We start from the raw sequence: 57,671 nt of genomic DNA, 5'->3' as shown, positions 1-57,671 counted from the left end.
GGGAAGCCAAGGCTTCAATTGCATGTGTTAATGCATCAAACCCTGTAAACGCTGTAATAGCCGGTGGTAATCCTACGGTCAAATCAGGATCCAACACTGCCATATCTGCCGATAAGAATGGATTAATAATATTTGTTTTCATTTGTATTTCTTCATTAAAGATTACCGCGATTGGTGAAACTTCTGATCCCGTCCCTGCTGTTGTCGGAATCGCAATATGTGGAATTGGGATATGATTTGCTTTTGGAAATTGCTCCATAACAAATCCTCCAGGTATTGCTTCCTTAATATCAGATAAGCCGTGATGCAGTGCATATTTTACACCCTTTACTGTATCTAAAACACTTCCGCCCCCGACAGCTAGTAATCCATCAGCACCAATTTCTCGGGCATAACGAGCCGCTTCATTAACACTCTTACTTTCGGCATCCTGGGCAATATCGAGGTAAATGCCTGCTAATTCTGGACCTGAACCTTGTGGAGTTAAAGAGAAAATTTGTGCAACCTTTTCTACAATCCCAGCCTGCTCTAGACCTCTATCGCTTAATAACAATACCCGCTTTGCTCCAAGACCTTTAAAAAGATTTGGAACGATCGCTCTAGTATTTGAACCACTATAGATTGCCGTACGTAGCATGAATTCAGACATTGTTCTTGTTTGCATTTTTCCTCACCTCATCATCATATTTTTATAGATTTATTGCGAATCACTATCACTCCGAAAAGAGTAAACCATACCAGTTGCGTCGGTGGAGTTCCGGTACCATTGAAGTGTGAACATGCTTGACTTGTGTGTAGGCGTCTAAAGAGTGCTTACCCATTTCTCGACCAATTCCACTTTGCTTATACCCTCCAAACGGAGCATCGTTTCTCAACATATGCCAATCATTGATCCAAACCACTCCTGCCTGAAGCTTCCTGGCCACTTCATATGCCTTATTGACATCACTCGTCCACACTCCAGCAGCGAGGCCATAAATAGTGTCATTCGCCATTTTAATCGCTTCATCAACATCAGAATAACGGATAACCGATAGTACCGGTCCAAAAATTTCCTCTCTAGCTATTTTCATATCATTGGTTACATTTGTAAAAATCGTTGGCTCAATAAAATGTCCCTCTTCACAGCCTGGCACCTTTACTTCTCTACCACCACAAACTAATGTTGCCCCTTCTTGTTTTCCTGCTTCGATATAAGATAGAATGCTCTCCTTTTGTTTTTTAGAAATAACCGGGCCAATATCTGTAGCTGGGTCGAGTGGATTACCTGGTTTAATTTTGCTAGCAAGGTTCACTAATCCTTCAACAATCACGTCGTGGAGATGATCCGGTACAAACAACCTTGTCCCTGATTCGCAAAGCTGACCTGAATGAAGGAAAACGCCAAATAAGCTACCCGGAAGTGCAATGGATAAATCCGCATCCTCAAGAATAATATTTGGAGATTTCCCTCCTAGCTCGAGTGTCGTATTTTTAATTGTCCCGGCAGATAATTCCATCACCCTACGTCCTACTTCTGTGGAACCTGTAAAGGCTACTTTATCTACTTGCGGATGACGGATCAGGGCTTCTCCCACATCCCCACCTGCTCCAGTCACTACATTAATTACACCTGGTGGTACTACCTGAGAAATGATTTCTGCCAATTTCAAAGTTGATAGTGGAGTATAGCTTGCCGGCTTGATGACAATCGTATTGCCCATCGCCAGCGCTGGAGCAATTTTCCACGTTGCAATTACCATTGGTAAGTTCCAAGGTGTAATTGCCGCACAAACCCCGATTGGTTCACGCCAAATAAAATTATGTGCTGGTCCCGGGAAAGGTGGAGAAGGAAGTGTTTCAGAAAACTCGTACTCTAAGACAAATTTCGCGAGCGTCTGAAATAAATCAACCATTTGTAATATGTCGTTTCCACTGATTCTACGGACTGTAGCCCCAGAACTAACCGATTCTAGATACGCGAGTTCCTCCCCACTCTCTGCAATTGCATAGGAGATATTATAAAGAACATTCGCACGTTCCTTTGGACTCATATTTCGCCATTCCGTGTTATCAAAAGCCTCCCTTGCCGCTTGAACAGCCTTATCAACATCTTCAACTGTCCCTTTTGCTACCTTAGCCACCAACTGACCTGTTGCCGGATTCGTCACGTCAAAGGTTTCTTCATTACTCGCGGGTTGCCACTGTCCATTTATAAATAAGGGAAATGTTTGTACTTCAGCTTTTACTGTCATCTTTATCCTCCTTTAATTTCTTTTAAATAGCTAGTATGTTTAGAGAGTATTAATAGTTGGTTAGAGAACTATAAAACACCCATTTCTTTATCGGAAACTCGGTAGATTTCTTCAATTTTCTTGCCTCTTGCGCGAGAAAGAATATCCATCCTAACCGACAGCTGCTTCATAGTGAAATTCATTGTATTTTCAAGGAGATGCCCAAACTCACTTATATCTCGACCAGCAAAACCTTCTTGGTTGATTCTTATTGCTAACGGCGCCAATTCTTGCATTTTCGCTTCCACTAATTCATAGAGGTGTGGATGCTCACAAATTAAACGTTGCAGTAGAAAGGTGCCATAGGCAATATGCCTTGACTCATCACGCTTTAAATTTTCAACACCTTGCAATAATCCTGGCATTAGTCCCAGTTCTTCAAGAGATTGATAGAAAGAATAATAGCCTGTCTCAGCCATTACACCCTCAACAAACATGTTATAGACCGTCGCAGCCTCAGCAATTGCCTCGGGAGATTGGTCATGCTCAAGTCTCGCCATCGTTTCCGGAAGAATTTCATAAAAAATCTTTTGGTAGGTATCAGAATGAAAATGTGCTAAATCACCTTTCTCACCAATTGCATTTAAGACTAGACGAAAAAATTCTGTATGTTTCGCTTCTTCATACAAGAAAGTTGTGAGGAACATTTCTTCCTCGAGTCTTCCTTGCTTAGCAATTGTCATAATCAATGGAAGTAAGTCAAGTGTTACTGCTTCCTCCCCTGCCTGAAACTGAGAAATTAGCCGTAAAATATCCTGTTGTTGCTCACGCGTTAAAGTTTGCCAATCCTTAGCATCCTGTGAGAAGTCGATGTCGCTCGGATTCCAAATCCCGTGCCTTTTTGCTTTTTGAAACAAGCGAAAAGGGAAAGAATCCTCTTGTAACCCTCGTTTACTAGTCGTTAAAATTGTCCTTTTTTCCATCTGTTCATCTCCCTACCACAAATTATTTATCTGAAGGTATACCCCGATGTACCTTTGAAAAACTGCTGTTTAGAACAACCATTGGAACTTACTTTTGATTAGTAGATGAAATAATATCAGCAGCAGTTTGCCGCAAGTGTGTTTTAAGAATCTTTCCTACTCCGTTTCTAGGTAGAGCCTCCATAAATAGAATCTGTCTTGGCGTTTTATTTTTTGCAAGATGCTCCTGACAATAGCCGATCAACTCCTCAGCGCACACTTCACTTCCTTCTTTTTTCACAACACAGGCGACCATTTCTTCACCCATTCTTTCATCAGGTATCCCAATGACCGAAGCTTCTGATACCGCTTCATGACGATTTAGAATTTCTTCTACATCACGAGGATAGAGATTAAAACCACCGCGAATTATTAGGTCCTTCTTACGATCCACAATATATAAATAGCCCTCATTATCAAGCCTTGCCATATCGCCGGTATGAAGCCAACCGTCCATTAGGATCTTTTCTGTTTCTTCAGGATTGTTATAATAACCCTGTGTCACATTATCACCACGAACAATGAGCTCCCCGACTTCTCCCACAGGTAGGTTATTCCCGTTTTCGTCGACAATTTTAATTTCAACCCCTGGGATTGGTATGCCGACCGAACCAGGTTTTATTTGAATCCCTTTGCGGTGAGCGGTGACGATAGGAGCTGCCTCTGATAACCCATAGCCTTCGTAAACATCAGCATTAAATTTGGATTGAAATGCATGTAACAACGCAACTGGTAACGGTGCAGAACCAGAACTAACTGATTCTAAACTGCTTGTATCAAACTTATCACTGTCGGGATATGAAAGCATGGCATGAATCATCGCAGGAACGGCAGAGAAAGTTCTTACTCGATGCTTTTCAATCGCTGCAAACACCTCAATTATGTTAAAACTAGGAAAAATGACAATTGCACTTCCAAGCAGCATCGTAATATTAGAAACGGTTAGTCCATATACATGCGCCAACGGTAGAACACCAAGAGTTGTTCCACGTTCGGTTTCATTATGTTTTGCAGAATTCTCTGCATTTGTGTATAGATTTTTATGGGTAAGGAGTACTCCTTTAGGACTTCCTGTTGTTCCAGAAGTATAGAGGATCACTGCTGTATCATTCTCATTCGTTGTATTCGGAATTCCAATCTTGTTATTGTTATCAACTAAGACATCATAGAAATTAAGAACATCATTACCAGTTGGAACATCAACGGCGATAATAGCAGGCTGAAAATCCAGGTCCTGGACCGCGGACCGAACCTTTTCAAGAACAAACGAAGAGGTAATAATTGCTTTTACCCCGCTCTTTGCGACAATATAATGAATCTCCTTGGGGTGTAAGGTAAACATCACTGGTACAATAATTGCCCCGGCGCGGTTGATTGCTTGATAAGAGAAGATTACTTCTGGACAATTTGGCAAAATCACCATGACTCTGTCCCCTTCACCAATCCCCTGTTTTCTTAGCCCTGCTGCAAACCTGTCTGAAATTCGCTTTGTTTCAATATTGGTGAATTGCTTTTCTTGAAAATATAGCATCGGGTATTCACCATATTTTTTTACATTGGTTTCAAGTAATTGTTCTAGCTTCATTCAACCCTCTCCTTTAACCAAAATAAAATGACTCAGAGTCGAAACCCCTAATTATGTAAGCGATTACAATTTATTCACCCGGTGTTCTCTCGACTCCTCCATCAATATATTTTAAAAATTGAATATTATGAATATTCTAGGCGGGATTTTAAAATCCTTTATAATTTTTATAGTTTTTTTCAAATTCTCGATTCTCTTTCTCACACTTTGTCGTTTTTAAAAAAGATTTATAGGCAAAAGTCACATTTTTTGTTCCGAGTGTAGCAGACATAAAAAAGCCCGAACGATTTTTCCCGTCCAGGGCCAATATTTCGATATTATACTCTAATTTTGGTTTTCTTTTGCTTTTGCATAACCTCATACGATTTCTCAATGATGTCTGTCAAAACATCGCCTTTATATATTCTGCCAATTTTAGTATTCTCCTGATAGTACTCGACAATTTCATCAAGCATATCTGAAGTCTCCTTTGTAATTCGAACATTCAACTGTAGCCTGTCATTCCCAGCCATTTTCACCTTCACCTCTTGATATAGCACTTGCTAGCATATTGCTAAATGAATGATTACTTTTCGATAGAATTCGCTATAATCTATAACGCTTCTCCATTCTTCTATTTTATCATACAAATTGAGGAATGAAATGATTTAAACGATCCCACTCCCCTCTTGTACATAATTTTTTTATGAACAATGCAGATTAAAGAATGGAGGTGCTTAGATGAAACCAAATAAACCAGGAAATAAGGAACTCCCAGATTTTAAAGAATTAGATGACCGATTGATTGCAGAAGCACCATCAGAGCCAATGCTCGTAATTAAAACACATTTAGACCCGAAGGACTCTACCAAGGATAATCCCTACTATCGAAACATGGGACTAACCGATACAGAACAATTTCGGGACTATTTTGAGGAGCGTAAAGAATAATGGAACAAACAATCGCTTATCTTCGTGAGATTTTAGCAAACTACACAGAAAAAGACCCTATCAGCAATAAGATTTATAGTAAAATTGAAGCTGGTAATTATGCATCCGAAGGGGATTTGGTAAAGGATCTTACCTATGAGGAGTCTAGCTATCTGAATGGTATTCTTCCATGGGAAATCCAATATGCTCAAAACGAACAAGATGATCAACGCGCTTATCAATTAAACGAGGTATACGAGCTTTTATTTTAATGAATGAAAAAGGGCCTGTAACTGCAGGCCCTTTTTCATTACTTTTCTTTTTCCTTATCATCCTCAACATATGGTTCATGTTCAAAAGCTGGCAAGTCTCCGAAGGAAGTCATGATTCCTTCTTCATCAAGTTCCTGTTCATACCGTTCATGTTGCTGATTTGGATAAACCTTTATTTCTTTTCCTTCAATATCGGTGGCGACAAAATTTTCATAATCCTCTACATAACCGATGTTTTCTTGCGATTCATTGTACACATCATTATAGTGGTCTGGTGGCTGATAAAAGTCGGATGGTCCTTCTGACGTACCATAACGTGCCACATCTTGCCAAGAGTCCTCTGCATCATAGGAGACATTCTCATCCTGAAGGTCTTTATCAAACTTCCCAAATGGAGGCATTAACACCCCTTCCTCAATTGGACGATTTGTTGAGATTGTCCGATCTGGAGTGTGCTCCAAGCAATAAATTGTCTCGGGAATTGCCTGAAGACGCTCATAGGATATTTCTTTTCCACACGTTACACATTTCCCATATTCTCCCTGCGCCATCGCCTCAAGAGCTTGGTTAATATTTTTCAGCTGGTACTCATCATGCTCATTTAAGGCAAAATCCTTTTCCCGCTCATACAAATCTGTTCCTTCATCTGCTGGGTGATTATCAATACTTGACAGCTCACCCATCGATTCATGATAATGCCCTTTTTCCAAGTCATAATGATCATTGTTTTCAAAACGCTGTTCCAGTTCTTGTTTTAAACCTTCTAAATCGTTTTTTAGTGCAGCCAGCTGCTCATTTGTTAGCATATTAGCTACCCCTTTCTATAGGCGGTTTCTTTTTAGTATGGAACAAATTTGCTATTTCATGAATCAAAAACGAAGTTGGGCTTTTTCACCAACCTCCGAACTTGGACCCATCCCAAGTGTTATTCATATCCTATAAGAAATACATGAAAGGGGTGGGTAACTTTTGGGTTTATTTTTTAATCAAAGGCAAAAAAAAGAAATTTTCCAAAATACCAACGATAAAATAAAAGACCGGAATCAAAATGTTTACCGCGAAAATTTTCTTCAAAGTATGATTAACGAACAACAGCAGTTAAACAAACAATTTGCAGAAAATGCAACAAAACACGCTGAAAAACATGAAAAATATTCGCAAGCTCTATTAGACCAATTAACCACACAGGATTCGCTTTTACTTGAAATGCACCGGAAATTACAAGCCAATGAAAAGACAACCAATTCCATCCATGAGCATATGCAGATCCAGGACGAAATAAAAGAGCTGCTTGAGCGGCATGATGATATACAAAATATCTATCATAAAACCGTAATGGAGCGATTCGACAACCAAGATTCAAAAATCACACAAAAATTGAACCAACACGATGCAAAAGTAATGAACTGGTTTCAAAAACAAGAAACTCAAATGAATCAGCTCAACAAAACAGGCAGCCAGGTGACAGAGCATATGGAACAACATCATACTCAATTAAGTACAGACCTTTATAAAATTCATACTCAACTTATGAACGAATTTAACCGACAGGAACTACAAACTTCGGAACAACTTGAGCTAGTCGTTGCAAAAGTGAACGAGTACTTTAATCAAAACGAAAAACATCTTGATACTCATACAAATACACTGGATGCCATGTTAGAACAGTTTAGCCAATATGAATTCAATCAAGCAACTGGATTCCAACAAATAAACAATAACCTTACAGAAAATTTTCGGAACCAAGACGCAAAAATAAAAGAACATATAGGAGAAAAGGATGCCCAGTTAAAAGAGTATGTATCCGGACTTGATGCTAGTTTAACAAAACATTTTGATGAACAAAACCAACACTTAAAGCACCTGGTAGATCATCAAGATGTCCAAACTGAACAACTTGAACGAAAGCTCGATTTTATTAAATCGACCATTTTTGAGCGAGCTGCTGACCTCTCAGAAAAGCTTGATGGCCACTTTAAGAAATTCACTGAGTTTTTCGGAGGTCTCTTTTCAAGATATGAAAAAAACAGCACTATAACATTGCCTGAGGGAAGAGAGAACCAGGAAAAGATGAAGACTCAATAAAATGAAAAAAGCTGTCCCCTTTTTAAAGGACAGCTTTCATTTATTAATCTTCAACAATAGCCACTTTTACTTGTTGTCTTCCCCATTCAACAGCATCTTGTTCTTCTGATAGGTAAACATCAATTTCATGCCCATTAATTCCTCCACCAATGTCTCCAGCTACTGCATATCCATAACCTTCAACATATACTTTCGAGCCTAACGGAATAATGTCAGGGTCTACTGCTATTACCTTTTCATCAGGGTTTTCCAGAAGGTTTATCCCCGTTTTAGTTGTTCCAGAGCATCCTTGACATTCTGCAGTATATGCTGTTGCCGCAACGGTTATTTGCTTTTCCACCTTAATCTCTTCTTTTACCGCAGCCTCTGCAGAGTTACTAGGCTTTATTGCTGCTAATTCTATATCATTTAATTTTCTATCGTTATCAATCGTCAATTCTTCTGCCATTGCACTAGATCCTATAGCTGTTGAAATAGCCACAACAGCAATCAAAGAAAATAGAAACTTTTTCATTTTGTTTGCCTCCTTCGGGCTAATTTCTTGATGTTGTTATCGTAACATAATTTTTCAGAAACCAAAGAACAGAAAGGTGTTAATTAAATAACAAAGGTAACAGGTATATAACAGGAATGTAACAAAATAACAGAATTATTAGGAAAGTAAACCTAAAGCTCCTATTCTCCATTGGATGAATTGTAAACAGCTCAGTGCCCTTACTCGCTTAGGAAGAGAAAGTATGGTAACTGAGGGAACCACTCAATGCCCTTAGTCACTATCCATAAGAAAATATAGTAAGCGAGAGAGCCCTCTCAATGCCCATAACCACTAACCATTAGAAAGTATGGTAAGCGAAAGAGAACCCTCAATACCTTAGTCGCAACCAACAGCATCATCAGTTTTTACCCGTGAGGATTATCTTATAATGAAAATTAGTTACTCGAACTAGCCCAAATAAAAAATGCCGAGAACGATAAAGCTCTCGACACTTTGAACCTATTCTCCATAATATTTGCATACACATTTATTGATCTAGTACAGGCTCTACCTGTACGGCACAGGCTTTATATTCTGCTGTCCCAGAAATGGGATCAAACTCATTAAGCGTAAGCACATTGGTAGGGACTTCTGACCAGTGAAAACTCATAAATACAAGTCCAGGGACTACCTGTTCAGTGATTTTGGCTTTTACCTTTAATTCGCCTCGTCTTGAACTTACCTTGACAAGACTACCATCTAAAATCCCTAGCCGAACGGCATCTTCAGGATGTATATCGACTGTTTCTTCTTTTTGCCTAATTTTCACCCCATCCGCATAAAATCGGGTCTGAGAATGGGTATTATAGGATTCTAAACGGCGTCCTGTTGTTAAGGTAAAGGGATAATCCTCATCAGGAAGTTCCAACGGAGAGGTATATTCAACAGGAACAAAGGAAGAAACCTTACCTCCCACTTCTTCCCGATGAAATCCAGCATGAAGGATTTTCGTACCTGGATGACCTTCATTAGGACAAGGGTAATGGATGCTATATTCCTTTTCAAGACGTTCGTAACTTATACCACCATACATTTCCCAAGCCAACATACGGACTTCATTCCAAATATCTTCACTATTTTCGTATTGCATTGGATATCCTAAACGTGTAGAAAGCTCACATAAAATTTCCCAGTCTTCTTTCACATCTGGTGCAGCTTCTACCGCTTTACGAACACGCTGGATTCTCCGATCTGTGTTTGTATAGGTGCCATCTACTTCACCCCATGATTTAGCCGGCAGGACAACATCAGCATATTCTGCTGTTTCTGTTAAAAAGATATCCTGTACAACGAGTAAATCAAGTTTTTTCAATAATTCCCTTGTATGGTTCATATGTACATCAGCAAGTAGGGGGTTTTCTCCAATAATATAAAGTGCTTTTACCTCCCCTTCGCCAATCCGTTCAAACGTTCTTGTCTGAGTATCGCCGATCTTCGCACTAATTTCTATGTTCCAAGTAGTTTCAAACCGCTTACGATATTCTTCATCGGCAATACTAGCTGCTCCTGTTAATTGGTTCGGCAAGCACCCCATATCCCCTGCGCCTTGTACATTATTCTGCCCACGAAGTGGCATGATTCCAGTCCCCAGGCGGCCAATTTGGCCTGTAAGTAAAGCTAAATTAGCAATATCAAAGACATTATTTACGCCACAATGATGCTCTGTGATTCCTAAGGTATAAGCAATCATGGATTTTTCTGCGTTCGCATACTCTCTTGCTGTTTCAATAATATCCTCAGTACTTAGCCCAGTTATATGAGTAGCAAATTCAGGTGTATACAATTCAACTTGATTCTTCAACTTTTCAAATTCATCTGTGTGCTGAAGAATGAACTGTTCGTCATAAAGTCCTTCTTTAATAATGACGTGCATCATCGCATTCATCAAGGCGATGTCGGACCCCACGTCGATCTGAAGATGACGATGCGCGGATTTCACAATATCAATTCTCCTAGGGTCTACTACAATGACCTTTAACCCTGATTTTGCTGCCTTTTTTATTTTATTCCCAATAATAGGATGAGCCTCGGTCGTATTGGATCCCATCAACAATAACACGTTTGCATCATCAATTTCATCAAGGGTATTAGTTGGAAAACCGCTGCCAAATACAGTCGCCAGACCGGCGACGCTCGAGGCATGTCAAGTGCGATTACACCCATCAATATTATTGCTTCCGATCGCAGTCCGCATAAATTTTTGAGTAATATAATTGGACTCATTTGTCGTTCGTGCACATGCAAACATTGTTATCGACTCAGGTCCAAAATCATTTTTAATAGAAGAGAGACGATCCGCAATAAGATTATAAGCTTCCTCCCATGTTGCTTGAACTAGCTTACCTTCCTTTCTAATTAACGGTGATTTTATCCTGCTTGGCGCATGAACATACTTATAAGCAAATCCACCTTTCACACATGTTTGACCTTTATTTACCGGAGCTGCTTTGTCTCCCCTTATTTTAACTATTTGGTTATCAACAATATCTAAGACCAAACCACATCCGGTTCCACAGTAACCACAAACAGTTTTGATTTGGGTTGTTTCCCCCATATCTAAGACCTCCTTATTAACAAGGTATTAAAAGAATTTTCCATTTCCTTTAATTGTAAGGCAACTTTAATGACGAATGTTATCAACTTTTCATTAATATATGTCCGTTTTCTAACATTTTTCCATTAAAAAAAGACGGAAGTCGAAACTCCGTCTTTTATGCTGTCTTAGCTGGCAAAAGGATTTTAAAGGTTGTGCCTTTATTTTGTTCACTTTCAATATAAACCTTACCATTATGACTTTCAATGATTTTAAAGGATACCATAAGCCCCAGCCCATTCCCGTTTTTCTTAGTTGTATAGAAAGGTTCCCCAATTTTTTTAAGCGTCTCTGGGGGAATGCCGACACCTGTGTCCTGAATTGAAATTTCAATATTATTGTCAATTACTTCTGCTCGAACAAATAAATCTCCACCGGAAGGCATTGCTTCAATTCCATTTTTTATGAAATTCAAGAATACTTGTTTAAGTCGATTTTCATCACATTCAATTTGTACAATATCTTTTTCCGCTTTAAGGTGAAGAGTTACATTTCTCTTGCGCGCCTCAAATTCAAGCAACGAAATAATATTTTTCAGGATTGGGATAATATTTCTTTCTTCTAGCTCAACCACTTTTGGCTTTGCTAAGACCATAAACTCTTCAACAATATTATTAACTCTGTCTATTTCATCAAGGATAATATCGATGAACTCACGTCGTTGCGGATCTTCTTCATCTAATTGAAGAAACTCAGCATACCCCTTCATTGAGGTAAGTGGATTCCGAATTTCATGAGCTACACCTGCAGCTAATTGTCCTACAGCTGCGAGCTTATCCTGACGATGCAGGAGTTCCTCACTCTGCTTACGTTCCGTTATATCGCTCCGAATAGCTAAGTATTGATATGGTTTCCCATTGTCCTTTAAAAATGGCACAATGGTTGTATCTACCCAATAGTAAGAACCGTCTTTCGCTTTGTTGCGAATTTCCCCGCGCCATACTTCTCCGGTCCCAATTGTTCTCCAAAGGTTTTTAAAAAACTCCTTTGAGTGGAAACCAGAATTTAAGATACGGTGGTCTTGACCAATCAATTCATCACGTGAATATTTAGAGATTTCAACAAACTTATCGTTTACACTTTTAATAATTCCTTTTTCATCCGTAAAAGCAACAATCGCTGATTCATCAATAGCAAATTTATAATCCTTTACTTCTTTTAGTGAATCTTTAAGGCTTGCCTCTGCAAGTTTCCTGCTTGTAATATCTGTACGAATCGAAACATACTGATAGGGTCTACCTTTGCTGTTTAGAAAAGGAACGATGGTTGTATCAACCCAATAAAAGGAACCGTCTTTCGCACGGTTACGAATCTCACCTTTCCATTTCCTACCACTTCCAATTGTTGCCCACATTTGTTTAAAGAATTCCTTTGAATGAAGACCCGAATTAAGAATTGAGTGGTTTTGTCCAAGTAATTCCTCTTCAGTATACTTCGAAATCTCTACAAACTTGTCATTTACATACGTAATATTTCCTCTAGGATCTGTAATCGCAACAATTGAAGAAACATTTAGTGCATCCGTGATATCCTTGAGATTTGTATCACTAACCGCCAGTCGCTTGCTCATAAGTGCACTTGAGGTGATAAGACCACCCAAAATTACAACAGCAACAAACAAAATAATATACCCAATAAACGATTCAGGAATCGTAATTCTATGGACTTGTTCATTATCAAGTGAATACAATGTCGTTGCGCGGGTAAGCAACAAATGCCCTTCAACTATAGCTCCTGTTGTAACAAGTGCTGTCAGAGGTTTTAGCCACACATGGCTCGATTGAGAAAAACTTTTGGAGTAGAAAAGAATCCAGAAAGAAAAGAAAAAAGAACTATAAACTAGGATAAGTGCTACCGCCAAAATCCCTAGTTCATAACGAAACCCGACATTCATAGAAAATACCCCAATAATATGAACAGCTATTAGTGCAACAGTCATAAACCCACTGCTTATCGACAATTGTCGTAGGGTGATTTCCTTTGCCGACATCGATAAAAATGCCATAGCAGAAAATATAATTCCTAATAAGATAGCCAACACATTAATGGGTATTTGGTAGGTCATATCACCCTGCACATTTAGGGACAGGATCCCAAAAAAGTTCAAAACCCAAATTCCCATTCCTAATGAAAAAGAAGCTCCAATAAAAAGGAAGCGTTTATTCTTCAAAGATGTTTTTACCAAAAAAAACAAATCCAACGCTGTATAGGTTGCCATTATAGTTAAGACGATTGCAACCAATAATAAAACAGGGTTAAATGATAGTTCTAGTGTTTCCATAAATCAGCATCATTCCCCATAGAGTAGTTACCTTGATTGTAAGACAAACCAGTAAGGATGAAAAGTCAAAAATAATGGATTTGTAATAATTTAGCCACTTTTCTACCTTGACAAATTCAATAATCACCACTTGTAGGGTTCCTCTAATAGGTACTAATTATATATTTCAGATTTTTTTAATAAAAGTCTACACAAATTTGTTTTTTTTGTTTATACTGTACTATAACAGAAACGAAATAAATAATATTGTATTACAAAAGAAAAGGGAGATGATTTTATCATGATGAGTCCAGTTGAATTTTTTAAAACATTGCCAAAAAAGGTGTGTCCAGAGTGCGGTCAACATGTGGAAGAACAAGCAGAATCATACTTAATGGAGTGCGAACGCTGTCTATCTAAAAAAATGGAGTAGCATATTCAACAACAACCCCCCCCACCATTATAGATAGTGGGGGGGTTACGTAAGCGTAGCAAATAAGAAGAAGCCCCAAATTGGGGCTATATTCTTTAACACTTTAGGAGACCCAACCATGGCACCAGCCAAACTTCCATTAGGTCTTAATATGAAAATCCCCGCTCGGAATTTTTCATTTGGCGGTTCAGCCGATGTATGCTGTTCCGCGGAAGAATTTTTCTTCACTTTAAAAATCATTTCACCTAAAATGAAGGTTACTTCCTTAATTTACGGGTTTAAATCTTCAAGACTCATCATTTGTTACAGTTTAAAATGATTGTATTAATAAACTTTGGTTTAAAAGACCCCGAGTGCGATTTAAATATGGTTCTAAATCGTAGGCACCTACCCAAAAGGTTTACAATACCTATTCTCCTATCGAATTATCCCTTAATGCCTTCAACCTTCCTCTTCCCTTTTAAAAACTTTCATTTTTGAAGATGTTCTTATTCTCCCAAATTCTTTTTTAAAGCTAAATCCCTTTCATAGTTAATGAAACCATATACATTTAACTTAGGACGAGACATTAAAAACTGAATTCTTATGGTTAAGAGCCTATATTCTGCGTATGGTACCTTAGATAGGCAGAACTTTTACTCTTTTCCATTCGGATCGTAAGCATCGGAAATTGGAAGATAATTGGTCACGAGAACTTTTCGATAATCGCTTAGATATTTGCTTTGTTTAATTGTTATAAACATTTCGTGTCAACCTTTTGCCTTTTGACCAACACTAATACAACCGCTTACAAACTAATGTTCTGCGTTCACTCTAATCGGAACGAACATTATGGTTGAGCCTCCTAAAGTGTTAATGTATTTGTTTCTCTTTACATTTTTATTATAACTCGAATTGTCTATAGTAACTGTCTTCATTGTGACAAATCAATGAACATTCTGAATACCTTTCCTTTTTATTAAAGATTTATCAATTAGCTATGTCGAATAACTTTCGCTCAAAAGTAAATGTTAATTCTTAAAGGAGTTGTTATAGTTGGGTAAAAACGCTGAAAGCCAAGAACCAAAAGAGAAAAAAATAGACCCACCAAGTTCTTTTGGAGGAATCGCTCCTACTGCAAGTAAAATACCTGGTGGATCTATTGATGAACATCGAAAGATTGAAACAGCTAACATTATGCTAACAGGTGATGAAATTAGACAACAAAACGAAAACCTTTAAGGAGGAAAATGATGGACACACTTGATCCCACTCAGATCCAATCGGGTGATGAGGTTTATGTTATTTACCGAAACCCTCATGTCCCATCTGTTGCGAATATCAAAGCAGCTGAAATCGTACCACACCCTAAAGATGCTAATGCCTTGGCATTATTTATCAACGAAACCTTCCATACCATAGAAGACGATGATGCTTTGTTTGCCAACGAAGAAGCTGCAAAACAAGCATATGAAGATGTTTACGGTTCAGAAGAATATTGACAAAATCCCCCTCCCTTTTAGGATATTCCGAAGAGGAGGGGGTTCTTCTTGAAAAAAGGTAGTGAATGAAATTCTTGGTGCTACATGTGTGGGTGACGGAAATACCTCGATTTGTAACTGGTGCTTTACCTTGTGTCAAGAAGGGAGAAGGAAGTCATCCAAAGATAAAAAAAATATGTATTGTTTTCCCCTCCACATCTTTAAATACACCCCCAAAAAAAGAAAATGTCTTTCGAAAATCAAAAAAAAGGCTGTCGCAGTGACAGCCTTTCCTTATTACAAATCAGATCTCATGCCAGGTTCATCTTTTCCACCAGTATCGTTTCCTGTAGTCGCAGTGTAGCCTACTCTGTACACAAAATCTTTCTTTTGTTTAAGGGCATTAGGCATCTTATACTGTGACTCATTGCTTTGAAACTCACCTTTTTTAGACAATGGTATTCCCCTTCCTAGCAATCGGTTTTATCAATATGAAGTGGTGGAGGGACAAGCCATCCCTTATCCTTTAATAGCCTTAAAGCTTTTGCTGCTAATTGTGCTTTTTTAGCATGGAAATCGGCATACATCATTGAGATGTCTTCGCGGATACATTGCCCCATTACGGTGCTGCAACTGATTAATCCTGCAGCTAAATCACCACTCACTTTTATTGCTATTTCTTGATCTAAGAACCTAGCCCCAGCTGGTATATTTTCAATACATGCATCTGGGCGCTCCGGTGGTGTCGGTGGCATTCCTACACCATGGTCTTTTAGCAAGGTCTCAATCTCCTCGATTTCCGGCCGACTACAATCATCAAGAATGTCTTGAATGAGTTTCTTTAAGTCTTCATCACCGGTATGATTTAGCAATGTCTCATATGCTGCTACAGAAGCTTTTGCCGCACTTAAATGTACCCATGTTGCATAAACCTCACCATAGTGCATCGGTTCTTCTTTAGGATTCCCACTTAGAATGCCCATAAACAACCTCCTTAGAAAATACAATGCTCTGCCTCTTCCATAGAGGGCAATCATATTATGCTGTTTCAGGAAGGGTTTCATGTTAGGGAATGAAAGACAATTCCTCCATATAATTAAGAAAAAACACCTTCGTTATGAAGGTGTTAGAACATCACTCATATCCTTTTCGAGGAATCTCTATTTCTTTGCCATCATCGGTGTTATCAATTGTGCCGTTAATTTCGCCTTCAAAATAAGCATCGCTCACTTGTTCATGTGTTTGTGCAAGACTTGAGGATAAATCATCTTGACGCTCATAATCGTCTGTATGATATTGTTGTCCAGCGATTTTTAAGGAATCTTTAGTGTCTTTTTTATCCATTACCCATTCCTCCTTTCTTCACCTATTGTTACTTTCCGCTTTTACAGAAAATCCATACAATGAAATTTTTACAGGAGAATCAGTTTGGATTCAGGATTGTTTTTTTACCATTAATTTTTGTTATGGAAAAACGCTTTCGTAGCATACTAACAAAAAAATGACAAGGCGGTGGAACGTTTCATGAGGGAAGTACTTTTGGCCCTATTTGCTGGGGTCGTTGTTGGAATTGTCTTTAAATTCATCAAACTTCCACTCCCCGCTCCCCCTGTATTACCTGGTGTTATAGGAATTGTCGGCGTTTATTTGGGTGGTGTTGCCGGAAGCTGGATTCTTCAACAATTCTTCAAAGGATAACTCCAACAACGGAACGCTATTATTTTTTAGCGTTCCTATTTATTCAAAATCTCCCCTTCAAGCGTAAGGCTCTCCTAGGTCTTTTTTACGTACAACCCCTAACTTATGTTTTTATCATATATTTGACCACAAGTTACCACCTGCCTCAACATTTTTTAGATTTTTAAAGGATAATGGCCGGGCATTTATGAACGAAATGTGACGTTTCAAAAATCTTTTATATAAATCATAAAAGTTCATTTTTTCTCCATTGACCTAGTGATAACAATTCTTTTAAATTACATAGATAATGACGTTAACCTGTATTTTCAAAAGGGTAAGTATGGATTGAGTAAAAAAAAGGTGGGAGAAAATGATTAAACAGCAGTATAGAAGCGGGCTTTCCTATAATCTTGAGGAATTACTAAATAACTCGAATCGAAAAGTGAAACTTAAAAGAGGGACTTTTCTATTCCAGGAAGGACAGGAAGCAAAGGAATTGTTTATCCTCCTCTCTGGAAAAATTCAAATCTCCAAAATGAATGCAGAAGGAAAAGAACTAACCTTACGATTATGTGGTCATCATGATATCGTCGGTGAACTCACATTATTTACGGTCGACCCCCGCTACCTTTTTACCGCAAAAATTATGGAGACGGGAGAAGCAGCAGCAATAAACATTGATGAACTTGAACAGATTCTCTTTAATAATAGTAAATTAGCCTACGAATATATGAAATGGATGAATGACCATATCAGAAAAACAACCACTAAGTTTCGCGACCTGGTACTTAACGGCAAGAAAGGTGCCCTTTATTCCACTCTTATACGTCTATGTAATAGTTACGGTGTTCTTCGTACTGACGGTATTTTCATAGACGTCCCACTGACTAACCAGGATTTAGCTAATTATTGTGGAACAGCTCGAGAAAGCGTTAGTAGAATGCTTGGTGAACTGCGAGACGAAGGAGTTATTTCCGTTGAACGTAAAAAGATTGTTGTTCACAAGCTTAGCTACTTAAAAACAGAAATCTCCTGTGAAAACTGCCCGATTGAATATTGCAACATTGAATAAGGTGGAGACTGCCAAACATTCAAAATAGAAACGGAGTGTTACCCATATGAAAAAAATATATTTAATTTGCGGACTAATTGTAATCATCGGCATTGCTTCCGGAATATCCTTCTTTCTAATTAGAGATGCAAGCGCTCAAATACCAGAGGACATCACGCTTGTTACACAAGAGAAACAACCCTACCGCTTCGGCGATGAAAAGAAAAGCTTAAAGTTAGTTGAGTTTATCTATACACATTGCCCGGATGTATGCCCAACAACCACTCAAAAAATGAAACTCTTAAAACAAGATCTTGAAGCTAAAGGAGTATATGGAGAAAAGGTTCAGTTTTTAACAGTGACAATTGACCCTTACCGTGATACACCAGATGTCATGCAAAAATATATGGACTCCTTCGAAATAGAAGATGATGGAAATTGGCTAATGCTGACAGGAGACCCAACAAAGGTCAAAGAAGAACAACTAACAATCAAAGAGTTGGCTGACACCTTCCAGTTCCAATATCGCGATCCAGGAAACGGCTTTTTCGTTCATACCACTTTCACCTATCTAGTTGATGAAAATAATAAATTTATTAAGAAATTCCCAATGGGGGAAGAGTTTAATAAGGATGACGTTTATAACAAAATTATGAAAGAATTAAAATAAAATGGGCGTGAGATTAGTTAAAATCTCACGCCTCTTTTATTTCATAATATAAATATTTAAAATATGGTTAGGTTAATTCAAGTTCATTTTAACAGTAGGATGTTTCTCGTTTTGCTGTAGTGAGAAAAATTCAGACTTTGGTTTCGTAAAACTGACTTTTATCCCTGACTCCTTGAGTCGGTTCACAAATTCGACCAGCTGCTTCTTCGCCATCATAAAAACCCCTTCTACTTCCTGTTTGTCTCCATTTTAACGTAAATTTATGAAAAATGTGTGAAGTTGAGCAAAAAAATTGAAAAAAATCATGATATCCATCATAATTTACCTTTTTCTAGAAATGTTGGTTAAACAACTGTTGATTATGCCTCATGTTATGCACTTCCCTAAGAGCCCCCCATAACCCCCCAATTTTCCATTCATCCTACCAACATTTAGCGAAAGAATTCACCTTGTTCGCTACAATATGGTATAATGCTTTGGATTATATAATTGGAGGCTATTCATGATTACAGTAAATAATGTTGGCTTAAGGTACGGAGACCGCAAGCTATTTGAAGATGTTAATATCAAGTTTACCCCTGGAAATTGCTATGGATTGATTGGTGCCAATGGTGCCGGAAAATCTACGTTTTTAAAGATTTTATCTGGAGAGATTGAACCACAAGCTGGTAATGTAGCTTTAACTCCTGGTGAACGTCTTGCTGTATTAAAGCAAAATCACTTTGAATACGAAGATGTGGAAGCTATTAAAGTGGTTATTATGGGACACAGTAGATTGTATGAAATTATGCAGGAAAAAGATGCTATTTATATGAAAGCAGATTTTTCAGACGAAGATGGCATGAGAGCTGCAGAACTAGAAGGTGAGTTTGCTGAATTAAACGGGTGGGAAGCAGATTCTGAGGCGTCCATTCTCCTGAAAGGGTTAGGGATTGGCGAAGAACTTCATAATAAAAAAATGGCTGACCTTGACGGATCCGAAAAGGTTAAAGTCCTTCTTGCTCAAGCCTTATTTGGAAAGCCAGACGTCTTACTTCTAGATGAGCCTACAAACCATTTAGACATTAAAGCTATTCAATGGCTTGAGGAGTTCTTAATTAATTTCGAGAACACCGTTATCGTTGTTTCTCATGACCGTCACTTCCTAAACAAAGTTTGTACTCATATTGCTGACCTTGACTTTGGTAAAATCCAGATTTATGTGGGTAACTATGACTTTTGGTACGAGTCTAGTCAATTAGCTACAAGAATGGCCCAGGATGCCAACCGTAAAAAGGAAGAAAAAATTAAAGAACTTCAAGCGTTTATTGCAAGATTTAGTGCAAACGCCTCTAAATCTAAGCAAGCTACTTCTAGAAAAAAATTGCTTGATAAAATCTCGCTTGATGATATACGACCATCGTCACGACGCTATCCGTATGTCAATTTCACTATTGATCGTGAAATTGGAAATGACTTGTTACGAGTAGAAGGTCTCTCAAAGACCATTGATGGTGAAAAGGTTCTCGATAACATTTCTTTTGTAATGAATAAAGATGACAAAATTGCTCTCGTCGGCAAAAACGAGCTTGCAAAAACAACTCTCTTTAAAATTCTTATGGGGGAAATGGAACCGGATAGCGGTAGTTTCAAATGGGGAATTACAACCAGCCAAGCTTATTTCCCTAAAGACAACTCAAAGTACTTTGAAGGCAATGATTCAAGTTTGGTTGATTGGTTACGTCAGTTTTCACCAAAGGACGATAGCGAAAGTTTCCTACGTGGATTCTTGGGAAGAATGCTGTTTTCTGGGGACGAAGTGTTGAAGAAGCCTAGTGTCCTTTCAGGTGGAGAAAAAGTACGTTGTATGTTATCTAGAATGATGCTATCAGGTTCAAACGTACTCCTATTAGATGAACCTACTAACCATTTAGACCTAGAGTCGATAACTGCTTTAAACAATGGGTTAATTAATTTCAAGGGATCGATTATCTTTTCTTCACATGACCATCAGTTTGTTGAGACAATCGCGAACCGTATTCTTGAGATTACGCCTTCTGGATTAGTCGATAAACAAATGACTTATGACGAGTATCTAGATAATCAAGAAATTCAACAACAAGTTGCTCAGATGTATTAGGATAAAGGAAGCATTACTTAAACTAGAGCACTTTTATATTTACTAAGTTTAAAGAGCTCGGAAACTCCGAGCTCTTTTCTTTCTGTACTTTATTGTTGTTTCTGCTTGTTCCTTGAAGACGGTGCCTTTACTCGACCTGTTTCTTGATTCGTAGTTCCTTGCCCCTCTACTTGAGAAGAGTTTAAACCGATGGTTGCTGGGTTCTTTTTATGTTTAGACATATTCACACCTCCCTATTTACTTTTCACTAATAAGGGTTAAATATATACTAATTTTCAAGGAATAATTGCGCACAACGAGGGGTACTTTAAGACAAAATCCTATAAAAACTGCCCAAGGGGCAGTTTTTTTTTATGGACTTCGTTATAATAGACAATGCGTAAATTAAACTTTCAAGGATGAATACATAATGAAAATGAACAGGCTATTTTTAATTCCCCTTCTACTTGTATTTACTTTAGTAGGCTGTGGCCAAGAACTAGTTGAAAACGATGAACCAATTGAATTAACCATTTCAGCCGCCGCTAGCCTAAACAATGTACTTACTGAAATTGAAACACTATTTGAAGAAGAACATCCACAAATTAATTTACTTGTAAACTTTGGGGGCTCTGGTTCTTTACAACAGCAGATTATACAAGGGGCACCAGTAGACCTGTTCTTCTCTGCTGCTGAAAACAAATATGATGAACTCATAGAACGAGATCTAATTGACTCTAGCTATAGCAGTGATTTATTAGGAAATGAACTAGTATTAGTGACTCCTAGAAATTCAACGGTTGAAATCAAAGACTTTCCTGACCTTGTTTACAATGAAATTAACACAATCGCCATTGGAACACCGGAAACTGTACCAGCAGGCCAGTATGCAAAACAAACTCTACAACACCTGCAAATATGGGACAAACTATCAACAAAACTGATTCCATCCAAGGACGTAAGACAAGTACTTTCATATGTGGAGACAGAAAATGTCGATGCAGGAATTGTTTATCACACAGACGCTATACTATCGGATAAAGTTAAACTCATTGCGACTGTCGACCCGAGTCTCCATGACCCGATTATCCTACCGGTTGGAATTATACAAGGAACAAACCATAAAAAAGAGGCAATCACCTTTTATGAATACCTTCATTCAGAAACAGCGACACAGTTATACAAAAAATATGGATTTAGACTAGTAGGTAATGAATGATGAATGCTAGCTTTTGGTCTCCTATTGTTTTATCACTGCAAACTGCAGCAGCTGCTCTTTTCATTGTGGTTGTATTTGGGATCCTAATCGCAAGGTGGATGTCAAGAAAGAAAATTAAAGGCAAGGTTTTTCTTGAAACCATCCTTTTGCTGCCACTTGTACTCCCCCCTACTGTTGTTGGATTCTTATTAATCATGTTATTAGGACGAAACAGCCTCATTGGATCAGTTATTGAAAATCTTTCTGGTCAACAAATTATGTTTACTTGGCAAGCTGCTGTGATTGCCGCTGCGGTGGTTGCTTTCCCAATGATGTACCAATCAGCGAAGACTGGTTTTCTTTCCGTAGATATGAGGGCTGAAGAAGCCGCCCGTGTTGATGGAGCTAGTGAGTGGAAGGTCTTTCTTTACATTACGCTTCCCCTTTCTGTGAAAGCACTTGTAGCAGGTGTAATACTAAGTTTTGCAAGGGCGCTTGGAGAATTTGGGGCTACTCTGATGTTTGCCGGTAACCTTCCCGGTAAAACACAAACGATGCCAACCGCCATCTATGTAGCCTTTGAATCCGGGAACATGGAGGCAGCTTGGCTTTGGGTCAGCGTCATTATGGCGATTTCTTTCATCATGCTCCTTACAACTAGATTGCTCAACTAGTGAGAGTGACATTTGTTAATCCAATTTCTATAGAAGTTTACGATAAACACTAATCCAAGACCAAATCAAAATTGATTTGGTCTTTACCTATCTTTCTACCTCCTCTTTATTAATTTTGCATTTTTCAATCGTTAACCCCTTCATCCGCTTCGCTCTTTTACTGCATTTTCTTCCAACTACTCTAGAAGATTAACGTCCTTTGATTTGAGCTCATTAGTGACCCTCTCGTCTTATTACCCTGAAACCGTCTCCTGAATATTCGTAACACCTATTTTCCTAAACAGCTTTTTTAAATAGTAGACAAGTTTTCACTAGTAGTCAGCATATGATAGACCAAGGACAAGTCAGAGGAGGTGAGCCAATGCGATTTTATGTAATAAAAAAACAAAGCATATTTTTAATCGTCATCTTGGCAATAGTGGCAGCTAGTGCTTCCCTATGGTTTTTAAGGTCACCAGAAGCGGAAACCGTTGTTAGCCCGAATGCAGGAGAAAAGATGAGAGAAATTCATCTTGTAACTGGTGAATTTAAAACAGTTACTGAATCAGGAAAAGAAATTGAATCCTATCGCTGGGATCCTGGAGTGATTTTCCTTGAAAAAGGTGAAAAAGCAGTACTTAATATTTACGGAATTAATGGAATGGAGCACCCTTTTGAAATTGAAGGGACAGATATTAAGGGAACAGTGAAAAAAGGTGAAGAAACCGTTGTCCCTGTCCAATTTAAAGAAGACGGGGTTTATCGCCTTATTTGTACTGTTCATCAAGACAAAAATAACAATGGACCAATGATTGCTTATATAGTGGTGGATTAAAGCTTGCATTGGCGCAAAATAAAATCTATGCAGAGTGATCATCTAAAGACAGGAGAACTTCTCCTGTTTTTTTGTGCTTTTATATCTATTCACAAAAGGTTCATAACCATTTATATATAGTGCAAACGTTGTTTGATATACTGTAATCACAGTAGAAGATTGGTTATTTTACTGCTCTCTTCTATATAACAGTATGAAAATACCAAAAAGCAATTATAGTACAGTTTTAGAAACATTATTATTTAAACATAATTAAACCTCTACACTGTAGTGTTGTTCATAATTTCACAATTTCGTCACAGCATATCTGTTTCAGTCGTAGTATGATATAAGTGTAGTAACTGTTATATATAAAAAAAACGTTTCCCGAGGTGAAGATAAAATGGTACAAACGATTGTTAAAGATGAAACTAAAATGGAACCATGGAAAGGGTTTGCTGGCGGAACATGGCAAAAAGAAATCAATGTACGTGATTTTATTCTAAAGAACTTTACACAATATAACGGGAATGATGAATTCCTTGCAGAAGCAACCCCTGCAACAAATGAACTTTGGAAGCAAGTAATGGAATTAACGAAAAAGGAACGTGACAATGGTGGTGTCTATGACATGGATACCGAAATTGTTTCTACGATTACCTCTCACGGCCCTGGATATCTAGATCAAAACAAAGAAACCATTGTCGGCGTTCAAACGGACGAACCATTCAAACGTTCTATGCAGCCTTTCGGCGGAATCAGAATGGCCAAAGCTGCTCTTGAATCATATGGCTATGAATTGAACAAGGAAGTTGAAAAGATTTTCACTGATTTCCGTAAAACTCATAACCAAGGTGTCTTCGATGCTTATACAAAAGAAATGCTTTTAGCGCGTAAAGCAGGTATCATCACTGGTCTTCCTGATGCCTATGGTCGTGGACGAATCATTGGTGACTATCGTCGTGTAGCTCTTTACGGAGTAGACTTCTTAATGGCTGAAAAGAAAAAAGCTCATGAATCAACAAGTAAGATTATGACTGAAGATACCATCAGACTTCGTGAAGAGATCTCTGAACAATACCGTGCTTTAAATGAATTAAAACAACTAGCCGAGAGCTATGGTTTTGACATTTCCAAACCAGCTTCAAATGCAAAAGAAGCGTTCCAGTGGGTATACTTTGCTTACCTTGCTGCAATTAAAGAACAAAACGGTGCGGCAATGAGTCTTGGTCGCGTATCTACATTCTTAGACATCTATGTAGAGCGTGATATCGCAAGTGGTACTTTAACAGAACAAGAAGCGCAAGAACTTGTTGACCATTTCGTTATGAAACTTCGTCTTGTTAAATTTGCTAGAACACCTGATTACAACGAGTTATTCAGTGGGGACCCAACTTGGGTAACAGAGTCTATTGGTGGTATGGCTCTAGATGGACGTGCTCTTGTCACAAAGAACTCTTTCCGCTTCTTGCATACTCTTGATAATCTTGGACCAGCTCCTGAGCCAAACCTTACAGTGTTATGGTCAACTCAGCTACCTGAAGGCTTCAAAAAGTATTGTGCAAAAATGTCTATTAAAACTAGCTCAATCCAATATGAAAATGATGATATCATGCGTCCGGAATATGGCGATGACTATGGAATTGCCTGCTGTGTATCCGCTATGGAAATCGGTAAGCAAATGCAGTTCTTCGGAGCACGCGCCAACCTTGCAAAGGCACTTCTTTATGCCATTAATGGTGGTGTAGATGAAAAGCTTAAAATCCAAGTTGGACCTAAATTCCAGCCTATTACATCTGATGTCCTTGATTACAATGAAGTAATGGAAAGCTTCGACAATATGATGGAATGGCTTGCAGGCTTATATATCAATACCTTAAACATCATTCACTTTATGCATGACAAATATAGCTATGAGCGCATTGAAATGGCTCTTCATGATACGGAAATCCTACGCACAATGGCAACTGGTATTGCTGGACTAAGCGTAGTAGCCGACTCACTAAGTGCTATTAAACACGCAAAAGTAAAAGTCATCCGTGACGAAAACGGTCTTGCTGTCGACTTTGAAACAGAAGGCGATTTCCCTAAATACGGAAACAATGACGACCGTGTTGATAGCATTGCAGTTGAGCTTGTACAAAACTTCATGAAGAAACTTAAAAAGCATCCAACTTACCGTGGATCTATGCATACAATGTCTATTCTTACCATTACATCAAACGTTGTTTATGGAAAGAAAACAGGTAATACTCCTGATGGCCGCCGTGCAGGCGAACCATTTGCACCAGGAGCGAACCCAATGCATGGCCGTGATACCAAAGGCACACTTGCTTCTCTTTCATCTGTAGCGAAGCTTCCTTATGAGTATGCATTAGATGGGATTTCTAACACCTTCTCGATCGTGCCAAAAGCACTTGGAAAAGAAGAAGATGCTCAAATTAAAAACCTAGTTGCTATCCTTGACGGCTATGCTGCTAAAACAGGACATCACTTAAACGTAAACGTCTTTAACCGTGAAACACTATTAGATGCGATGGAGCATCCAGAAGAGTATCCACAGCTAACCATTCGTGTATCCGGTTATGCAGTTAACTTCATCAAGTTGACTCGTGAACAACAGCTAGATGTAATTAATCGTACGTTCCATGAAACTATGTAATTAAATATGCGGGAGCGCCCAGGCGCTTCCACATATAATTCGAAAGGGGTTTTTCATCATGATCGGAAACATTCATTCAATTGAAACATTGGGCACGGTAGACGGTCCAGGCATAAGGTATATCGTTTTTACGCAGGGATGCCTGCTTCGCTGCCAGTTTTGCCATAATGCAGATACCTGGGAAATCGGAACAGGTAAACAAATGTCTGTTTCTGAAATCATTGATGATTTAAAGACTTACCTTCCCTTCATAGAAGCATCTGGCGGTGGAATTACTGTAAGCGGGGGTGAGCCTCTTTTACAAATCCCATTCTTAATTGAACTCTTTAAAGAATGTAAGAAATTAGGCATCCATACTACAATTGATTCATCTGGAGGCTGTTACTCTACCAATGACCATTTTCAACAACAGCTTGAGGAGTTATTGAAGTATACCGATTTAATCTTGCTCGACCTTAAACATATCGACCGGGAAAAACATAAAAAATTGACAGGACTCACAAACGAACATATTCTCACCTTCGCCCGTCATCTCTCCGATAAAAGGGTGCCAGTGTGGATTCGCCATGTTCTTGTTCCAGGTACAACTGATGCAACAGAAGATCTTGAAAAACTCGGTAAGTTTATTGGTACTTTGAAAAATGTCAAAAAAATTGAAATCCTTCCCTACCATAAACTCGGTGTTTATAAATGGGAGGCACTTGGACTGGAATACCCATTGCAAGATGTAGAACCGCCTTCCGAGGAGTCCGTTGAAAGAGCCTATCAGCTTCTAACTGCTGAAGTACAGTTTATCTAAATAAAAGCAGCAGACTCACCTCCGTGTGACTCTGCTGTTTTTTACTTTCCCTCCTTATCAGGTTTTCAAAAAGTTGTTGACAAATTTTTCAGAAAACATTACATTATATATATGTTAACCTAAATTAAAATAAGTTAACTTAAATTAAGGAGGGAAATCTTCTCATGACGAAAGAACGGATAAAATTGAGAATGATGATTGTAACTGCACTGTTCGCCGCCATAATCGGGATACTAGCACAAATAACGATCCCACTACCACTTGTCCCGATTACCGGCCAAACGCTTGCGATTGGTCTAGCAGCAACCATCTTAGGGGCAAAATACGGGACTATTTCAGTGATTCTCTACATATTAATTGGAGCAGCCGGGATACCGGTATTTGCAGAAATGTCCGCAGGTCTTTCCGTTGTCGTTGGACCAACAGGAGGATTTTTAGTAGGGTTTATCCCCACTTCACTCTTTATTGGATGGATGCTTGAAAAAACAGCGTACACGTTTAAATACGCCATGATTGCAAACACAATTGGCATGCTGATTACCTTATGTTTTGGAACAACATGGCTAAAAGTGTCTGCAGAGCTATCTTGGACAGCAGCGTTAATGGGCGGGTTCGTTCCATTCATTGCTGTCGGATTAATAAAGGCAGCCTTGGCGTCATGGATTGGCATAACGGTCAGACATCGCCTCGCAAAAGCGAACCTTCTTTATACTGTTCAGCGACCATCTAATCTTCCTAAATCCGTGTAAGCTTTTACCGTGGAATTTCCTTTCCATGGTTTTTTTATCCCGATGAAACTTTCATCGTTCTCGTACGTATTATTACATATCAAAAAATCAAGTTCATTCGTAATAAACTTTTCGTATGCAATTCCTTTAACCATGCTGAGGTGACCCATTTGTTCGAATTATACGTACAAAGCTATGATTTTACTGCAGTTTATACCTTGTATATAGCCCTTTTCTTAACAGTTGCTTTACAAGTTCTTTGGTTGATAAATGTTGAAACACCACTTCTTGAGTCACCACTAAGACATGACATTTATCTACTTTCTGAATCTGCTTCAGCTTATAAATATCAGGCAGAATTAGCCATCGATTTGCACATCCTGATCCTAAGGAAAATTAAGATGAAGGTTGCTCCTGAAGAAGATATGTCCATTTTTCTCCAATTTTAACATTTCACTATTTAGGAGGAGAAAAATGAAAAAGATATTATTCACTTTAACAGTCATTTCACTTGTTTTAACAGGGTGCCAATCATCCCTGGAAAATCCGTCGTTCTTTCATTTTACGTTTGTACAGCCGTTTGAACGACTCATCCATTTGTTTGCTGAGTTTACTGGAGGTAGCTTTGGATTATCCATCATTATTCTAACCGTTTTACTTCGATTGCTGTTAATGCCATTCATGTTAAAACAATATAAAAATCAGCAATTACTAAAAGAAAAGATGGAATTGGTTAAACCAGAACTTGAAGTGATTCAAGTGAAATTAAAAGAAACAAAAGATCCCGAGGAACAACGTAGTCTACAGCAGGAAATGATGGTTCTATATCAAAAGCACGGCATTAACCCGTTGAATATGGGCTGTTTACCATTGTTAATCCAAATGCCAATATTAATGGGTCTGTATTACGCGATTATCGGCTCTCAAGAAATCGCGACTCACTCCTTTCTTTGGTTTGATCTCGGTCATTCCGACATATGGATGACTGCGATTGCCGGAATTGTTTATTTTCTTCAGTTTAAACTATCTCAGCCTACAATGCCTTCAGAACAACAAAAGCAAATGAAATACATCGGATTGTTGTCACCGTTTATGATTATGATGGTTTCATTTAATGCCCCTGCAGCGCTTCCACTTTACTGGGCTGTTGGCGGACTATTTTTAATCCTTCAAAACATGCTATCAAGAAAATTGTATCAACCAAAACCTGTTGAATACAACGCACAACCAGAATGAATGCGTCGATATAATAGGCATTAATAAAAGGCCAGATCTAATAAATTTCATTAACCGGTATGGTTAATCCAACAAAGTGAAAAAGGGTTCCGAAGCTTTCGGAACCCTTTTTATCTATGGAAGGATGCTGTAGCACCCTTATTCATTTCCTTCAGTAAAATAATCTTTATAATAGCCTCCTACTTTCCCGGAGTTATCAATGATAAAATAAAATTCTTCTGTTTCATTTTTTACATCATATACTTTCCCGGGAGTTAAAACCCTGTTTACAATATATTTATTTGCATCTGTATGCACACATTTTACCCTTTTTACAGTTTGACGATCTTGCCAATTTAAATGAATCATTATTTTGCACTCCTTTATACTCGTTATCATATAGTATAAAGAAGAAAACCATCAAAACGCAACATTAATTTCCTTAGCTGGCATATGCTTGAATAGAACCACTTATCTCACGGATACCAACAATACCCGCATAATCAAAGGTATACATTTCACCTGTCATGATATTCTTTAATGTTACATAACGAACATCACAAATATAATCCATTCTGATAAAGCGTAAAAGGGAAAAGTGAGTGCCTCGATAAACCACTTCATAAACTCCATTTTCAGTAAATAGGTTCATTTCAATCCCTCTTCCTCAAAATTTCCTTCATGATTTGTATTGTTCTTTACCACAATTATTGCTTGGTTTAAACCTATGCAAGCTATTAATATATAGCATATACGTATCTAATAATTGAGCTATTTAATCCTTAACTCGCGCTTACTCCTAATAACATTATGTTTATGCTGATGCTTCAACAATGAAAAAGCCTGAACAGAAGTGTCCAGGCTTAAACGATAGTGCGATTTTTTTCTTTTATTATTGTCGATTTGATTGCTAGATTGATAGCGACTACTATAGGTATGCTAGCGGCAACAGTAAAACCAAATGCAAAACTAGGAATCTTATCTTTCAGAACCGTTTCGCTGATTTCTATCCCTAGAAAGTTAATGGCTATACCTTTAGCATCAACCTGATCCATTACAGTCCAAAGTTCGATTCCTTTTTCCAAAAACAGGAAGCCAAACAGTGATAATAACGCAACAAAAAACCACTTCATTAAGACTCCCCCTACATCCTGTTAGTTATTGAAATATATAAATGTCTATATATTTATTATAGAGAGTAAAGGTCTCCAATTGTAAAAACATTTTGAGTTGTAACAAAATGTTCATATTTAAAAGAACATTTTGTTCACATACGGCAATTATTTTTTAAGTATCATTTTCCTTTATAACAGCTTCATTACTTTTATTGAAAATTTTAAAAAAGGGTTTTCAAATCATTTGTAAACCTTTACAATTAATTAAAACTTAATAATATCTGAATTGTCTAACCATTCTTTCTGAGGAGGACGTCAAATGAAAATTATGAGCAATGAACAATTGGTGGTCTCATATCGTGATGCGTTGAAGTCGGAGCAGGATAAGGAATGGGCAAGAATCTTAAAAGACGAAATTTCTCGTCGCGGTTTAAAACCTATAAAAACACGTTAACTATTTTCCTAGACTTGCCGCATTTTGCGGCTTTTTTAATTTCAAACATTAGAAAAAAAAAAAACAGATTCGCTTAAACAAAACCTCCCCAACAAAAAAAACCAAAGCATTAGCAAGTAAATTAAGCTAATGCTTTGGGTCCATTATTAACTCCCAAACAATAAGGATTCTGGGTCTTCAATTAGTTCTTTCACTTTTTTCAAGAATGTAACAGCTTCTTTCCCATCAACAATACGATGGTCATAGGAAAGGGCAATATACATCATCGGACGGTTTTCCATTCGGTCTTTATCAATTGCGACAGGACGGAGCTGGATGGTATGCATTCCGAGAATTCCAACCTGTGGACCATTTAGAATTGGCGTAGATAATAACGAACCAAATACCCCGCCATTCGTTATCGTGAATGTACCACCTTGAAGATCCGCTAAGGAAAGTTTATTCGTTCTAGCCTTCTCAGCTAGTTCAACAAGATTTCCTTCAATTTCAGAGAAATTTTTTCGATCTGCATCCCGGATAACTGGAACAACAAGTCCTTCATCAGTTGAAACTGCCACTCCGATATCATAGTATTTCTTCATAAGGATCTCATTGCCTTGAATTTCAGCGTTCAAGTAAGGAGTTTTCTTCAACGCAGCAACGACAGCTTTCGTGAAGAATGACATAAAGCCTAAGCGAACATCATTTTCCTCATAAAAACGATCCTTCCATCTCTTTCTTAGGTCCATTACCGCTGTCATATCGACCTCATTGAATGTTGTCAACATCGCTGCATTCTGCTGAACCTCAACAAGTCTGTTCGCAATAGTTTGACGGCGTCGCGACATTTTTACTACTTCGACAGGTTTTCCATTTTCGGCTACAGACCCTTGTACAGCAGGTTTAGCCTGTGTTTCAGGCTTAGGTGCTTGGTTCGGTGTCGAAGCTGCCTGTTTAGCTTTTTCAGGATCATAATTGGTTACATCTTGTTTACGGACGCGACCTAAAGGATCGACTGCAGGAATTTCACTTAAATCAATGCCTTTTTCCCTTGCAAGTTTGCGAGCAGCAGGAGAGGCAATGACTCTTTCACTCTTTTTGGTTTGCAGACTCTCACTTTCTTGCTTTTCGCTTACAGGAGCTTCTGTTTTCAACTCATTTTGATCCTTAGAGCTGTTCTCAGACACCTGTTCAGTTTCAACCACTGAAGAGCCTCCCTCGCTCACGATGGCGATGGTTTCCCCTACTTGAACTGTATCCCCCTCATTCGCTTTCAATTCTGTAAGGGTACCCTCTTGCTCTGAGATAATTTCTACATTTACTTTATCTGTTTCAAGCTCGACCACATATTCCCCTTTACTTACATAATCGCCTGGTTTTTTTAACCATTGGGCAATTGTTCCTTCACTGATCGTTTCTGCTAATTCTGGCACCTTGATTTCTGCCACCTTAAGTCCTCTCCTTTACTTTCTGGTTAGTGCTTCTTCGATTAAACGAGCTTGCTCGATTTTATGGATATCCGGTTCACCTTCAGCTGGACTAGATCGTCTCCTCCGCCCTAGATACTTAACTTGTATATCTCCCTGAAGGGTTTTATTAATTCGTGGCTCTACAAACGTCCAAGCCCCCATATTCTTTGGTTCTTCTTGAATCCAGACAACTTCCTTTAGGTTCGGGAATTGTTCAAATTGTTGCTTAAGAGATTCAAATGGGAATGGATAGATTTCTTCTACTCTTAAAATCTGAAGCCAATCATGTTCTACAGGGTTCACTTTTTCAGCAAGATCAATGGCAATCTTTCCTGTACAAAGCACAACTCTCTCAATCTTATTAAAGTCAGAACCTAAACCTGGCTGGCTAATAACAGACTGGAATTCACCCTCACTGAACTCAGAAGGATTCGAAGCAACCACTGGGTTTCTAAGGAGGCTTTTTGGTGTCATCAATACAAGAGGACGAACAACCTCTTCATTTAAAATGGCAGCCTGTCTCCGTAATATATGAAAATACTGAGCTGCTGACGTTAGGTTTGCAACCGTCCAGTTGTTTTCAGCCGCAAGTGTCAAGAATCGTTCGAAGCGACCACTTGAGTGTTCTGGCCCTTGCCCTTCATATCCATGTGGCAAAAGCATAACAAGTCCAGATTTCTGTCCCCATTTAGCTCTACCTGCAGCAATAAACTGATCAAAGATGACTTGTGCAGCATTTGCAAAATCACCATACTGCGCTTCCCAGAGAACCAAGGTGTCTGGTGAAAACACATTATAACCATACTCAAAACCTAGAACTCCAGCTTCTGAGAGCGGACTATTATGTACCGCAAAGGAAGCCTTTGCATTCGGTAAAGTGTGTAAAGGAGAGAAATGTTTTCCTGTCTCCGGATCGTGCAACACAATGTTACGATGTGCGAATGTTCCTCTTTCAGAATCTTGACCTGAAAGTCGGACAGGAGTACCATCTGCAATAATCGATGCGAAGGCGATAGACTCTGCAAGTGCCCAATCTACCTTTCCATCTCCAGCAAAAGCCCCTTGGCGTCTTTTTAGGATTCGTTCGAGCTTACCAAAAACTTTAAAACCTTCTGGCCAGTTTAATAAGTCTTCATTGATTTGAGTTAGCGTAGAAAGTGGAACCGCCGTTTGAATTCTTGGCAAGCCTTTTTCAACGATTCGAGGTACTTCAACCTCACTTAAGTCATGTTCGCTCTTTTTCGGTACCTTCTCATACGCAGTAGACAACTTATCTACAACAGATGCCTCCATAGCTGCTAGTTGCTCATCCTGAATAGCCCCTTCTTTTCTTAACTTCTCCGCATAAACGGACTTTTGTGTTGGGTGCTGGTGAATGATTTTGTACAGCAATGGGTTGGTTGTCATTGGCTCATCCATCTCGTTATGGCCATAACGTCGGTAGCCAATCAAATCAATTAAGAAGTCTTTACCAAACTTTGCTCGATAGTCAGTTGCTAACAAAGCAGCCATTACACACGCTTCTGGATCATCTGCATTAACATGTAGAATCGGAATTTCAAACCCTTTTGCTAAATCACTAGCATATCTTGTTGAGCGGGAATCGCTCGATTCAGTTGTAAACCCAATTGTGTTATTTGCAATGATGTGGACCGTACCACCTGTGTTATAACCTTTTAAACGACTAAGGTTTAAGGTCTCTGCAACAATTCCCTGTCCTGGAAATGCAGCATCCCCATGAATTAGGATGGCAAGAGCCTTTGAAGCAAATTGCTTTGGATAGCCTGGTAAATCCCGATCTTCCTGAGCGGCCCTTGTAAAGCCTTCAACAACCGCTCCAGCAAATTCAAGGTGACTAGGATTATTAGCTAATGTTAAACGTACATTTGCTGTACTTTCTGTTTTAATCTGTCTGTCCAAGCCAAGGTGGTATTTTACATCCCCGGTCCAGCCAAAGTTAATCCCCACTGAACCCTCAGAAGGAACAAGTTCCTTATTTGGTGCATGCTGGAATTCAGCGAAAATCATCTCATATGGTTTTTCAAGAACGTGTGCTAACACATTTAATCGACCACGATGGGCCATCCCAATATTAACCGTTTCGACTCCATCCTTGACTGCCTCTGAAATGACTTCATCAATTAATGGGACCATTGTGTCTAGCCCTTCAATGGAAAAACGCTTTTGTCCAACAAATGTTCGATGGAGAAACTTCTCAAACTCTTCTACTTCAGTTAAACGCTTTAATAAAGCTAGCTTTTTTTTACTTTTTAAGGATGGGAGTAATCGTCCATTCTCAATTCTTTGACGCAACCAGTTTTTTTCTTCAACGTCATGAACCTGGTGATATTCAAACGCAATAGTACTTGTATAAACCTCTTTTAAATGGTCAATAGCTTCTGCACCATTTCGTACATTTGCGGGTGCATCTGGACAAATCAGATTGGCAGGAATTTTTTCCAAGTCAGCCCTGGTTAGTCCCCACTGCTCTGGTTCAATGCGTGCATCCTTTTTGGGTTTTTCCAAAGGAAACACATTAGCAGATAAATGACCGTAACCCCTAATATGGTCTGCTAATCGAATAGCAGCAATTATTTTTTCAGTATTACTTTCCTGAAGATTTTCAATAACATTTTCACTAGTTTTGGTACCCAGTTCAAATGTAGGAATGTTTCCCTGATCAAAATATTCCTTTACTTCTGGATCAATGGAATTCGGATCCTCGAGGTATCTTTCATATAGTTCAACAATATACCCCAAATTCGGACCGTGAAAACCAGACAAGAACCCTTGACTGGTGTCAGGTTTACTCATAGAAAATTCCCCTACCATTCGTATATAGTTGAGCGCGGCATCTAGACTGAATTTAAAAATATGAAAAATGTTAAAATTCAGGGGATAACCGTTTTCATAGCTATTTTACCATTGCTTTCTCTTTAGTACAAAGGTTTTAAACACATAAACAGTGAAAACATTTTTCCGAAAAATCCTTATCGCAAGAAAATATCTAATTAATAGTATTTTAAGATTTACACAAAGACCAGCACTTACCTGACTTCAACCCATTTTTTACTAAAAAAATCCCGAGCAAAATGCCCGGGAAAATAAATTAGAAGTTTATTAGATTCAAATATAAACTTTTAGGAGTTGTGGATTCATTCCTTTTTTCTATCAAGCAAGAAACCAACATATCATTGTTCTCGTAGGGAGTCTCCATATGGCCACAGCTGATTGTTTTTTGGAATCTTGCACCGGCAACAAATACATCGACACCATCATCAGTTAAAAAACTAAGATTCTCTTCATGGACTGAAAAGCGATGATGACAGTTTTTTGATTCGCGCATTGTGTGTTCATTCCTCCTATATAACGATGTGTTATCTTTATTATATACAAAAAATTCGGAATATTTATGTGACAATTTAATGAATTTTTATTAGGGGCTTAGTTTGCTTTTTTAACTGAAATTTATAAAGGTGTAGAGCGTTTATCAGCCCCACACCTTAAATATGACTATTCTGTTCTGACCATTGTTTTGGTTGGAAGAAGCTGTTCAAGGTGCTTTTCAATTTCAGCAGCAGCTGTAGGTGAAGAATCCCCATTAATGGTAATAAATTCACCAATATAATCTTTAATTGTATGATTATACCGGGGATCATAATAATGCTCCAAAAGAATCGAAATTACCTTTTTATAGTTTTTATTTTGTGTTGCCTCTTCAATAGATTGAACCAAGTCAGGACTTTTTAAACGTTTTTCAATCCGCTTTACCTTTTCAATTACTTCATCCTGAAACCATTGTTCTTCTTTATAAGGGTCAACATACTCCCCATAAATTCTATCAACCCTATTTTCTAAAGAGCACTGAATAAGAAAATGCGTTCCGGTCTTTTTTAAATCCATCATGAAATCAGGCTGTACAGCGCGACCAATGCGCTTACTTTCTGCTTCGACGATAAAGTATTTTGAACCGTTTATCTCATGTAATCGTTGAAACAATAGTGCATCGAAGGTCTTTTGATTGTGTCCATCGCCAATTCCAATTGTTCCAAATAAGGAGCCCCGGTGATTTGCCATTTTTTCCAAATCAACAACCGGAAAACCTTTATCTTGTAATATTTTAAGAATATCAGTCTTTCCGGTACCAGTTAACCCGTGCAAAACGACCGCTTTACTAGGAAGGACTTTTGGGATCTTGTCCAATATATATTCTCGATAAGCCCGGTATCCACCCGCTAGCCTAATTGATGGAATACCAGAGAACTCTAAAAATGAAGCAACTGCTTTGCTTCGCGACCCTCCACGCCAACAATGTATTATAGGCTTAACTCCGGTAGCCTCTAAATTTTTTATTTCATGAAGCAAAGAAGGTAGCTTAGGAGAGACAATTTCCATGGCTCGCCATTTAGCTGCCTGATCTCCAGATTGTTTATATAGGATACCAATTTCTTGGCGTTCTTCATTTGTGAATAAAGGTATATTTACGGATCCAGGAATAGATGCCTCTTCATGTTCAATTGGCGACCGAACATCCACAGGCACATATTTATCGGATGTTATAAGTTCTTCTACAGTAATATCTACCATACACTAAATCAATCCTCCAAGGGAGTTAAAATGATTCTCGCTAAAACTCCACTATTTTACACCTTCTTTACAAGGATTGCAAGTGCCCCCATTAACAGGGTAAGTCCTACTAGAAAGCTACACCAGTAAGAAGTCTTAAAGAACGATAGAAACTTTTCCACTCTTTAGGAAAGGTTTCTAGCCCTTCGCTCCGATATAATGCTCCTTTCGTTTCTAACACAATCGACCAACTTATCCCATCCACGATGATTCCATCTGATTGATAGTCTTTCTCCCAATTCCATATATGCAGTGAATAAAGGGCTTTTTTAAACTCACTGACACTTCCATGCTTATGATGAGGCAAACTAGTAGCAGCTTTTGTTCCATTAAAATGCCACTCTAAGAAAACAAAGGTATTTCTGATAAAATTAACACTAATTTTAACTTCTGGACCAGGATGCCTAGATTGACTAAATGTTAACTTGACCATATCTCTTTCTGGACGAAGAGTTACCACCTCTCCCTTTACCTGAAACCACTCTTTTTGTAACCCAATAATGGATTTGAGATGAGTGGTGTCAAAGGAAATGTCCTCTATGCTACCAAGTTTGGTTATCTCCTCCCAAATAGATGGAATTGTCGCTGGTCCTTTTTTTTCAAGTATCATAATAATTTCCTCATATACATTCATCGGGTCACATTCCCTTACACCTATATAAACCTACTACTAAAATCATGTTTTTACCATTCTGTAACTATAAAAGTTGGAATTTAGGAATAGTATAATGAACAAAACTTGGAAAAACTGTAACAAAGAGCACGTTTTACTAAAAAACTCAACGCTAAATTTCGACAGCAATCTGTACGAAACTCCCCTACTTCTGTAGTTCTTGTTTCTCCTTGTCTATTTTTGCGCTTTCCCGAGAAATAATGTTAAAATTACTCCCGCTTTTTGTATGAAACAAGATAAAAAAACAGTTGAGGTTCCATCGCCTCAACTGTTTTCGTTGTCATCCTGATTTAGCTGCTAGAATTAACTTTTTGATTTCTTCTAAATTATTTTCATCAAATAGTTCGATTATTTTACTTCCCACGATCACCCCATCACAATGCTGATTCATTTCTCGGACATGTTCAGGTGTTGAAATCCCAAAACCTGCTAGTACCGGTAGTCTACTCGCATTTTTGACTTTTGCCAGAAAATCCCCTAACTCCGAATGGAACCCTGACCTTGCCCCGGTTATCCCTGCAACTGTCACAGCATACACATAGCCATTTCCTCTAGCTGTAATTTTTCGAATTCGATCCTCTGGGCTTGTTATGGTAACAAGGCGAATTAATTCCATCCCAGCTGCTTCGATATAAGGCACAAATAATTCTTCCTCCTCAATCGGGAGGTCTGGGATAATACATCCATCAATACCTGCTAGTGCTGCCTTTTTGGCAAAACTTTCAATACCAAATGCGATAACTGGATTGGTATAGGTCATTAGGATAAGCGGAATATTGATCTCATGCTTGAAGGATTGAATGGTCTCTAGCACCCCTGTTAAGGTTACTCCCGCTTCTAACGCTCGTATTCCTGCTTTTTGAATGGTTGGTCCATCTGCAACTGGATCTGAAAATGGAATGCCCAGCTCAACAGCATCAACGCCATTTTCTTGTAAAAACAGTAGTTTTTCTCTAAGTGTTTCAAGTCCTCCGTCCCCTGCCATAATATAAGGTACGAAAGCCTTTTGATTCCTATCACGAAAGACCTCTTGTATTCTAGACATGTAAATCTCCTCCCAAGCGCTCTCTAATTGTTTGGACATCTTTATCCCCTCGACCAGATAAGCAAATCACGATTCCTTCATCCTTGCTCATTGTAGCTGCTAGTTTCACTGCATATGCAACTGCATGTGCACTTTCGAGCGCCGGAATAATACCTTCTAGTCTAGATAAAAGTCGGACACCCTCCAAGGCTTCATCATCGGTAATAGATTCATATTTTACTCGTTTTATATCATGCAGATAACTATGTTCTGGTCCAATTCCAGGATAATCGAGTCCAGCTGAAATGGAATGAGCTTCTTGAATTTGACCATCCTCATCCTGAAGCAAATACATCATTGCCCCATGTAATATCCCTGGTTTGCCTTTTGTCAGAGAAGCAGCGTGACGGTCCGTGTCGACTCCAAGTCCAGCTGCCTCCACACCATACATTTTAACGGTTCCATCATTCACAAAGGGATGAAACATGCCCATTGCATTGCTTCCACCGCCGATACAGGCAACAAGGGCTTCAGGTAATCTTCCTTCTTTTTCCAAATACTGTTCCTTCGTCTCCTTCCCTATCACGCTCTGGAAGTCTCGCACCATTTTCGGAAATGGATGAGGTCCCATTACAGAACCTAGGATATAATGGGTATCGTTCACATGCGCTACCCAATAACGAAGCGCTTCATTAACAGCATCTTTTAATGTTCCACTGCCACCGCTAACACTGACTACCTTTGCGCCAAGAAGCTCCATTCTAAAGACATTAAGCTGCTGCCTTCTTATATCTTCTTCTCCCATAAAAATCACGCAATCAAGATTTAATAGGGCACATACTGTAGCTGTAGCAACACCATGCTGTCCTGCTCCGGTTTCAGCAACAATTTTTCTTTTTCCCATTCTTTGTGCAAGCAATGCCTGACCGATTGTGTTATTAATTTTATGCGCTCCGGTATGATTCAAATCTTCACGTTTTAAGTAAATTTTTGCTCCTCCTGCATGGGCAGTCAAATTTTCAGCATAATAGAGGGGAGTCTCCCTACCAACATACTCTTTTAACAACTCATTCAGTCGGGTTTGAAATTCGGGATCAGCCTGTGCACGGTCATATTCTTCTTCTAATTCAATAACAGATTGCATCAACGTCTCGGGAATATAACGGCCACCATATTGCCCAAAATGGCCTCTAGCATCTGGTAGTGAGTAGATTGGTGTTTCAGTTTTCATTTTATACATCCTCTCTTATCCTTTTTGCCTTATTAATAAAAGCACTGATTTTTTTAGGGTCCTTTTCTCCATCGGTTTCGACGCCACTGCTTACATCCACCATATACGGTTGAACTGTTTGTATCGCTTGTTTAATATTTTCTACATTCAACCCACCTGCAAGCAGGACATTCTTGGTCCCTTCAAGTTTTGTGGCAAGAGACCAATTAAAACTTGTTCCATTCCCGCCTTTATATAAACTAGGCGGGCTATCAAGCAAGATATAGTCAGCTTTTACATCTCGTACCTTTTCAATATCTGCTTCACTTCTCACACTTACAGATTTAATCACGGGCTTACCGTGTTCCAAATAGAGACTAACATGTTCCTCCCCATGGAGCTGAATGTGCGTCAAACCCACTGCATCAGCAATTTTGGCAATTTTCTCTGGGCTTTCATCTACAAAAACTCCTACTTTCCAAGTTTCCTCAGGAAGTTCCAAAATGATTTCCTTTGCTTTGGCAGGTGTAATTTCCCGTTTACTAGGTGCAAATACAAACCCTATTGCATCTGCTCCTGCATGGACGGCATGGAGAGCCATTTCAACAGACTTAATCCCACAAATTTTCACTTTCATCGATCACTCACCGTTAACAGTGGAACTTTAAACTCTTTAAAAGTTTGTTGTAGGTTTGCAGATGCCATGAACGTTTCTCCCACTAAAATCCCATTGGCTCCCGCATTCGCCGCTCTTTTTACGTCATCTTGCGTCTTCATTCCACTCTCGCTAATTAGGAACGCCCCAGACTGTCGCACCAGCGGTCCAAGTTTTTCAGTTGTTTCAAGATTTACATGGAACGATTTTAAATCACGGTTATTAATGCCAATTAAGTCTGCTTTAATAGCCAGTGCTTTACCGAGGTCAGCTTCATCATGTATTTCAACCAGCACTTCTAGGCCAATTTCATTTGCGTATAAATATAGTTCCTGTAATTCTGAATCACTTAATACCGAAGCAATCATAAGGATCAAATCGGCACCTGCTACTTTTGCATGACTAATTTGTTTTTGTTCCACGATAAAATCCTTGCATAGGATCGGTAGACTAACTGCTTCCCTTACTCTTGTAAGATCAGCCAAGCTACCTTGAAAGTGGCGATCACATAACACAGAAATAGCCGATGCCCCGTAGTCTGCATAATATCTAGCTTGCTTTGCTGGGTCTAAGTTCGCATTGATGATTCCCTTTGACGGTGAAGCTCGTTTAAATTCAGAAATAACCGCCATTTCTTTCGCATTTTTTAATTCTTCTATAAAGGAACGCTCTTTTTTTAATGACCGAATAACCTCCCCATTCAAATCAGGTAACCGTTGAATATCCTCTCGTTTTTGAGCGACAATTTTATCTAAGATTGTTTCCATTTATATCACCGCTTTCCGATACTGTGAGCTCTTACTAATCAAAAAATTCAGTTTTTCTAAGGCCGCACCTGATTCTATACTTTCAATTGCTCGGAAAATACCCTGTTGAACCGTTTCAGCACGACCTGCAGTAAATATACCAATCCCTGCATTCAATAACACGGTATCTCGGCAAGCACCTTTTTTCCCCTTTAATACGTCCAGTAAAATCGCTGCATTTTCCTTTGCGTCTCCCCCAACAATATGGGTATTATCATACACAGAAAGACCTACATGTTCGGGGTGGAGGATTTCTTTTGTACGTACTCCTTCATTTAAAATCACTAACTGATTATCACCTGCAAGTGAAGCTTCATCCATTGAACCAGCCCCATTTAGTACGACAGCTCGTTTTCTTCCTAATGTATTTAATACATCTGCAAACACATCAAGCATATCCCCCCGGTTAATGCCAAGAAGTTGATAATCAAGATCCATTGGATTGGTTAATGGGCCTATATAATTGAAGACAGTTGGTATTTTTAAGTCTTTTCTGACCTTCATAATGGCTTTTATTTTAGGATGAACATATGGGGCAAACAAGAAGGCAATTCCATTTTCTTCAAGAATTTCTTCTGTTAGCTCCGTTGGTAGGTCCAAGGATACACCCAGCTCCTCTAGAACATCAGCACTTCCTGTTTTACTTGAAATACTTCTGTTTCCATGTTTGGCTACGGTTATCCCTGCCCCAGCCATAACGAAAGCCGAGGTCGTACTGATATTAAAGCTTTTCGAACCGTCTCCACCAGTTCCACAATTGTCAATCATGTTTGGTATTTTTTTGGAGAAAGAACGAGAATTCTTTCGCATTGCTTGCACAATCCCGGCAATCTCCTCGACGGTCTCACCCTTTGTTTTTAATCCAATCATGAAGGCAGCGATTTCACTATCAGATATTTCTTCATTAAAAATTTTCCCTACAGCGTTTTCCGTTTCTTCCTGTGTTAAAGCTTCATTCGCCGCTAATTTTTCAAGATAACGTTTCATAAATTCCCTTCTCCTTTCTTGTTTCCGCTATAAAATTTTCTAATAGCTGTTTTCCTTGCTTCGTTCCAATTGATTCAGGATGGAACTGTAGCCCATACACTGGATACTCTTTATGTTTAACAGCCATAATTTCATTGTCATCTGTAGAGGATGCCAATATTTCTAATTCACTAGGGACAGAATCTTTCTCAATGACCAGCGAATGATAACGCATAACCGACAACCTTCCAGGTAATGTACTGAATAGCGATGACCCATTATGCGAAATTTCCGACACCTTACCATGCATAATCTCCCCAGCCTTCATGATGGTTCCATTAAAGGCGTACCCAATCGCTTGATGACCAAGGCAGATTCCAAGGATTGGAACCTTATGAGCAAGGGTTCTAATTAACTCAACGCAAATCCCAGCATTTTCTGGTCTCCCTGGACCAGGGGAGATAATAATCGCCGTAGGTTTCATTGTCTCAATCTCGCTTATTGTCACCTTGTCATTTCTCACAACTTTCAACTTCACGCCGAGTTCACCTAGATATTGATAAAGGTTATAAGTGAAAGAGTCGTAATTATCAATTAATAGAATCATTAGCAGCCTCCCTTAATGCCCTAAGTTTATGAGTGGTTTCCTCAAATTCCTTTGTTGGATCCGAGTCATAAACAATGCCAGCACCCGCTTGAATATAAGCTTTTTGATCCTTAATCACCATTGTGCGGATGGCTAAGGCAAAGTCCATATTGCCACAAGCCGAAAAATAACCAATTGCCCCTGAGTAGACTCCCCTTTTTACGTTTTCAAGTTCATTTATAATTTGCATGGCACGAATTTTAGGAGCTCCCGACACCGTTCCTGCAGGCAAACAGGATGCCAAACCTTCCAGCGCGTTGTACCCTTCCTCTAATTCTCCACTAACTTCAGATACAATGTGCATCACATGTTGGTAGCGTTCAACATTCATGTATTTATCTAGTTTAATTGTCCCAATCCTACAAATTCTACCGAGATCATTTCGCCCTAGGTCCACAAGCATTCGGTGTTCCGCTAACTCCTTTTCGTCATTTAATAATTCTTGTTCAAGCTGTAGATCCTCCGCTTCACTTTTCCCTCGCGGTCTAGTTCCAGCAATCGGATTGGTCATAATTTCTCTACCTCTTGCTTTTACTAGGCTTTCTGGTGATGCACCTGCAATTGAATAGTCGCCATAATCCAAATAATACATATAAGGAGATGGATTATTGACTCTCAATTTTCGATAAAAAGCGAAAGGATTCCCTGTCATAGTAGCTTCTAGCCGCCTTGATAGTACCACCTGAAAGATATCACCAGCCTCGATATATTCCTTAGCCGTTAGCACCATCTGTTCAAATTCTTGTTTTGAGAGGTTGGATTTAAATTCAGATAACTCGAAAGTGTCATCATGACGGTGTTTCATCTCTTTTCGTAATTCTAATTTTCGTTGCTCGATTCTTTGTTTTAATTCATCTTCCTGTATTCCCGGCAACGGGATACCAACAATAAATACCCTTTCTTTTAAATGGTCATATACCATCACTTCATTAAAAATCAAGAGGTGTGCCTCAGGCATTTGCAAGGGATCCTCATTTTCACTTCCAATCTCCTCATAATCCCGAATGATATCATAGCCGATATACCCTACCGCCCCGCCGATAAATGGTATCCCAGGTACAGCCTCAACCTCTGGAAGATATTCATTTACAACATCGATTATTTTTTTTCGTTTTATTGTTTGTTCTCCTGTTGGACCATGAATCGTTACGCTTCCCCGGAGCCCTCTTATCTCATAGACTGGATCTGCTCCAATAAAGGAAAAACGCCCTGTATTTTCATGCTTCAGTGAGCTCTCAAGCAAAAACTTCTTCTTCCCGGAAATCTTTTGATAAATGGCGATAGGCGTGAGCATATCTCCTTCAATTTCTTCAATAATTGTATGAGCTACCTGTTTATTCAAAACCACGTAAACCCAACCCCTTTTCTTAATGAAAATAAAAAAGTCCCCTATACGCACGTAAAGTGCATATAGAGGACGATTACGTTTGACCGCGGTGCCACCTCAAATTGAAACCACATGGGTTTCCTCTTTTCAGATACAAAATGCGCCTTTAAAGATTTGCATTTATACCCTATCCGTTTAACGGTGGAATTCCGTGCTTTCCTACTACAATGTTCAGAAAGCCTCTTGCAAGCCCATTCCAAAAGTCCGTTCGTACCGGTTCACAGCTCCTCCGGCTCTCTGTAACGAAAATGACCAATGTACTCTTCTTGCGCAACGATTTAACTATTTTTTTAAAATAAAAAACGGGTCTCTCTCCTATGAATAAGGACGAGAAACCCGTGGTGCCACCTTGTTTAGCCGAAAAACGACTCACTTAACGGTATCGAAGCGTCTGCTTGAATACCTGCCTCTTGTAACGATGAGGCTGTTCGCCAGAGCCTACTGCCATAAAGGGTTCGGTCTGGAGCTCAGAAGGCCATTCACAGTAACACCCATACTGGTTTGCACCGACCACCAGCTCTCTAAAATGTTTGTTATTGCTACTCTTCTTCTTCAACGCTTAACTACTGTATTGTTGGTATTAATAATAAAAACAATTTATAATAAAGTCAATACCCTTTATTTACTTTTTTGAATAAACTGATTTCAAACTGTACAAAGAAGCTTCTTGAATCGGTCTTTCCATTCGGTAGATAACGCTTCTAGTTGAAGCATTTCTTCGATTTCTACTTTATTCCCTTTATCATGAAACAGCAGCTGATTCCCTTTAAGAACAGAGTACTTGTTCTGTACACGATGAAGAAATTTTATCTCTGCATCAGAAGTAATTCGTCCTTCTTCAAGCACACGAAAAAAGTACCCTGTATAGCCTGTTTCGACTATTCTTTTCAATAAGCGATCAATTCCATTATGTTTTGAGATTGTGGAGCAAGGAACTCTCCCCTGCGTGACTTCAATAACGGCCTCGCCAAGGGCAAACACATCCCCAATAAAAACTTTATCCTCCTTCATCCCTGTTGTTGTGATATTTTCACCAAAACCAGGGTATTCTAATCTTTGCATGAATTCTTTTTCCCAAAGAGAATAATGTTCAAAGGGATATAAACATACTGCTCGATCTGGACCCCCATGGAATTTGGTGTTTGCAACACCATCATGTTCGAAGCCTGCTTTTGATAGGTACACTTCAGAAACTTTGTTTTTCCCAATTGCAGATGATTCTTGTTGGTCTTTCCAGTAGTATTCTCTAGGCATTCCTACGTTTAATTGAATAAGATTTAATTCGATCGGACTCCCCCCTAACTCTTATATTATTTTATGACGAACTTGAAACTTTTCAAAGCTTTTTCCATAAAAAAGAAAGCTTATATTCACTCTTTTTGTCAATGATATAAACAATCACATAAAAGGCGGGTAAGCGATGAATTACGTGGAAAAATTGTTCTCCAGTTCAGAAGGAAAGGCCACTGAAAAGAAAAAGTCAGGCATCAGCAAACAGAAATGGGCCATATTATCTATTTCTTCAATTCCTTTGGTGATGACTTTAGGCAACTCTATGTTGATACCTGTCCTTCCAGTTTTAGAGACAGAAATGGACATTTCTTCTTTTCAGTCAAGCTTGGTCATTACAGTTTACTCCATTGTCGCCATTTTTCTTATCCCAATAGCGGGGTACTTATCAGACCGCCTTGGTAGAAAGAAGGTAATCATCCCTAGTTTAGTGTTGACAGGAATCGGCGGGTTCATTGCTGGTTGGGCTTCATGGCAAATGGATAGTGGTTATTGGCTACTTTTAGTCGGACGGGCGTTACAAGGAGCAGGAGCCGCTGGTGCGTTTCCAATTGTTCTACCTCTCGTTGGAGACATGTTCAAGAATGAAGACGACGTAAGTAGCGCCTTAGGGATGATTGAAACCTCTAATACATTAGGAAAGGTGTTAAGCCCAATATTGGGCTCTTTTTTAGCAGGGATCATTTGGTTTTTACCATTTCTCTCAATTCCTGTTTTATCCCTGATTTCAATTTTGTTAATGATCTTCCTGGTTAAGAGTCCAAAAAAAGCTGAAGCTATTCCATTTCGAGACTTTGTTAAAAAGGTAAAAGAAATATTCGCCAAAAATGGTCGTTGGCTATATGCCATTTTTTTCATTGGAATTATTGTCATGTTCGTTTTATTTGGGGTGTTATTTTATTTATCGGAAATACTTGAATCCCAATACGATATAAAGAATTTGAAAAAAGGGTTATTTCTCGCATTGCCACTTGGAGCTCTTTGTTTGGCATCTTATATCACCGGAAAGTTGATTAAAGAAAATCAGGTCTTTATGAAATGGATCTCATTTGGAGGTCTTGCTTTACTGGGAGCATCCATTGCGGCCCTCGGATTATCAAAAGACCTTTGGTATCTCATTACTGTTTTCTTGATTGGCGCTATCGGGATTGGAGCCTCTTTGCCTCCACTCGATACCCTTATCACTGCAAATATTGATAAAAAGCAACGCGGGACCATCACGTCCATATATAGTTCCATGCGATTTATTGGAGTTGCAGCTGGACCTCCCATCATTGCCGTCATGATGAAAAACTCCGAAAAAATTGTGTTTTATATGTTAACAGGCCTAAGCTTTGCTGCTGCATTGGTTATTTTGATGGCGATTAAGCCAACAAAAAAAGGTGCTTAAAAACTCTCCCTAACAAGGAAAAAACAAAACATTAAAAAAGGAAAGTCCCTCTCTTCTCATAGAGTGGGACTTTCCTTCTGTTCCAAACTCGTGACAATTTTTTCAAATGCAGTGTTAAACTCATTCGGTTTCTTTGTAATTAATTGATGGGAAACTTTTTTTATGACAATGGTTTTTACATTTGGGACATATTTCTTATATAAGCGGATATGCTTATTTGTAAAATCACGTGATCCATAAAATAAATAGAGTGGTACCTTCAGTTGATGAAGCCTTCTTACACATGAAAATTTTAAGGAATCTCGATAAAAATGAAACCAAGTGGTTCTGTTCGTCTTAATCATATGGTCGTAAATCATTTTTCGAATGGGTTTGTCATGGGTATGAGCAGTAGCAATTCCTTTTGCCAATAGATGAGGGTGCTCTTTTGCCATATACATTCCAACAATATGCTCATATTTCAAAATATAAGAATCTACCTGTGGAAACCCACCGCATAAAATAATCGCTAAGGTTCTATCTGGATATGTTAGGGCGAATTCTTGAACGATATTGCCTCCTGATGAATAGCCAAAAAGGACGACTTTTTGAATGTTTAGATGTTCGAGAAGCGCATGAACTTCTTGAACATAATCGGTTATTGAGAAAACACCCTTATCTGTCTTGGAGTCTCCGTGTCCGCCCAAATCTGGTAAGATTAGGTGAAATTTCTCCCCTAACGGCTGTTGATAATGGAACACTTTTCTCCCCATTGCAGGCGGATGGATCATTATCACGGGTGTCCCCATACCATATTCATCGTAATAGATTTTCCCATATTCTAACTGGCAAAAAGGCATCTTCGGCACTCCTTTTGAAGAATTTCCTATACATAGAATTATCATGCCACATTGGATTAAATCCATGCTAAAAGCCAGACTGGGATAAAGCTATACGAATACATACAGGTGAAAAAAGTTTATAATGATACTAACACTTCCTAAGTTAGGTTCGCATCTATTCTTGGAAGTCTGTTCATCCTTTTACCATTAATAATAAGTGAGGTACGTTCATTGTCTAAATTGTCCCAAAGAAAATTGAGCGCGAAGTATGTAAGTGAGTTTGAATCGATTTTTAAATGTCCAATATGCCAATCTTCCATGCAGGTTGTTCAATTTGAAAGTTTGATGTGTACCAACCGCCATACATATGATTTTACAAAACAAGGGTATCTAAACTTACTTACTCACCCTATCAAAACCAAATACGGAAAAGAACTTTTTGAAGCGAGGAGAACATTGATTGCAGAAGGTGGATTTTTTGAACCTTTATGTGAAGCCTTGGCAAACATGATTAAAGAAAACAAAGGAACACACCAAGGAACACTTTCCATCCTTGATACAGGATGTGGGGAAGGCTCACATCTAGCAGCAATATGTGATCTCGTTCGTTCCAATAATGAAACAGCCGTTATGGGTGTAGGAGTTGACCTTGCAAAGGAAGGCGTTTTAGTTGCTAGCAAAAATTATAAAAATAATATTTGGTGTGTTGCAGACCTAGCCAACGCCCCTTTTGAAAATCAGCAGTTTGACGTAATTTTAAATATCTTATCTCCATCCAACTATTCTGAATTTAACCGATTATTGAAAGATGATGGGTTCGTTTTGAAAGTCGTGCCGCAAAGTGGGTACTTAATTCAATTAAGAGAGGCCTTCTATGATGCCCCTGATAAACAGTCCTACTCAAATGTTGACACAGTAGAACATTTTAACAAGCATTTTACCTTAATGAATCAAACTAGAATTCAGTATACGATGAACCTCAGCCACCCTTTTATTGATGCGTTGATACAGATGACTCCTTTAACCTGGGGCATTTCTGAAGAAAAGGCTATAGCATTTTTGGAGAAAGATTCGCTAGAAATTACTGTTGATTTAGATATCTTAATTGGGAGAAAAACAACGATTTAAGGTGAATTCCTATAATGGAGGAAAACGCTTGTACATAAAAGATGTGAGCTTGGGAATTCCCCAAGCTCTGTTTTTAGTTGGTTTCAATTCGGGGTTTACCAGGGTCACAATTCGGTCCCTGTTTTCCAGTTGCTTCTGCCACTTTCGTAAGATAATAACATTCTTCTCTGTACATATGGTCGGCCATTAATGGGGCAATTGCTCCTAAGACCTTTTCACTCAATTCCATTTCTTCCAACTCCTCGAGAAATCCCATAAAAAGCTGCATCTCAAGTGAAACCTCACTATTCATCCTCTCTAAAGCAGGAAAAGAGGAAAGGTTGGTTCGTAAATACCCTGCCATTTCAACCGCCTTTAGGTAAAAGTCCTCAAAATGCTTCGTATACGTATCACTTTTTTCTTTTAATTGTTTCTCTGTCCGGTCAAGATTGTCTGAGATAGTCCCCGCATGACCCGCTGCATCCAGTAACCAAACTAGATGATGATGCAGTTCATGAAAAATTGGTGGCGTTTGGGATTGCTTTAAATACTCCAATACCTGAAGATATTCCTCCACCTCATTCACCATATGGTTAATGAAACTAGGTGTAAATTGAATTGTTACTTTTCCGAGTAACATTTTTTCAATCAAGTCCAATTTAAAGGCACGAATCTTTTTAGCTTCTTCATCTGCTTTTTTGCTCAATTGAACTAGATCCGCTGCCTCTACACTCTGAAGTAACCGGTCAAACGTATAGATGAAGTATGTTGCAGTGTCAATTTCTTTCTTTTCACTAGGAGCAAGCGCATCACGGATGAATCGGCCATGATCACCTAATACCTGAAGCCAAAAACGGTGTTCAAATTTAGCGGCACTTTGAAAATCCTTTGACATTTCACGTCTCCTCCTTTTATCCTCATAAAAGAATATGGAGTGCGACATGAATTATGTCTGTCCCTAACGAGAAAACGCATTGGAGATAATTGGATAAACTAACAAAGTCCCCTCACTACAAAATAGGTCCCAATTTGCATTGGAACCCATTTATCTAGCAGATCTTATTCTATTTTTCTACTGGTTTCTTTAAGATTCCAAGCATGATGGCTGTAACAATTGCTCCTGCCACAATCGCAAGGAGATACATTAACCAATTCCCTTCGACTAATGGGACAACAAACAATCCGCCATGTGGAGCTCTCAAACTGATATCAAACATCATGGTTAACCCGCCTGCTACAGCTGCACCAGCCACAGAAGAAGGAATAACACGAAGTGGGTCTGCTGCTGCATATGGAATCGCCCCTTCAGTAATAAAGGATAAACCCATAATATAGTTCGCTTTCCCTGCATCTAGTTCTTGTTTGTTAAATTTATTTTTGAATATCGTAGTCGCAATTGCAATTCCAAGTGGCGGAACCATTCCTCCTGCCATAATTGCTGCCATTGGTTCGTATACACCATTTGCTAATAAACCTGTTCCAAACACATACGCAGCTTTATTTACAGGACCACCCATGTCTACTGCCATCATTAACCCTAAAACTGCTCCAAGTAAAACAGCATTTCCGGTACCAAGGCCAGATAACCAATTTGAAATTCCTTGATTTAAAGCGCCCACAGGCTCATTCACTAAGAAAATCATTAAAAATCCCGTTAACGCAATCCCAAAGAGTGGGTAAAGAAGGATGGTTTTAATTCCTTCTAATGACGTTGGAAGAACAGATAATACCTTCTTCAATCCAATTACAAGATAACCAGCAAGGAAACCAGCTACTAAACCGCCTAAGAAGCCTGCTCCTCCTGTTGCTGCGAGTAACCCGCCGACCATACCAGGAGCAAATCCAGGTCGGTCTGCAATACTCATTGCAATAAAGCCGGCAAGTACGGGTACTAGTAAACCAAATGCACCTGCACCGCCACCAATATCCATCAATGCCTTTGCAATTGGATGGTAGCTTGGATCATTAGGGTCTGCAGCATTATAGCCAAATAAGAAAGACATCGCAATTAAGATTCCACCACCAACGACAAATGGCAGCATGTTGGAAACACCATTCATCAAGTGTTTATAGATGGTTGAACCAATAGACTTCTTCTCTTCCTTCTTATCGGGTTCTACTGAGCCAGAAGCATCTGCTTTATAAATCGGAGCATCTTGTTTTAAAGCTCGTTCAATCAATTCCTGAGGTTTGCGGATTCCATTCGCAACCGCTGTTTCAATGACCGGTTTCCCTGCGAATCGGGCCATATCTACTTTTGTATCAGCAGCAACAATGACGCCGACAGCATTTTTTATGTCTTCTTCCGTCAATACATTCTTTGCTCCGCTCGAACCTCTAGTTTCTACTTTAATATCAACTCCAAGTTCTGCAGCCTTCGCCTTCAAGGCATCTGCCGCCATATACGTATGGGCAATTCCCGTAGGACAAGCTGTTACCGCAACCACATAGTTCTTACTAGCAGAAACATCTGTTTCTTCCTCGTCTTCTTCATCATAGCTATTAATAACATCAATCACTTCATTCTCGGATGCCGCTGCCATTAATTTCCCACGAACTTCTTCTCTCATCAATATCCCTGACAAACGTGATAAGGCTTCAAGATGCGTATTATTGGCTCCTTCTGGTGCTGCAATCATAAAGAATAAGTGCGCTGGTTGACCATCAAGAGACTGATAGTCTACCCCGTCTTTTGATTTGCCGAAGACAATAGCTGCTTCCTTCACGGATTTGGTTTTAGCGTGTGGAATCGCAATACCATCGCCAACACCTGTTGTACTTTGATCTTCTCTTTTCAAAATTGCTGCCTTAAAATCCTCACGGCTATCAATCTTCTTTGCCTTTACCAAGACATCCACTAGATTATCAATTGCTTCTTCTTTGTCTTTCCCGTTCATTGAAAGAAGAATCGTGTCTTTTGTTAATAATTGTGTAATTCTCATCTTCTTTTCCTCCTATAGAGCCTCAGTAAGTTGAACTTGTGGCAACAATTCATCGATTTTTTCTGGTGTACCTAGACCAATTGAAAAGGCTGTTGCACTGCCAGAGGCAACACTATAACGAAACGCTTCCTTTAAATCTCCACTATTAATACTTTTCGCCAAAAACGCTGCAACCATCGAATCTCCAGCACCAACAGAGCTTTTCAACTCTCCTTTTGGAACAGTTGCCGTTAAAGCTACCTTCTCGTTCACGAAGACTGCACCTTTATCAGCAAGTGAAACAATGACATTTTTCGCTCCAAGTTCCACAAGTTTCTTTCCATAATGCAATGCTTCTTCACAAGATGCTATTTCTTTGCCGAAGAACTGTCCCAGTTCATGGTGATTTGGTTTAATTAAAAATGGTCGGAAGTGAAGGACCCTCTTCAAAATACTTCCCTCCGCATCAACGACAAAAGCAGTTCCGGTTTCATGACAAACCTGTACCAACTCTTCATAAATAGTACCAGGTAACTTTGAAGGAATACTCCCTGCCAACACTAAAACATCCTCACTGGTTAATTGTCTGATTTGATGTTTTAATCGGTTCAGATTTTCCTCTGTTATTGTTGGCCCTTGTCCATTAATTTCTGTTTCATCGGTGGACTTTAACTTTATATTAATTCTTGTGTCTTCCTCTACCTCCACAAATGCCGTTTCAATTCCTTCTTTATTTAAATAATCCTTCACATAGGTCCCAGTAAATCCTCCAAGAAACCCTGTCGCAATACTGTTAACTCCCATGGAAGATAGTAATCGAGAAACATTAATCCCCTTACCACCTGGAAATTTTGCTTCTGACTTGGTTCTGTTTAGTTTCCCTAAGATCACATCCTCAACATTGACAATATAATCAACGGAAGGGTTAAGCGTAAGTGTATAAATCATGATGTCACAACCTTTATGCTAGTTTTACTCTCGAAATTATTCAGAGTTTCATCCTCGATGTCGTCAGTAATAATCATCGACTCATTGATATTTCCAATCTTTGCAAACGACACCTCCGAAAACTTGGAACGATCAGCTAGGACAAAAGACTCTCTCGCCATTTTCATTGCCTTTTGTTTTATTAATGCTTCCTCCTGATCTGGTGTCGTATAGCCAAATTCAGGATGAATCCCATTTACACCTAAGAAGCATTTATCAAAATAATATTGTTCTAGGCTTTCTAATGCACCTCTACCTATGAGCGCCTTTGTTTTGGGTTTCGCATAGCCACCAATCATGTATGTGAGGATCCCCTTTTCTAACAGTGAATTCACATGCATGATTCCATTCGTTACAACCACAATATCTTTATTCGGTAAAAAAGGAATCATCTCAAAGGTCGTCGACCCGGCATCAAGATAAATCGAGTCCCCCTCCTCTATTAAACTTGAAGCAAATTTAGCAATGCGCTGTTTTTGTTGGAGGTTTTTGCTCGATTTTTCTATCATACTCGGTTCTTGTAGCTTCCCTTGCAGTTTCGCCGCACCGCCATGAACACGTTTAAGGAATTTTCCCTGCTCGAGCTGCGTTAAATCACGACGTATAGTTGATTCCGAAGTTCCTGTAAGTTCGACTAATTCCTGTATTTTCACCACGGATTTCTCCTTCACCCTTTGAAGTATTATCCGTTGGCGTTCAGGTGTTAGCATACAAACAACACCCTTTCTTACATTTATAGGTCTATTATATTGATAACGGATTCATTTTTCAATCATTATACTCCAAAAACTTTCAATTTCAATCAAAATATAATCAATTTGCGACCGCTTTTGATTACTTAGATTATTTTTCCACAAAACAAAAAAATCTACCTCATAAACATGAGGTAGAAGTCATTCTTACGCTTTATTAAATTCATCTGGATCAGCAAACATACGCTGATTTTGGTTCAATGCATTGATTTTATCCATGTCCTCTGAAGTTAATTCAAAATCAAAAACATCTGCATTTTCCGCTATACGATGAGGTTTTGTTGACTTTGGAATCGTTACCACACCAGTTTGTAAATCCCAACGAATAATGACTTGGGCTGTTGATTTCTTATATTTGTTAGCGATCTCAACGAGAGTTGGTTCATCTAGAAGTCCACCTTGCATTAGTGGGGACCATGCTTCAAGCTGGATTTCGTGCTTTTTACAAAATTCATGGAGTTCGCTTTGATTGAAACGTGGATGGTATTCTACTTGATTGACCATCGGTTTAATTTCACAATTCTCTAATACATCTTCAAGATGGTGAATCTTAAAGTTACTTACGCCTATCGCACGAACACGCCCATCTTTATAGAGCTTCTCTAAAGCTTTCCATGTTTCAACATATTTTCCATGAGAAGGAAGTGGCCAGTGAATAAGGTAAAGGTCTAAATAGTCTAATCCTAACTTCTCCATACTTTCATCAAATGCAGCCAATGTCGCTTCGTAACCTTGATTTGAATTCCATAGTTTCGTTGTAATAAATAGCTCTTCACGAGGAACGTTGGATTCTGCAATTGCTTTTCCCACGCCAACTTCATTTCCGTAAATGGCTGCCGTATCAATGCTTTTGTAGCCTGCTTCTAGTGCGGCCTTAACCGAAGAGACTACTTCATCGCCATCTTCTACTTTGAAAACTCCTAATCCTAGCCATGGCATTTCAACCCCATTATGTAAGGTAGTCGTACTTTTTAGATTATTCAACATTTATCTCTCTCCTCCTCATAATTCAATAACCATTAAAGCTTCACATAATTTCTCCATTTATGTACTGGTTTCCAATTTAATAGTTTCTTCGCCTTTTCGTTGTTTAGCAAAGGAGCAAAACCAGCTAAATCTTTACGGAAATCCTTAACATCAGGAAAGCAGATTTCCATTAACTGTTTGCTTTCCATATCCATGCTTGTCTCATCCGCACCGATATTTAGAGCAACGGAACCAAGTCCATCTGTCTCAATCGCTAACCGATAAGCAGTTGCAGCGTCCCTTGTATCGATATAGCTCCAAAGAATTGGTTTACGTTCCTCCGGATTATGGATGAATCGAGGGAAATTCTGATACATTTCAGGCGATATGACATTCCCCAATCTAAAGGATACAACCTGCATGCCTGTCCTTTGGTGAATCATGTCTGCTGTTTTCTCATTTACAATCTTCGACAACCCATAGCTTTCCTCAGGCATCTGTGGATGTTCTTCATCAATTGGAACATATTGCGGACCTAAGTTTTGCTTTGAAAAACAAATTCCGTAGGAGGACTCACTAGATGAAATGACCGCTTTTTTAATCCCTAGGTTACTTGCCGCTTCTAAAATATTATAAGTGGACATAACATTATTTCGGAACGTCACTTCATTTGGATGAGAGTAAGCCACCGGAATCGCAGCAAGATGCACAACTGCATCAGCATCTGCCAATACTCCGTATACCTCTCCTAGATTTGTTAGATCGGTTATCACCGTTCTACATAGCGCTTCCTCTGGGTGTTTCAGATCTGCGTTAATAACTTGATAACCATGATTTAAAAACTCTTGGATGACAGCGGAACCAAGAAGACCGCTTCCCCCAGTTACAACAACCTTTTTCATTCTTTCCCTTCCCTCCCAAATCACCTACGTGATGATTATTACTAAATGTCATCTTCATACGAAAAGAAACCGATTTCAATTTCCGAGACAAGAGAAATACAAAAAAAGTATAAAACATCTCCTCCATAATCACAACTAATAAGCACTAACCGTTACACATGTGGAGAAGCATAGGAACATTTATTGCTTCCACACTTGCCGCTTCGACTTCACCAATTGAAACTCCGAGTGCTCTTATAATACCTTCACCATAAGCAGGGGCTACTTTTTACCAGTTGTTGATGTGCCTTAATGGGACTCTTCGTTGTTCCCTGCATATTACGTGCCGTTTTTTCAAATAAGCTTTGTTGCTCTTCATCGGTATCAAGGTAAATAGTTACCAGTTGGGTGGAATAATCGTCATTCTCTTCTCAGGTATTCCATTCATAAACATCGCCGTCGCTTTTTTAGCACGGGTTTCTTTTATTTTGGCTGTCCAGCCATTCGTCATAGCTATTTGGCTCATAGGCATTCGCCCTGCACAAACTCCTATCCACTTTCAGTGCACCACCTCGATAATAGGGGTGGAAATAAGAGATATATAAGAACGGTGGCATGTTTTCTGTCTTTTAGTATAATAAATGGGCTATACTGATAGTAACTAATAATGGAAAAGGATTCGGTTATGAAGATTCCAAAAAAATACAGATTTATTGGTGGTAGGATTGTTAAAACGGGCATTGCTGTCTTTGTTACAGCACTAATCTGTCACCTGTTAAATTGGCCTGCCATGTTTGCCGTTATTACAGCCATCGTGACAATTGAGCCTACAGCAGCAGATTCTATTAAGAAAGCCTTTGTACGCTTCCCGGCTTCTGCCATTGGAGCAGGTTTTTCCGTACTAGCAACCTTTGTATTTGGGGATAGTCCCATTTCCTATACATTCGTTGCTTTAGCGACAATCATTGTTTGTAATAAGCTAAAATTACATGACGGTATATTAGTTGCAACCCTAACGGGGATAGCGATGATTTCGACCGTTCATGATGATTACTTGTCTTCCTTTTTTATTAGACTTGGGACAACTAGTACAGGCTTAATTGTTTCTTCCCTAGTCAACCTTTTCGTTTTGCCACCGAAATACTCAGAGTCCATTGCCAGAGCAACTCATACTCTTTATATGAGAGCTGGAGATATTTTGAATATCATTGGAAATGAACTATGTCATATACAAGCTAGCGAAAAAGAAATCAGAAAAACATTCTATAACTTAATAAAAGAAATTGAGAAAACAGAAAGGCTTTGTTCCTTCCAAAAAGATGAATGGAGATATCATAAAGTCAAGAAAGTGGATGTTGGCCATTTTCACTATGAATATAAAAAATTAAATATCTTACGTCAAATCACCTATCATATAGGAAACTTAATTTATCTTCCAACTAACCATTTTACATTGGGAGAAACAAAAAACACGTTAATCTTAAAAACCATTCACTCACTTAGAGCCATTTATTACGATCCCAATTTTGCCATTCGAAATGAACATCAATCATTAATCTTAGAAATTACCGGATGGTTTACAGACCAAAAATCTTTTATTGAAACGAATAGTATGAACAAAGGACAATCACACCATTTTTCACCAGAGATGGTTATTTTATATGAGTTGCTTTCTATTCATGAATTAACTGAGGAACTAAGCAAAATACATAAACTTCAAGAACAAAGAGAAAAACGGGGAGCCAGAATACGTGTCCCAGCAAGATTGCGGTCTAATCATAAACAAGCTTAGTTTCTTCTATATATATATAAAATAAAACCAGTTATTGAGCTGGTTTTATTTTTTAAGATTATACGTCTTCTGAGAGGCAGGTCCATTTTGTTCGGTCCACTTCGTGCATTAGTACATCTTCCTTTTCTCGTGCAAACAAATACAACTGATGCATGGGCCTGGTCATTGCCACGTAAAGGAGTTTGATATCAATTTCCTCTGAACGATAGATTTCACCCAAGGACACAATTAATACAGCATCAAACTCGAGCCCTTTCGAGAGATAGGACGGAACAATGACGAGGCACCCCTTTTTTATCGCTTCATTTTCTTGTAATAATTGAATCGGTCTTTCTATTCTTTTATGTAAAAGCTTATAAAGTTCCTTGCACTCCTTATCTGTCTTGCCAATGATTGCAATCGATTGGTACCCGTCATTTTCAATCGTTTTTAAAGTGTCTTGAATTCTTTCCTGCAACTCATTTCTACTGTCATAAAGATAAACCAAGGGTTTATTTCCGCGGCGGACGACTGGCTCAACTTTTGGGAGGTTTTCATTCATTAGACCTAGCACATCGTTCGCTACCTCCATAATATCAATAGTTGTCCGATAGCTCTTCTGCAATGTCATAAAATTGGCACGCGGAAAAATTACCTTTCTTAAAGTCTCCCAGTTTCTTAACCCACGATAGGAGTGAATTCCTTGGGCCAAATCTCCAACAATTGTGAACATATCTGTTTCTAATCCAACTTTAAGTGCATAGAGTTGAAAATTGCTATAATCCTGAGCCTCATCAATGACAATATTCTTGGCTTTTAAATCCTTCTCGATCCCAAAGA

Annotated in this window: 62 protein-coding genes, 1 pseudogene and 2 other annotated features (2 of these 65 only partly in view); of the genes and pseudogenes, 22 read left to right on the top strand and 41 right to left on the bottom strand. The window is 38.8% G+C overall.

Translation table 11 applies throughout. From position 1 onward, the window contains the following. From H0185_RS08285 to H0185_RS08265, 5 genes are all read right to left on the bottom strand, one after another. Window positions 1-664: the 5' portion of an iron-containing alcohol dehydrogenase gene (locus H0185_RS08285; protein ID WP_221872950.1), read on the bottom strand. It extends 554 nt beyond the left edge of the window; 664 of the gene's 1,218 nt are visible here — the first part of the coding sequence; it begins with the start codon at window positions 662-664; its stop codon lies off the left edge, out of view. Window positions 665-713: 49 nt separating this feature from the next. After that, window positions 714-2,234: an aldehyde dehydrogenase family protein gene (locus H0185_RS08280; RefSeq protein ID WP_221872948.1), complete on the bottom strand. Its 1,521-nt coding sequence runs from the start codon at window positions 2,232-2,234 to the stop codon at window positions 714-716. Between the two features lie 68 nt (window positions 2,235-2,302). Next, a complete protein-coding gene (locus H0185_RS08275; RefSeq protein ID WP_221872946.1) occupies window positions 2,303-3,196 on the bottom strand; it encodes a R2-like ligand-binding oxidase in 894 nt (297 codons plus the stop codon). An 88-nt stretch (window positions 3,197-3,284) separates the two neighbouring features. Beyond that, the gene (locus tag H0185_RS08270) at window positions 3,285-4,820 is read right to left on the bottom strand and encodes a class I adenylate-forming enzyme family protein (protein WP_221872944.1); all 1,536 of its coding nucleotides are present in this window, start codon (window positions 4,818-4,820) and stop codon (window positions 3,285-3,287) included. A gap of 317 nt (window positions 4,821-5,137) precedes the next feature. Next, window positions 5,138-5,332: a hypothetical protein gene (locus tag H0185_RS08265; protein ID WP_221872942.1), complete on the bottom strand. Its 195-nt coding sequence runs from the start codon at window positions 5,330-5,332 to the stop codon at window positions 5,138-5,140. A 208-nt stretch (window positions 5,333-5,540) separates the two neighbouring features. On the opposite strand from H0185_RS08265, the gene H0185_RS08260 reads away from it, so the two are divergent. Both H0185_RS08260 and H0185_RS08255 read left to right on the top strand, forming a co-directional pair. Next, window positions 5,541-5,750 carry a hypothetical protein gene (locus H0185_RS08260; protein ID WP_221872940.1) on the top strand — a complete coding sequence of 70 codons (210 nt, stop codon included), beginning with the start codon at window positions 5,541-5,543 and terminating at the stop codon, window positions 5,748-5,750. Continuing rightward, window positions 5,750-6,001, top strand: coding sequence for a sigma-G-dependent sporulation-specific acid-soluble spore protein CsgA (locus H0185_RS08255; RefSeq protein WP_221872938.1), 252 nt, complete (start codon window positions 5,750-5,752; stop codon window positions 5,999-6,001). Before H0185_RS08260 ends, H0185_RS08255 begins: the two co-directional genes overlap by 1 nt. Before the next feature lie 38 nt (window positions 6,002-6,039). Here H0185_RS08255 and H0185_RS08250 read toward each other — a convergent pair whose 3' ends face one another. Continuing rightward, window positions 6,040-6,807 carry a TraR/DksA C4-type zinc finger protein gene (locus tag H0185_RS08250; protein ID WP_221872936.1) on the bottom strand — a complete coding sequence of 256 codons (768 nt, stop codon included), beginning with the start codon at window positions 6,805-6,807 and terminating at the stop codon, window positions 6,040-6,042. Window positions 6,808-6,970: 163 nt separating this feature from the next. On the opposite strand from H0185_RS08250, the gene H0185_RS08245 reads away from it, so the two are divergent. Beyond that, complete coding sequence (locus H0185_RS08245) at window positions 6,971-8,086, top strand: coiled-coil domain-containing protein (protein WP_221872934.1); 1,116 nt, start codon at window positions 6,971-6,973, stop codon at window positions 8,084-8,086. 43 nt (window positions 8,087-8,129) lie between these two features. Here the strand turns inward: H0185_RS08245 and H0185_RS24440 are convergent, their stop codons facing one another. The 4 genes and pseudogenes from H0185_RS24440 to H0185_RS08225 form a co-directional block, all read right to left on the bottom strand. Continuing rightward, a complete protein-coding gene (locus tag H0185_RS24440; RefSeq protein ID WP_221872931.1) occupies window positions 8,130-8,600 on the bottom strand; it encodes a 3D domain-containing protein in 471 nt (156 codons plus the stop codon). A gap of 508 nt (window positions 8,601-9,108) precedes the next feature. Further along, window positions 9,109-11,037, bottom strand: a complete 1,929-nt coding sequence (gene fdhF, locus H0185_RS24435; protein WP_343223108.1) for a formate dehydrogenase subunit alpha — start codon at window positions 11,035-11,037, stop codon at window positions 9,109-9,111. Beyond that, a pseudogene (locus tag H0185_RS24430) lies at window positions 11,017-11,175 on the bottom strand (hypothetical protein); the annotation flags it as partial. The pseudogene H0185_RS24430 and the gene fdhF, both read right to left, overlap by 21 nt. Before the next feature lie 157 nt (window positions 11,176-11,332). Beyond that, the gene (locus tag H0185_RS08225) at window positions 11,333-13,495 is read right to left on the bottom strand and encodes a PAS domain S-box protein (RefSeq protein WP_221872923.1); all 2,163 of its coding nucleotides are present in this window, start codon (window positions 13,493-13,495) and stop codon (window positions 11,333-11,335) included. Between the two features lie 277 nt (window positions 13,496-13,772). Between H0185_RS08225 and yhfH the strand changes: the two genes are divergently transcribed. After that, entirely contained in the window at window positions 13,773-13,907 is a 135-nt protein-coding gene (gene yhfH, locus H0185_RS08220) for a protein YhfH (RefSeq protein ID WP_425515818.1), read from the top strand. 45 nt (window positions 13,908-13,952) lie between these two features. Here the strand turns inward: yhfH and H0185_RS08215 are convergent, their stop codons facing one another. Next, a complete protein-coding gene (locus H0185_RS08215) occupies window positions 13,953-14,135 on the bottom strand; it encodes a hypothetical protein (RefSeq protein WP_221872919.1) in 183 nt (60 codons plus the stop codon). A gap of 807 nt (window positions 14,136-14,942) precedes the next feature. On the opposite strand from H0185_RS08215, the gene H0185_RS08210 reads away from it, so the two are divergent. Then, entirely contained in the window at window positions 14,943-15,128 is a 186-nt protein-coding gene (locus tag H0185_RS08210; protein ID WP_221873099.1) for a hypothetical protein, read from the top strand. 11 nt (window positions 15,129-15,139) lie between these two features. Next, window positions 15,140-15,388 carry a transcriptional regulator SplA domain-containing protein gene (locus tag H0185_RS08205; protein ID WP_221873092.1) on the top strand — a complete coding sequence of 83 codons (249 nt, stop codon included), beginning with the start codon at window positions 15,140-15,142 and terminating at the stop codon, window positions 15,386-15,388. 276 nt (window positions 15,389-15,664) lie between these two features. Here H0185_RS08205 and H0185_RS08200 read toward each other — a convergent pair whose 3' ends face one another. The 3 genes from H0185_RS08200 to H0185_RS08190 form a co-directional block, all read right to left on the bottom strand. Then, window positions 15,665-15,823 (bottom strand): hypothetical protein, encoded by a 159-nt coding sequence (locus H0185_RS08200; RefSeq protein ID WP_221872917.1) that lies wholly within the window; start codon window positions 15,821-15,823, stop codon window positions 15,665-15,667. 14 nt (window positions 15,824-15,837) lie between these two features. Next, window positions 15,838-16,350: a DUF3231 family protein gene (locus tag H0185_RS08195; protein ID WP_221872915.1), complete on the bottom strand. Its 513-nt coding sequence runs from the start codon at window positions 16,348-16,350 to the stop codon at window positions 15,838-15,840. 151 nt (window positions 16,351-16,501) lie between these two features. Next, entirely contained in the window at window positions 16,502-16,711 is a 210-nt protein-coding gene (locus H0185_RS08190) for a YozQ family protein (RefSeq protein WP_221872913.1), read from the bottom strand. 180 nt (window positions 16,712-16,891) lie between these two features. Here H0185_RS08190 and H0185_RS08185 point away from each other — a divergent pair, with 180 nt between their 5' ends. From H0185_RS08185 to H0185_RS08175, 3 genes are all read left to right on the top strand, one after another. Beyond that, the gene (locus tag H0185_RS08185; RefSeq protein ID WP_221872911.1) at window positions 16,892-17,065 is read left to right on the top strand and encodes a XapX domain-containing protein; all 174 of its coding nucleotides are present in this window, start codon (window positions 16,892-16,894) and stop codon (window positions 17,063-17,065) included. Between the two features lie 352 nt (window positions 17,066-17,417). Beyond that, window positions 17,418-18,119, top strand: a complete 702-nt coding sequence (locus H0185_RS08180) for a Crp/Fnr family transcriptional regulator (RefSeq protein ID WP_221872908.1) — start codon at window positions 17,418-17,420, stop codon at window positions 18,117-18,119. Between the two features lie 46 nt (window positions 18,120-18,165). Beyond that, window positions 18,166-18,768: an SCO family protein gene (locus H0185_RS08175; protein ID WP_221872906.1), complete on the top strand. Its 603-nt coding sequence runs from the start codon at window positions 18,166-18,168 to the stop codon at window positions 18,766-18,768. A gap of 72 nt (window positions 18,769-18,840) precedes the next feature. Here H0185_RS08175 and H0185_RS08170 read toward each other — a convergent pair whose 3' ends face one another. Beyond that, window positions 18,841-18,984, bottom strand: a complete 144-nt coding sequence (locus H0185_RS08170; protein ID WP_221872904.1) for a hypothetical protein — start codon at window positions 18,982-18,984, stop codon at window positions 18,841-18,843. Window positions 18,985-19,270: 286 nt separating this feature from the next. Here H0185_RS08170 and H0185_RS08165 point away from each other — a divergent pair, with 286 nt between their 5' ends. Beyond that, a complete protein-coding gene (locus tag H0185_RS08165) occupies window positions 19,271-20,887 on the top strand; it encodes an ABC-F family ATP-binding cassette domain-containing protein (protein WP_221872902.1) in 1,617 nt (538 codons plus the stop codon). 89 nt (window positions 20,888-20,976) lie between these two features. Here H0185_RS08165 and H0185_RS08160 read toward each other — a convergent pair whose 3' ends face one another. Further along, window positions 20,977-21,108, bottom strand: coding sequence for a YuzL family protein (locus H0185_RS08160; protein WP_221872900.1), 132 nt, complete (start codon window positions 21,106-21,108; stop codon window positions 20,977-20,979). 188 nt (window positions 21,109-21,296) lie between these two features. On the opposite strand from H0185_RS08160, the gene modA reads away from it, so the two are divergent. The 8 genes from modA to yidC all read left to right on the top strand — a co-directional run bounded on the left by modA (window position 21,297) and on the right by yidC (window position 28,956). Beyond that, window positions 21,297-22,085 carry a molybdate ABC transporter substrate-binding protein gene (gene modA / locus H0185_RS08155; protein WP_221872899.1) on the top strand — a complete coding sequence of 263 codons (789 nt, stop codon included), beginning with the start codon at window positions 21,297-21,299 and terminating at the stop codon, window positions 22,083-22,085. Continuing rightward, window positions 22,085-22,738, top strand: a complete 654-nt coding sequence (gene modB / locus H0185_RS08150) for a molybdate ABC transporter permease subunit (RefSeq protein WP_221873091.1) — start codon at window positions 22,085-22,087, stop codon at window positions 22,736-22,738. The genes modA and modB overlap by 1 nt, the downstream gene beginning before the upstream one ends. A 361-nt stretch (window positions 22,739-23,099) precedes the next feature. Further along, entirely contained in the window at window positions 23,100-23,552 is a 453-nt protein-coding gene (locus H0185_RS08145) for a cupredoxin domain-containing protein (RefSeq protein WP_221872897.1), read from the top strand. A gap of 415 nt (window positions 23,553-23,967) precedes the next feature. After that, on the top strand, window positions 23,968-26,193 hold the full coding sequence (gene pflB, locus H0185_RS08140) for a formate C-acetyltransferase (RefSeq protein ID WP_221873090.1): 2,226 nt from the start codon (window positions 23,968-23,970) through the stop codon (window positions 26,191-26,193). A 58-nt stretch (window positions 26,194-26,251) separates the two neighbouring features. Then, entirely contained in the window at window positions 26,252-26,992 is a 741-nt protein-coding gene (pflA, locus tag H0185_RS08135) for a pyruvate formate-lyase-activating protein (protein WP_221872895.1), read from the top strand. Between the two features lie 164 nt (window positions 26,993-27,156). Beyond that, entirely contained in the window at window positions 27,157-27,741 is a 585-nt protein-coding gene (locus H0185_RS08130) for a biotin transporter BioY (RefSeq protein WP_221872893.1), read from the top strand. Between the two features lie 149 nt (window positions 27,742-27,890). Beyond that, entirely contained in the window at window positions 27,891-28,169 is a 279-nt protein-coding gene (locus tag H0185_RS08125) for a hypothetical protein (RefSeq protein ID WP_221872891.1), read from the top strand. A 25-nt stretch (window positions 28,170-28,194) separates the two neighbouring features. After that, window positions 28,195-28,956 (top strand): membrane protein insertase YidC, encoded by a 762-nt coding sequence (yidC, locus tag H0185_RS08120; RefSeq protein WP_221872890.1) that lies wholly within the window; start codon window positions 28,195-28,197, stop codon window positions 28,954-28,956. Window positions 28,957-29,094: 138 nt separating this feature from the next. Here yidC and H0185_RS08115 read toward each other — a convergent pair whose 3' ends face one another. The 3 genes from H0185_RS08115 to H0185_RS08105 all read right to left on the bottom strand — a co-directional run bounded on the left by H0185_RS08115 (window position 29,095) and on the right by H0185_RS08105 (window position 30,068). Beyond that, window positions 29,095-29,304: a DUF6501 family protein gene (locus tag H0185_RS08115; RefSeq protein ID WP_221872888.1), complete on the bottom strand. Its 210-nt coding sequence runs from the start codon at window positions 29,302-29,304 to the stop codon at window positions 29,095-29,097. Window positions 29,305-29,377: 73 nt separating this feature from the next. Next, window positions 29,378-29,587 carry a hypothetical protein gene (locus H0185_RS08110; protein WP_221872886.1) on the bottom strand — a complete coding sequence of 70 codons (210 nt, stop codon included), beginning with the start codon at window positions 29,585-29,587 and terminating at the stop codon, window positions 29,378-29,380. Window positions 29,588-29,798: 211 nt separating this feature from the next. Beyond that, complete coding sequence (locus tag H0185_RS08105) at window positions 29,799-30,068, bottom strand: hypothetical protein (RefSeq protein ID WP_221872884.1); 270 nt, start codon at window positions 30,066-30,068, stop codon at window positions 29,799-29,801. Window positions 30,069-30,369: 301 nt separating this feature from the next. Between H0185_RS08105 and sda the strand changes: the two genes are divergently transcribed. Then, on the top strand, window positions 30,370-30,504 hold the full coding sequence (sda, locus tag H0185_RS08100; protein WP_221872882.1) for a sporulation histidine kinase inhibitor Sda: 135 nt from the start codon (window positions 30,370-30,372) through the stop codon (window positions 30,502-30,504). Between the two features lie 146 nt (window positions 30,505-30,650). Here sda and odhB read toward each other — a convergent pair whose 3' ends face one another. The 13 genes from odhB to H0185_RS08035 form a co-directional block, all read right to left on the bottom strand. After that, a complete protein-coding gene (odhB, locus tag H0185_RS08095; RefSeq protein WP_221872879.1) occupies window positions 30,651-31,931 on the bottom strand; it encodes a 2-oxoglutarate dehydrogenase complex dihydrolipoyllysine-residue succinyltransferase in 1,281 nt (426 codons plus the stop codon). Between the two features lie 15 nt (window positions 31,932-31,946). Beyond that, window positions 31,947-34,766, bottom strand: a complete 2,820-nt coding sequence (gene sucA / locus H0185_RS08090; RefSeq protein WP_221872877.1) for a 2-oxoglutarate dehydrogenase E1 component — start codon at window positions 34,764-34,766, stop codon at window positions 31,947-31,949. Window positions 34,767-35,061: 295 nt separating this feature from the next. Further along, on the bottom strand, window positions 35,062-35,298 hold the full coding sequence (locus H0185_RS08085; protein WP_221872875.1) for a hypothetical protein: 237 nt from the start codon (window positions 35,296-35,298) through the stop codon (window positions 35,062-35,064). A 167-nt stretch (window positions 35,299-35,465) separates the two neighbouring features. Beyond that, complete coding sequence (gene mnmH / locus H0185_RS08080) at window positions 35,466-36,539, bottom strand: tRNA 2-selenouridine(34) synthase MnmH (RefSeq protein ID WP_221872873.1); 1,074 nt, start codon at window positions 36,537-36,539, stop codon at window positions 35,466-35,468. Window positions 36,540-36,648: 109 nt separating this feature from the next. Next, the gene (locus H0185_RS08075) at window positions 36,649-37,212 is read right to left on the bottom strand and encodes a hypothetical protein (protein ID WP_221872871.1); all 564 of its coding nucleotides are present in this window, start codon (window positions 37,210-37,212) and stop codon (window positions 36,649-36,651) included. 319 nt (window positions 37,213-37,531) lie between these two features. Further along, window positions 37,532-38,302 carry a tryptophan synthase subunit alpha gene (gene trpA, locus H0185_RS08070; protein WP_221873089.1) on the bottom strand — a complete coding sequence of 257 codons (771 nt, stop codon included), beginning with the start codon at window positions 38,300-38,302 and terminating at the stop codon, window positions 37,532-37,534. Beyond that, complete coding sequence (gene trpB, locus H0185_RS08065; RefSeq protein ID WP_221872869.1) at window positions 38,289-39,506, bottom strand: tryptophan synthase subunit beta; 1,218 nt, start codon at window positions 39,504-39,506, stop codon at window positions 38,289-38,291. Before trpB ends, trpA begins: the two co-directional genes overlap by 14 nt. Before the next feature lies 1 nt (window position 39,507). Continuing rightward, window positions 39,508-40,122, bottom strand: coding sequence for a phosphoribosylanthranilate isomerase (locus tag H0185_RS08060; RefSeq protein WP_246629067.1), 615 nt, complete (start codon window positions 40,120-40,122; stop codon window positions 39,508-39,510). Next, entirely contained in the window at window positions 40,119-40,907 is a 789-nt protein-coding gene (trpC, locus tag H0185_RS08055) for an indole-3-glycerol phosphate synthase TrpC (RefSeq protein WP_221872867.1), read from the bottom strand. The genes H0185_RS08060 and trpC overlap by 4 nt, the downstream gene beginning before the upstream one ends. Further along, complete coding sequence (gene trpD, locus H0185_RS08050) at window positions 40,908-41,933, bottom strand: anthranilate phosphoribosyltransferase (protein ID WP_221872865.1); 1,026 nt, start codon at window positions 41,931-41,933, stop codon at window positions 40,908-40,910. Further along, the gene (locus tag H0185_RS08045) at window positions 41,917-42,519 is read right to left on the bottom strand and encodes an anthranilate synthase component II (RefSeq protein ID WP_221872864.1); all 603 of its coding nucleotides are present in this window, start codon (window positions 42,517-42,519) and stop codon (window positions 41,917-41,919) included. Before H0185_RS08045 ends, trpD begins: the two co-directional genes overlap by 17 nt. Beyond that, window positions 42,503-43,852: an anthranilate synthase component I gene (trpE, locus tag H0185_RS08040; RefSeq protein WP_221873087.1), complete on the bottom strand. Its 1,350-nt coding sequence runs from the start codon at window positions 43,850-43,852 to the stop codon at window positions 42,503-42,505. Before trpE ends, H0185_RS08045 begins: the two co-directional genes overlap by 17 nt. 116 nt (window positions 43,853-43,968) lie before the next feature. Then, window positions 43,969-44,228: a binding site (T-box leader), on the bottom strand. A gap of 37 nt (window positions 44,229-44,265) precedes the next feature. Then, window positions 44,266-44,510: a binding site (T-box leader), on the bottom strand. A gap of 80 nt (window positions 44,511-44,590) precedes the next feature. Then, on the bottom strand, window positions 44,591-45,199 hold the full coding sequence (locus tag H0185_RS08035; protein ID WP_221872862.1) for an MOSC domain-containing protein: 609 nt from the start codon (window positions 45,197-45,199) through the stop codon (window positions 44,591-44,593). A gap of 166 nt (window positions 45,200-45,365) precedes the next feature. Between H0185_RS08035 and H0185_RS08030 the strand changes: the two genes are divergently transcribed. Then, on the top strand, window positions 45,366-46,625 hold the full coding sequence (locus H0185_RS08030; RefSeq protein WP_221872860.1) for an MFS transporter: 1,260 nt from the start codon (window positions 45,366-45,368) through the stop codon (window positions 46,623-46,625). A gap of 56 nt (window positions 46,626-46,681) precedes the next feature. On the opposite strand, the gene H0185_RS08025 is transcribed toward H0185_RS08030, so the two are convergent. Continuing rightward, window positions 46,682-47,464 (bottom strand): alpha/beta fold hydrolase, encoded by a 783-nt coding sequence (locus tag H0185_RS08025; RefSeq protein WP_221872859.1) that lies wholly within the window; start codon window positions 47,462-47,464, stop codon window positions 46,682-46,684. Window positions 47,465-47,677: 213 nt separating this feature from the next. Here H0185_RS08025 and H0185_RS08020 point away from each other — a divergent pair, with 213 nt between their 5' ends. Continuing rightward, window positions 47,678-48,574: a putative RNA methyltransferase gene (locus H0185_RS08020; protein WP_343223101.1), complete on the top strand. Its 897-nt coding sequence runs from the start codon at window positions 47,678-47,680 to the stop codon at window positions 48,572-48,574. A 73-nt stretch (window positions 48,575-48,647) separates the two neighbouring features. Here H0185_RS08020 and H0185_RS08015 read toward each other — a convergent pair whose 3' ends face one another. From H0185_RS08015 to H0185_RS24250, 7 genes are all read right to left on the bottom strand, one after another. Next, window positions 48,648-49,448: a DUF2935 domain-containing protein gene (locus H0185_RS08015; RefSeq protein WP_221872857.1), complete on the bottom strand. Its 801-nt coding sequence runs from the start codon at window positions 49,446-49,448 to the stop codon at window positions 48,648-48,650. Window positions 49,449-49,617: 169 nt separating this feature from the next. Continuing rightward, window positions 49,618-51,495 (bottom strand): PTS fructose transporter subunit IIABC, encoded by a 1,878-nt coding sequence (locus tag H0185_RS08010; protein WP_221872855.1) that lies wholly within the window; start codon window positions 51,493-51,495, stop codon window positions 49,618-49,620. A 12-nt stretch (window positions 51,496-51,507) separates the two neighbouring features. Next, the gene (pfkB, locus tag H0185_RS08005) at window positions 51,508-52,422 is read right to left on the bottom strand and encodes a 1-phosphofructokinase (RefSeq protein ID WP_221872853.1); all 915 of its coding nucleotides are present in this window, start codon (window positions 52,420-52,422) and stop codon (window positions 51,508-51,510) included. Further along, the gene (locus H0185_RS08000) at window positions 52,419-53,171 is read right to left on the bottom strand and encodes a DeoR/GlpR family DNA-binding transcription regulator (protein ID WP_221872851.1); all 753 of its coding nucleotides are present in this window, start codon (window positions 53,169-53,171) and stop codon (window positions 52,419-52,421) included. The genes pfkB and H0185_RS08000 overlap by 4 nt, the downstream gene beginning before the upstream one ends. Before the next feature lie 189 nt (window positions 53,172-53,360). Then, a complete protein-coding gene (locus H0185_RS07995; RefSeq protein WP_221872848.1) occupies window positions 53,361-54,200 on the bottom strand; it encodes an aldo/keto reductase in 840 nt (279 codons plus the stop codon). Between the two features lie 32 nt (window positions 54,201-54,232). Further along, window positions 54,233-55,081 (bottom strand): NAD-dependent epimerase/dehydratase family protein, encoded by an 849-nt coding sequence (locus H0185_RS07990; RefSeq protein WP_221872847.1) that lies wholly within the window; start codon window positions 55,079-55,081, stop codon window positions 54,233-54,235. 376 nt (window positions 55,082-55,457) lie between these two features. After that, window positions 55,458-55,586: a hypothetical protein gene (locus H0185_RS24250; protein WP_281427590.1), complete on the bottom strand. Its 129-nt coding sequence runs from the start codon at window positions 55,584-55,586 to the stop codon at window positions 55,458-55,460. Between the two features lie 159 nt (window positions 55,587-55,745). On the opposite strand from H0185_RS24250, the gene H0185_RS07985 reads away from it, so the two are divergent. Beyond that, window positions 55,746-56,852, top strand: coding sequence for an aromatic acid exporter family protein (locus H0185_RS07985; RefSeq protein ID WP_221872845.1), 1,107 nt, complete (start codon window positions 55,746-55,748; stop codon window positions 56,850-56,852). A gap of 58 nt (window positions 56,853-56,910) precedes the next feature. Here the strand turns inward: H0185_RS07985 and helD are convergent, their stop codons facing one another. Next, a protein-coding gene (helD, locus tag H0185_RS07980) for an RNA polymerase recycling motor HelD (RefSeq protein WP_221872843.1) crosses the window boundary here: on the bottom strand, window positions 56,911-57,671 show its 3' portion. Its footprint extends 1,531 nt past the window's final position; 761 of the gene's 2,292 nt are visible here — the last part of the coding sequence; the start codon falls outside the window, past its right edge; it ends in the stop codon at window positions 56,911-56,913.

Origin of the sequence: Mesobacillus maritimus (assembly GCF_019749255.1) — a bacterium.
Taxonomy (GTDB): Bacteria; Bacillota; Bacilli; order Bacillales; family Cytobacillaceae; genus Mesobacillus_B; species Mesobacillus_B maritimus_A.
This window is presented reverse-complemented; position numbering and strand designations above follow the sequence as displayed.

Excerpts from the sequence above, each read along its gene's own strand:
- H0185_RS08280 (WP_221872948.1), bottom strand. The coding sequence starts at position 2,234 with ATGACAGTAAAAGCTGAAGTACAAACATTTCCCTTATTTATAAATGGA.
- H0185_RS08275 (WP_221872946.1), bottom strand. The coding sequence starts at position 3,196 with ATGGAAAAAAGGACAATTTTAACGACTAGTAAACGAGGGTTACAAGAG.
- H0185_RS08270 (WP_221872944.1), bottom strand. The coding sequence starts at position 4,820 with ATGAAGCTAGAACAATTACTTGAAACCAATGTAAAAAAATATGGTGAA.
- H0185_RS08265 (WP_221872942.1), bottom strand. The coding sequence starts at position 5,332 with ATGGCTGGGAATGACAGGCTACAGTTGAATGTTCGAATTACAAAGGAG.
- H0185_RS08260 (WP_221872940.1), top strand. The coding sequence starts at position 5,541 with ATGAAACCAAATAAACCAGGAAATAAGGAACTCCCAGATTTTAAAGAA.
- H0185_RS08255 (WP_221872938.1), top strand. The coding sequence starts at position 5,750 with ATGGAACAAACAATCGCTTATCTTCGTGAGATTTTAGCAAACTACACA.
- H0185_RS08250 (WP_221872936.1), bottom strand. The coding sequence starts at position 6,807 with ATGCTAACAAATGAGCAGCTGGCTGCACTAAAAAACGATTTAGAAGGT.
- H0185_RS24440 (WP_221872931.1), bottom strand. The coding sequence starts at position 8,600 with ATGAAAAAGTTTCTATTTTCTTTGATTGCTGTTGTGGCTATTTCAACA.
- H0185_RS08225 (WP_221872923.1), bottom strand. The coding sequence starts at position 13,495 with ATGGAAACACTAGAACTATCATTTAACCCTGTTTTATTATTGGTTGCA.
- H0185_RS08205 (WP_221873092.1), top strand. The coding sequence starts at position 15,140 with ATGGACACACTTGATCCCACTCAGATCCAATCGGGTGATGAGGTTTAT.
- H0185_RS08195 (WP_221872915.1), bottom strand. The coding sequence starts at position 16,350 with ATGGGCATTCTAAGTGGGAATCCTAAAGAAGAACCGATGCACTATGGT.
- H0185_RS08190 (WP_221872913.1), bottom strand. The coding sequence starts at position 16,711 with ATGGATAAAAAAGACACTAAAGATTCCTTAAAAATCGCTGGACAACAA.
- H0185_RS08185 (WP_221872911.1), top strand. The coding sequence starts at position 16,892 with ATGAGGGAAGTACTTTTGGCCCTATTTGCTGGGGTCGTTGTTGGAATT.
- H0185_RS08180 (WP_221872908.1), top strand. The coding sequence starts at position 17,418 with ATGATTAAACAGCAGTATAGAAGCGGGCTTTCCTATAATCTTGAGGAA.
- H0185_RS08175 (WP_221872906.1), top strand. The coding sequence starts at position 18,166 with ATGAAAAAAATATATTTAATTTGCGGACTAATTGTAATCATCGGCATT.
- H0185_RS08170 (WP_221872904.1), bottom strand. The coding sequence starts at position 18,984 with ATGATGGCGAAGAAGCAGCTGGTCGAATTTGTGAACCGACTCAAGGAG.
- H0185_RS08165 (WP_221872902.1), top strand. The coding sequence starts at position 19,271 with ATGATTACAGTAAATAATGTTGGCTTAAGGTACGGAGACCGCAAGCTA.
- H0185_RS08160 (WP_221872900.1), bottom strand. The coding sequence starts at position 21,108 with ATGTCTAAACATAAAAAGAACCCAGCAACCATCGGTTTAAACTCTTCT.
- modA (WP_221872899.1), top strand. The coding sequence starts at position 21,297 with ATGAAAATGAACAGGCTATTTTTAATTCCCCTTCTACTTGTATTTACT.
- modB (WP_221873091.1), top strand. The coding sequence starts at position 22,085 with ATGAATGCTAGCTTTTGGTCTCCTATTGTTTTATCACTGCAAACTGCA.
- H0185_RS08145 (WP_221872897.1), top strand. The coding sequence starts at position 23,100 with ATGCGATTTTATGTAATAAAAAAACAAAGCATATTTTTAATCGTCATC.
- pflB (WP_221873090.1), top strand. The coding sequence starts at position 23,968 with ATGGAACCATGGAAAGGGTTTGCTGGCGGAACATGGCAAAAAGAAATC.
- pflA (WP_221872895.1), top strand. The coding sequence starts at position 26,252 with ATGATCGGAAACATTCATTCAATTGAAACATTGGGCACGGTAGACGGT.
- H0185_RS08130 (WP_221872893.1), top strand. The coding sequence starts at position 27,157 with ATGACGAAAGAACGGATAAAATTGAGAATGATGATTGTAACTGCACTG.
- yidC (WP_221872890.1), top strand. The coding sequence starts at position 28,195 with ATGAAAAAGATATTATTCACTTTAACAGTCATTTCACTTGTTTTAACA.
- H0185_RS08115 (WP_221872888.1), bottom strand. The coding sequence starts at position 29,304 with ATGATTCATTTAAATTGGCAAGATCGTCAAACTGTAAAAAGGGTAAAA.
- H0185_RS08110 (WP_221872886.1), bottom strand. The coding sequence starts at position 29,587 with ATGAACCTATTTACTGAAAATGGAGTTTATGAAGTGGTTTATCGAGGC.
- H0185_RS08105 (WP_221872884.1), bottom strand. The coding sequence starts at position 30,068 with ATGAAGTGGTTTTTTGTTGCGTTATTATCACTGTTTGGCTTCCTGTTT.
- sda (WP_221872882.1), top strand. The coding sequence starts at position 30,370 with ATGAAAATTATGAGCAATGAACAATTGGTGGTCTCATATCGTGATGCG.
- sucA (WP_221872877.1), bottom strand. The coding sequence starts at position 34,766 with ATGAGTAAACCTGACACCAGTCAAGGGTTCTTGTCTGGTTTTCACGGT.
- H0185_RS08085 (WP_221872875.1), bottom strand. The coding sequence starts at position 35,298 with ATGCGCGAATCAAAAAACTGTCATCATCGCTTTTCAGTCCATGAAGAG.
- mnmH (WP_221872873.1), bottom strand. The coding sequence starts at position 36,539 with ATGGTAGATATTACTGTAGAAGAACTTATAACATCCGATAAATATGTG.
- H0185_RS08075 (WP_221872871.1), bottom strand. The coding sequence starts at position 37,212 with ATGAATGTATATGAGGAAATTATTATGATACTTGAAAAAAAAGGACCA.
- trpB (WP_221872869.1), bottom strand. The coding sequence starts at position 39,506 with ATGAAAACTGAAACACCAATCTACTCACTACCAGATGCTAGAGGCCAT.
- H0185_RS08060 (WP_246629067.1), bottom strand. The coding sequence starts at position 40,122 with ATGAAAGTGAAAATTTGTGGGATTAAGTCTGTTGAAATGGCTCTCCAT.
- trpC (WP_221872867.1), bottom strand. The coding sequence starts at position 40,907 with ATGGAAACAATCTTAGATAAAATTGTCGCTCAAAAACGAGAGGATATT.
- trpD (WP_221872865.1), bottom strand. The coding sequence starts at position 41,933 with ATGAAACGTTATCTTGAAAAATTAGCGGCGAATGAAGCTTTAACACAG.
- H0185_RS08045 (WP_221872864.1), bottom strand. The coding sequence starts at position 42,519 with ATGATTCTATTAATTGATAATTACGACTCTTTCACTTATAACCTTTAT.
- trpE (WP_221873087.1), bottom strand. The coding sequence starts at position 43,852 with ATGCTCACGCCTATCGCCATTTATCAAAAGATTTCCGGGAAGAAGAAG.
- H0185_RS08035 (WP_221872862.1), bottom strand. The coding sequence starts at position 45,199 with ATGCCTAGAGAATACTACTGGAAAGACCAACAAGAATCATCTGCAATT.
- H0185_RS08030 (WP_221872860.1), top strand. The coding sequence starts at position 45,366 with ATGAATTACGTGGAAAAATTGTTCTCCAGTTCAGAAGGAAAGGCCACT.
- H0185_RS08025 (WP_221872859.1), bottom strand. The coding sequence starts at position 47,464 with ATGCCTTTTTGCCAGTTAGAATATGGGAAAATCTATTACGATGAATAT.
- H0185_RS08015 (WP_221872857.1), bottom strand. The coding sequence starts at position 49,448 with ATGTCAAAGGATTTTCAAAGTGCCGCTAAATTTGAACACCGTTTTTGG.
- H0185_RS08010 (WP_221872855.1), bottom strand. The coding sequence starts at position 51,495 with ATGAGAATTACACAATTATTAACAAAAGACACGATTCTTCTTTCAATG.
- pfkB (WP_221872853.1), bottom strand. The coding sequence starts at position 52,422 with ATGATTTATACACTTACGCTTAACCCTTCCGTTGATTATATTGTCAAT.
- H0185_RS08000 (WP_221872851.1), bottom strand. The coding sequence starts at position 53,171 with ATGCTAACACCTGAACGCCAACGGATAATACTTCAAAGGGTGAAGGAG.
- H0185_RS07995 (WP_221872848.1), bottom strand. The coding sequence starts at position 54,200 with ATGTTGAATAATCTAAAAAGTACGACTACCTTACATAATGGGGTTGAA.
- H0185_RS07990 (WP_221872847.1), bottom strand. The coding sequence starts at position 55,081 with ATGAAAAAGGTTGTTGTAACTGGGGGAAGCGGTCTTCTTGGTTCCGCT.
- H0185_RS24250 (WP_281427590.1), bottom strand. The coding sequence starts at position 55,586 with ATGAGCCAAATAGCTATGACGAATGGCTGGACAGCCAAAATAAAAGAA.
- H0185_RS07985 (WP_221872845.1), top strand. The coding sequence starts at position 55,746 with ATGAAGATTCCAAAAAAATACAGATTTATTGGTGGTAGGATTGTTAAA.